Source organism: Pectobacterium zantedeschiae (assembly GCF_004137795.1).
Taxonomy (GTDB): Bacteria; Pseudomonadota; Gammaproteobacteria; order Enterobacterales; family Enterobacteriaceae; genus Pectobacterium; species Pectobacterium zantedeschiae.
This window is the reverse complement of sequence record NZ_NWTM01000001.1, coordinates 1380600-1437621: the sequence shown is the minus strand read 5'-3', so window position 1 is coordinate 1437621 and position 57022 is coordinate 1380600. Positions and strand designations below refer to the sequence as shown.

The following is a 57022-nucleotide window of genomic DNA, read 5'->3' as shown; positions in this document are numbered from 1 at the left end:
GCCGGGTGAATTGCGTACGCGCGCCGCTCGCTTGTATGAATTTTCAGATGTTGGAGAAGCTGAATCCACCCTTGAACAGTTGCAACAGCGTGATGATGGCCCGTTTGTTGTACGACTTGCGCGAGAGGCGGGTAAACGGGAAAGCCGCTATCGGCACCTTTTCAGCGGTGATGCTAGCGATGCCGTGGCTCCCGAAGAGGAAAATACGATCGACAATTCGCACCCGCTGGTCGAGCGAGTTGACGCGTTAGAAAAAGAGGTCGCAGAACTCAAGCGTCAGCTTGCCGCACTGTTAGCGTAATTGAATCGGTATCAGGGAGAAAACCAGCCATGAAGCCTCAGTTTCCCTCTGCGGAAAACGTTACAGAACCTACCGCATCCATCCCGCGACCTCGTATCGGTGTCGTCGGATTGGGATCCATCGCGCAAAAAGCCTATTTGCCGATTCTGAGTCAGGCTGAACGCTGGGAACTGATCGGTGCATTTTCTCCCGATCGACAAAAGACACAGCGGATTTGCCAGCACTATCGGATGACGGGTTTCTCTGCATTGGAGGAGTTGGCAGCACACTGTGATGCCGTTTTTGTTCATAGCAGTACAGCCAGCCATTTTTCCGTAGTGAGCCAACTGCTTGCAGCGGGTGTCGATGTCTATGTGGATAAACCGCTGGCAGAGACGCTGGAGCAGGCTGAAGCACTGGTCGAATTGGCAGCGCAACAACAAAAAATTCTCATGGTCGGTTTTAATCGCCGTTTCGCCCCGTGTTATCAGCAACTAAAACAGCGGCTGGATCGGCCTGCATCCTTGCGTATGGATAAACATCGTATTAATGGCGTCGGGCCGCACAATGTGCGTTTTACCTTATTGGACGACTACCTACATGTAGTAGATACCGCGCTATGGCTGGCAGGAGGTGATGCTGAATTGATTGATGGCGTCTTACACGCGAATGCGGACGGTCAATTGCTGTATGCCGAGCATCATTTCCAGAGTGGTACCTGTCAGGTGACGACCAGCATGCACCGTCAGGCAGGGAGCCAGCGAGAGTGGGTTCAGGCCGTCACCAACGGTGGGTTATATCAGGTGGATGAGATGCGCGAATGGCGTGAAGATCGTGAGGGGATGACACTCCACCCAGCCGTACCATCCTGGCAAACTACGCTAGAACAACGTGGTTTTGTCGGTGCGGTGCATCATTTCATGGCGGCGATTGAACAACGGAAACCAGCAGAAACATCAGGTAACCAGGCGTTACTGGCCCAGCGTATGATTGAAAAATTGCTGGGAAAAAGCTGAAAAGTTCAGCGGTTATGACAATGTTCGGTAGCTATTACACGCGCAATGCGTAGACTAGTCGCACCTCGCAATCAGGATAACCCCAACGGGTTAATAATCACGCCTGAACCGTTCAGAACATAATCGGATGAATTTACTTAAATCACTGGCTGCTGTCAGTTCCATGACCATGTTATCGCGCATTTTAGGGTTTGTGCGCGATGCAATCGTCGCCCGTATTTTTGGTGCAGGTATGGCGACGGATGCTTTCTTTGTCGCCTTCAAATTGCCCAACCTGCTCCGACGTATTTTCGCGGAAGGCGCATTCTCACAGGCGTTCGTGCCTATTCTGGCCGAATACAAAAGCCAGCAGGGCGAGGAAGCCACGAGAACGTTCCTCGCTTATGTTTCTGGTATGCTGACGCTGATTCTGGCGTTGGTTACCGTCGCGGGTATGGTCGCCGCTCCCTGGGTCATTATGGTCACCGCTCCCGGTTTTGCCGCGACGCCGGAGCGTTTTGAGCTTACCTCGAACCTATTAAGAGTCACGTTTCCCTATATCCTGCTGATCTCACTGACCTCAATGGTAGGGTCGGTGCTAAACACCTGGAACCGTTTCTCGGTACCAGCATTTGCACCGACTCTGCTTAATGTCAGCATGATTGGATTCTCGCTGTTTGCTGCACCGTATTTTAATCCTCCGGTGATGGCGCTGGCCTGGGCAGTCTTGGTTGGCGGTTTACTGCAACTCGGCTATCAGCTACCGCATCTGAAAAAGATTGGCATGTTGGTATTGCCGCGCCTGAAATGGCGTGACCCGAGCGTCTGGCGTGTCATGAAGCTGATGGGGCCTGCGGTTCTGGGTGTGTCGGTGAGCCAGATTTCGTTGATCATCAACACTATCTTCGCCTCATTCCTCAGCGAAGGTGCGGTGTCATGGATGTATTACGCTGACCGTCTGATGGAGTTTCCTTCCGGTGTCCTGGGTGTGGCGTTAGGGACGATCTTACTCCCGTCGCTGGCGAAAAGCTTTGCCAGTGGCAATCATGATGAGTATTCCCGTCTGATGGATTGGGGACTTCGCCTGTGTTTCCTGCTGGCGCTACCGAGCGCGGTAGCATTAGGAATTTTAGCCAAGCCTTTAACGGTGTCGCTGTTCCAATACGGTAAATTTAGCGCCTTTGACGCACTGATGACTCAGCGAGCGCTGGTCGCCTACTCGGTTGGATTGATGGGATTGATTGTCGTCAAAGTGTTAGTACCCGGATTTTATTCCCGGCAAGATATCAAGACGCCGGTAAAAATAGCGATAGTCACGCTGATTCTGACGCAAATCATGAACTTGATCTTTATCGGCCCGTTGCAACATGCGGGGCTGGCGTTGTCCATCGGTCTGGCCTCCTGCCTGAATGCCGCGCTGCTGTACTGGCAACTGCGTAAGCAGAATATTTTCCAGCCGCAGCCGGGCTGGAAGGTTTTTCTGGTTCGCCTGCTGGCAGCGGTCATCGTGATGTCGCTGGTTTTGCTGGGCATGCTATGGTGGATGCCTGCGTGGGATGACGGCAATATGACGATGAGGATCCTACGTTTGTTGCTGGTGGTAGTCGCTGGCGCTGGCTCCTATTTTGCCACGCTGGCGCTGTTGGGGTTCCGTCCCCGAGATTTTGCCCGCCGCAGCGTGTAACAACGTTACGGAATAAAAAAACGCCATTGGTTCTGCGACCAATGGCGTTCCTGTTTTAATTGATATATATGCCTTTAGTCGAGGGAAGAATTACATCTTCTCGACGGTTTCGATACCCAGAGTATCCAGACCCTGCTTCAGCGTTTTTGCAGTCAGCAACGCCAGTCTCAGACGGCTCTGACGTACCTCGTCATTCTCTGCATTCAGAATTGGGCAGTGTTCATAGAAACCAGAAAACAGGCCAGCCAGATCGTACAGGTAGCTACACATCACATGCGGTGTACCTTCACGTGCGACGGAGGTAATGGTTTCTTCAAATTGCAGCAGACGCGTGGCAAGCGTAAATTCGCGCTCATCGCTCAGCGTAATCGGCTGCGTTAAGGCGTCTTCCTGTATGCCCGCCCGCTTGAAAATGGACGCAACACGTGTATAGGCGTATTGCATATAAGGCGCGGTGTTACCTTCAAACGCCAGCATGTTATCCCAATCAAAAACGTAATCCGTGGTGCGGCTCTTCGACAGGTCGGCGTATTTAATCGCGCCGATAGAAACCACTTTCGCCAATGCTGCTAACTCGTCGCTTTCCATCTGTGGATTTTTCTCTGCGATGAGTTTCAGTGCGCGATCGTAGGCTTCATCCAACAGTTCAGACAATTTGATCGTTCCGCCTGCGCGCGTTTTGAATGGTTTACCGTCTTTGCCCAGCATCATGCCGAACATGTGGTGTTCCAGGCTGACAGAATCAGGCACGTAACCTGCTTTACGCACGATGGTCCAGGCCTGCATCAAATGCTGATGCTGACGAGAGTCGATGTAGTAAAGCACTCGGTCGGCGTTTAGGGTTTCATAACGGTATTTGGCGCAAGCGATATCTGTTGTGGTGTAGAGATAGCCGCCATCCTTTTTCTGGATGATAACGCCCATCGGTTCGCCTTCCTTATTTTTGTACTCATCAAGGAAAACGACCGTTGCGCCTTCGCTTTCAACGGCCAGGCCTTTTGCTTTCAGATCGGCAACGATGTCTGGCAGCATGCTGTTATACAGGCTTTCACCCATGACATCCTGTTTGGTCAGCGTGACATTAAGGCGTTCATAGTTGATCTGGTTCTGCGTCATGGTGATATCGACGAGCTTGCGCCACATCTGACGGCAATATTCATCGCCACCCTGCAATTTCACCACGTAACCGCGCGCACGTTCGGCAAAATCGGCATCTTCGTCATAATGTTTCTTTGCTTCACGGTAAAACGCTTCAAGATCGGACAGGTCCATCTCGTTGGCGCTTTCGTTTTGCATTTTCTCAAGGTATGCAATCAGCATACCGAACTGCGTACCCCAATCGCCGACGTGGTTAGCCCGAATGATGTTGTGGCCTAAAAACTCCAGCGTACGGGCCGCGGCATCACCAATAATGGTTGAGCGCAGGTGGCCGACGTGCATTTCCTTCGCGACGTTGGGGGCGGAGTAGTCAATCACGATCGTTTGTGGTTCAACCGGCGTTAAACCCAGTTTTGGTGCATTCAGGGCATTCTCAACCTGGCTCGCAACCCACTGCTTATCGAGAAAAATATTAATAAATCCCGGGCCTGCGATTTCTGTTTTTTCCGCAATGCCTTCCAGAGCCAAAAGCTGGACGACTTTTTCAGCCAATTGTCGCGGCGGCATGCCCAGTTTTTTTGCCACGGCCATGACGCCATTAGCCTGATAATCACCAAACTGTACTTTTGCCGACTGACGAATCTGAGCTTCGCTGTCTGCTGGCGCGCCCGCGGCGGTTAACGCCTGGCTGACTTTTTCGGAGAGAAGAGCCTGAATATTCACCGGTTTACCTTAAATAAAAAATTAAGCCTTGCTTATACCATATTTGCCTTTCCTCGTCAGCAGACGGGGGGAGGCAAAGGGATGTTCAGGCGAAAAAATACCCGCCGGCAAGAGATAAAAAAGGCGCGATGATATGAGAAAAATAGATAAGGAGAGCACGAAAAAAAGAAATGATAGTTTTAGGTATAATAAAAATAAATCAAATCGCGATCTTAACGTTTTCTTGACCGACTATTTACACCAATTTTATGTGAGTCTCTGGTTTTAAAATGACGAAAAATAGCATATGCCGCAATAGCGATAAGCGCGATGGATATAATGAGTAAAACCATGATGATATCTCTGCATTATTATTTATTTTCTTAATTTATACGTTTTCTTTTCTGTGTTCAATGGGGTGAGAGTTATTTAAGATTCCTCCCAGAATAGATTGCGAGAAGTATCTCAGACTAACGCCGAGTAAAAAACGTTTCCGTTTATTAATCAAACTGTATGGTTGCCTTTTCTTTGCATTTAATGCGCTTAACGTAACGAAGGTGTAAATAAATGTGCATCGGGGAAAATAGAATTTAATTAGAATGTGTTATGAGTGTGATATTCTCATCGACAAAATGATTATAGATAATGTGATATGCTGCGAGGAGCTTTACCCGATATGTTACCCAGCGATTTGATAACGGATTTAGTACGTTTTGAGCAAGAGTTACAGGAGTTGGCTGGTGTGCTACAGCTGGATTTGAGCACATTTCATGCTGACCATATCTCGCTGCGTTGCCATCAGAATACGACGGCCGAATCATGGAAAGTGGCGTTACTGAAAGCTGGCAGACTGCTGTCTGAAAACCAAATCAATGGCCGTCCAATCTGTCTGTTTATATTGGATAATGCAATATCCGTCGGTCCCTGGCAGATTGCTTGTATCGAGCTACCATGGCCGGGGAAGAAACATTATCCGCACGAAGGTTGGGAACATGTAGAGCTGGTGCTGCCCGGTGATACGGAAACGCTGCATCAGCGTGCGCTGGCCTGCTTGTCTGATGACGCACTGCGTACGCCAGGCATCAAGCTTAAATTGAGTTCTCCACAGGGAGAAAAAGAACGAATCCCTAATCCGACGCTGGCGATAACCAATGGGAAAGTGACAATAAAATTTCATCCATTTGATATACGAGATGTTGTCGCGAGCGAAATGTTGGCATTATGAAAATAGGGATAATTCACACGTAGAGTAATCAGAAAGAGCACATTGTCTGAAAGGTAAAATGGTGTGTCACGTTATTCATGCCAATTTCTTCTACTGTATACCCTAAATAATTCGAGTTTCAGGACAAAACGAGTTCGTTTTGAATAACGCGAAGCGTTAGCCCTTTAGGGCGATGCTCATTTATGAGCATCGTAACGCGGCAAGCGAGCGACAAGTTCGTCGGGAACGAATTTGACCAGCCAAAGGCTTGGCCTTCGGTGAGAGACAGGATGTCTCTCATTTCATCCCGATGAGCTTACTTAGGTAAGTGATTCGGGTGAGTGAACGTAGCCAACGCATCTGCAATTTGAAGTATGACGGGTATAGAACAGATTAATAAAACTGTGGTTTATGTCATGTTTATTTCGGCAACGTATCACGTTCATTGTGACTCCCGTCTCCTCACGATATGAATGTGAATGCCATAGTTATTACTTTAATCGGCGTAATGATTCGCCGATTTTTCGATAATTAAGAAAAGTAGTTTGGGAGTTTACATGGAGGAGCAGCGATGACGAAACTGGAAGTATGCTGTTATAGCGTCGATTGTGCGATAACAGCAGCGCAGTCTGGGGCTGACAGAATTGAACTCTGTGCAGGGCAGCGAGAGGGCGGGTTAACGCCATCCTACGGTGCGCTGCGCGGTGCGCGAGAAAAGGTCACGATTCCTGTTCACCCGATTGTGCGTCCGCGAGGCGGCGATTTTTGTTACAGCCCGACGGAGTTTGCTGCCATCAAATACGACATTGAGCAGATTCGCGAGATGGGATTCCCCGGTGTCGTTGTAGGCGTACTCAATGAAGAAGGGCACATTGATTTGCCCAAAATGCGCGAAATCATGGCGGTGGCTCAAGGGATGGCGGTGACCTTCCATCGTGCGTTTGATATGTGCCTGAACCCTTATGTTGCGCTGGAACAACTCACCGACCTTGGCGTATCGCGCATATTAAGCTCTGGGCAGCAACAAACGGCAGAAAATGGATTGCGGTTATTACGTGAACTAACACAGGCCAGTCGCGGTCCAATTATTATGGCAGGTTCCGGTGTGCGATTGACTAACGTGCACAAATTTCAGCAAGCGGGTATCCGAGAACTGCACAGTTCCGCAGGCCAGTGGACGCCATCCTCTATGCGTTATCGCAAAATCGGCGTGTCGATGTGTTCTGATGCGGAATTAGATGAATTTAGCCAGTATTGCGTGGATGGCGATGTGGTGGAAGCCATGAAACTGGCGGTCAGCCCGGATCGTGAAATGCAGTATGTATCGTAATCTAAGGTATTTTATGGTGTAGCGGTTGATAGATCGCATTGCTATAGATGCCACATCGTCATTCTTCAGTTTTTGCCGCGCCGCATACCGATAGGTTTGCATGGCAAGTACCAAGCCCCAGTATATTGCTGGGGCTTTTTTTGGTTTGTGGTTACTCCCCATATTAATCTGCTGACAATTAATATTGTACTGTTCGTTCAATTATGATCTATGATGCTGACCTGAATGATAAACAGTCAGACATACAACGAAGGCATGTAATGCGATGAGTGGAAGACCTCGGGAATTCGATGATGATGCGGTCATAGAGGCTGCGATGGATGTGTTCTGGTCGAATGGCTATGAGGCAACATCGGCACAGGAACTGGTCGAACGCACGGGGCTGGGTCGTGGCAGTCTCTATAACGCCTTCGGAAGCAAGCAAAAGCTTTACCATGAAGCGCTGATCCGCTATCAGGAGCTTGGTATCCAGGCTCAGTCGGAGATTCTCAACGGTCCTGGTACTCTCAGAGAGAGGCTGCGAGCGCTGATGGTGTGGGGCATTGAAGGCGACCTCGACCCCATTAAGTGCCGAGGTTGTATGGGCGTATTTTCTGCGCTAGAGCGTTCGGGTAAAGATCCGATCGTCGTGCAGATCAGTAAAGTCTATGTAAACCGACTGGAGCAGGTGTTGTGCCATCTATTTGCAGTAGGGCAGCGCAACGGAGAGGTGTCTTCAGAGCGGCCGGCGCTATTGTTAGCGCGAGCTTTCCTGAGCAGCTATTACGGCCTTCGGGTACTGGGTCGGGCGATGCCAGATCGCACATTCCTTGACGATGTGATGGAGGGGATTTTGGCTCAACTCTAAGTTGTGCCGCCATGCTGGTTTATGGCCTTTTTATTTCGTTAATTATGTAACGATCATTAAATAATTAACTGGAAGGTATTTGCTTTTTACTGATATCAGCAACGTTTGACTTGAGTCGCGCATCTCGTTTTCGTCTGCGACAGACTCTCAGTAAGTAGGCGCCTTCTCGGTAGAGCTTGTGTGTAGGCGCGATTTGCGGCGCTACTGTTTTTATATCAAAGGAGCCAACGATGTCAGACAACCATGATTCACGTATTGCAACCATTCGCGATTATTTTCGCAAAGTGGATGCCAACGATCCTTCATTTCTCGACTTGTTCACCGACGATGTTGCATTCTTCTTTCCAAAATTTGGCCAGGTATGTGGTAAGGATGCTGTGGCACAATTCGCTGAACGGATTGCGGTAGACGCGGCTCGGCTTACCCACGACATTGATAATCTGGTTTTTACCGTAGACGGCGAGCGGATCGCAGTCGAAGGCAAAGAATGGGGCGTCACGCGTGATGGACGCACGTGGCCTGATGGCTGTGCGTCGCAAGGCCGTTTTGCAAATGTTTTCGAATTCAACGGCAAACGGATTAGCCGGATGTCTATCTATGTTGATCCCGACTTTACGAGTGAAGACCGCAGGCGTGTTGACCTGTATCGTGGAAAGGTGTTCACGGCAACGCCACGTGAGATCGCCGCGCGTTACTTTGAGAGCGTTGCGGCGTTCTGGGCTAGGTCTGACGATCCACAAACCCTGAAAGCAATTGTCAAGCTGTTTGCGGAGGAAGTGGAGTGGGATATCCCCGGACACGTGCAGATCGTGCCGTGGATCGGCCCGCGTCGGAATCGTGAAGAGGTCGCTTCATTTTTCCGTGAACTGGCTGAGCAAATCATACCGGAGCGATTCGAGGTGCGGCGGATTGTGGCCGACGATGACGTTGCTGTCGCGCTTGGTGAACTGGCGTCGCGAGTCAAACGTACTGGTCGTCTTATCGAGTCACCGTTTGCCTTTGTACTGACGATCCGTGATGGCAGGATCGTTGGTTTTCGCATGCTGGAAGACAGCTACGCTGTCGCCGTCGCTGCTGTGGAAAAGTGATGTAGATAAAGGCCAGTGTATGGTCCAAGGCTTGAACACCAGAAAGGCATCGTGGGCTGGCTTTTCCTGACAACGCCGCAGTATGTTTCTGCGGTGTTGTCATCACCAGTACTTTTATCGAACGCTATAATGGCGGAGAAGGCTATTGCTCAACGCCTGGTTTACGTGCAACCAATACCGCTCGTACCGGTGCGGGGTAACCTTCCACCGTTTTCGTTGGATCCTCAGGATCGAGGAATTCAGCCAGCGACTCAGTGATCATCCAGTCTGTCCGGCGCTGTTCCTGCGTTGTGGTTGTGCAGATATCGACGACGCGGACATCAACAAATCCACATTTCTCAAGCCATGTCGTTAAAGCCGCAGCGGACGGGATGAAGTACACATTACGCATTTGCGCGTAGCGTTCCCCCGGTACCAACACCTGATTTTCATCGCCTTCAATGACCAGCGTTTCCAGCACTAGCTCACCACCCGCCACCAACTGATTTTTCAATTGCCACAGGTGATCGAGCGGGGAACGGCGATGGTATAGAACTCCCATGGAAAACACGGTATCAAACGCAGCCAGTTCGGGGAGTTGCTCAATACCGAGCGGCAGAACGTGTGCACGCTGATCGTCGCCGAGTAGCTTACGCACGGCTTCAAACTGACATAGGAATAGTTGCATGGGGTCGATGCCAACAGCCATCGTGGCCCCTTCACCGACCATCCGCCACAGGTGATAGCCGCTTCCGCAGCCTACATCCAGAATCAGGCGATTCTTCAGCGGGCTGATATGTGGTAGAACGCGCTGCCATTTCCAGTCTGAACGCCACTCCGTGTTGATATCTACACCGTAAAGTGAAAAAGGGCCTTTACGCCAAGGCATCAGGTTACGCAGTAGCTTTTCAATTCCTTCTCGTTGGCCGACGGAAATATCGGGCTCCATGCGCGCCGTGACGCTATCGTTCAAATCCAGCGTGGTTGGTTTCAACGATGGGAGATGTTCTAGCGAGTTAAACCATAGCTTGAACTTACCGTGCAAAGATTCTTGTTGCCAGGAGCTGAGCTGTGAAGGCAGCGTGTTAAGCCAGTGGCTGAGTGGGCCCTTTGCGATTTGCTGATAAAAATTGCCAAAATCGATCACGCCTTTTCCTCTGCTTTCACGGCTAATAACGAACCAAAATTAAAACATTGAAACCAAATCTCGCTGTGCTCAAAACCAGCATCTGCCAGTCGAGCCTTATGGGTTTCTACCGAATCGGTCAGCATGACATTTTCCAGCATGCTGCGCTTCTGACTGATTTCCAGCTCGCTGTAGCCATTTGCCCGTTTGAAATCGAGATGCATATTGAACAGCAATTCGCCGACGTCTTTGTCCGCAAAATTGAATTTCTCAGAGAGCACCAGCACGCCACCGGGATTTAATCCCTGATAAATACGCTCGATGAGCACCCTACGTTGGGAAGGCTCCAGAAACTGAAGGGTAAAATTCAGCACAACCATGGAAGCATTCTTGATATCAATGTTCAGAATATCTGCTTCTATAATCTCGACGGGCGTATCGGAACGGAAAGCGTCAATATGGCTACGGCAGCGTTTCACCATCGCCGGAGAATTGTCTACCGCGATAATTTTGCAGTTCGGCACATGGATATTGCGTCGCATAGACAGCGTGGCCGCGCCTAGCGAACATCCCAGATCGTAGACGAGACTATCCTGGCGGGCGAACCGTTCTGCCAGCATGCCAATCATTGAAATAATGTTGGAATAGCCGGGCACGGAACGTTGGATCATATCGGGGAATACGTCGGCAACGCGTTCGTCGAATGTCCAGTCACCTAAGTTGGCAATTGGCACAGAAAAAAGCATATCGCGGTTTGGCATGGCGGAAAGTGTACTGAGAGTAATAAAGAGGCGCGTATTCTAGCAGAATACGCAGTAGCCTTCACCTTTCACATTGTGTAGACGTATGGTGTGGACTCGGGTTTTGATTCCCGGACGCATCATGACTGTGCGCCCGAGAGAGGCGGGTATCGTTTTGTCTCACGCCATCAATACAGTGTGAAAACCAGATCCCAGGGAAGATAATAGAGGTTTGCTGCAATCATTAGGATGAGTGAGGCATAAGTTGCCGCCATGCCTGAGCGCCGCCAGCGGAATTCACGATGCCGAAGGCCGTAGTAGTGAACTAAACGTCCGGTGATTAGTAGAATGCCGCAAAAATGGATCATGATGATAAGCGCGCCGTTCATCTCCATCAGTACCAGCAGAATCGCCGCAATGGGAATATATTCCACTGCATTACCATGTACCCGGATTGCCGTTTGCAATTCATAAAATCCGCCGTCGCCGTAGGCCACGCGATACTGCATTCTCAGTTTTACAACATCAATAGACAGCTTTATCAACAAGATTGCGCCGAGCACGATATAGAGCGCACTTACCATTTTTTACTCCGTGACCTAACCGAAAACGGCTTGCAGAATGATAGCTTTACCTAACGCAACTGTCGCCTGTAAAGGCTGATTTTTTTAGCGGAAATGGGTTACGTTGTGAAACTGTTTATAACTAAATGAGCTAATACCTCCATATCCTGTGGCTCAAAAGAGCGTCGCCTGCTGCGGCCAATCTGGCTGGGGCGGCAAAGTGGGATCGATCTCGGCGAGTAATGGCCAAAGCTGTTGTGCCAACGGTGGGGCATCACCGATATCCGGTGTGTGAATAAAGAAGAAGGGATTCGCTTCTGGCCATTGTGGCAGTTTGTTACGCCATGATTCAAACCAGCGCAGATTTTCGTCCAGAGTTTCACTGCCGATAAAGCGGATCAATGGCTGTGTGGCGGTCAGCACGGCGTGTACCGGAACGCGAGGTTTTTTCCGTTGGGCTTCACGCATAGCAGGACTGTCTGGCGCGGCGTGATGAACCGGACGGCTATCGAGAATCACACGATTGATGCCGCGCTGCTGTAGCCCTTGATTCAGCGCACGTTCCTCTTCACCTTTGGCAAAAAACAGTGGATGACGTACTTCCACACCGTAGCTAAATTCCCGTGGTAAGGTGTCAAGAAAGCGCCACAGAACGGGCAACTGCGTTGGCCCGAAGGTCGCGGGAAGCTGTAGCCATAGTTGCCCGATACGATGTTCAATCGGTTCAATGCATTGATAAAAAAGGCTGACATCGCTGTCACAGTTCTGTAAGGCGGCTTTATGGCTGATCGTTGAGGGAAACTTGAAGCAAAAACGAAAGTCATCATGCGTCATGTCACGCCAGCGCTCGACCACTTCGCGTGAAGGCAACGCATAAAAAGTTGTGTTACCTTCAACGCAGGTAAAGTAGCGACTGTAGTCGGCAAGGTCGTTTAGCCCCAACCGACTCCATGTGGGGTGCTGCCATTGTGGTAATCCGATGTACATCATCACACGATAACTTCATTGAGCTTCAATAGGATGATGACGATTATCGCGTAATTGTCAGGGCCGCGCGAGTGAGCCGAGAGAAATCGTTTATAAAATCTCATCTGCCCACTGCGTGGCCTCCATTATCATGGTAAAGAAGTTTTTTTCATCAATACCTAACTGGAGCAAGAGGTCTTCAAGCTCTTCCCACTCTTGCTGTTCGTATTTAGCGATTAACGTCAGATAAACGGCAAGTTCGCCAGTATTTTCTAATAAGCTCTGGTTAATTTTTTCTGATAGTGCGATTTGTGAGAGCAGCAGCGGCATTGGCGAGTCCAATACGGCATCAAGCAGCGACAATAATCCGCATAGAAAGGCCTCAGTGGTATCCTCTTTCACATTAAAAGAGGCATACAGTAATTCGAAAAACCTGGCGCGAATTAAGCTGGTGCGATAAAGCTCGCTGGGTTTATTCTCATTACTGTTGGTAATGCTAATTAATGATACAAAACGTTTAAGCTCTCGTTGCCCAAGCAACATCGCCATGGCGCGGAAAGACATTGAGGTTGAGGTGATGCCGAAACGGGTGTTGTATTTGATATTAGTGATGTGGCGCATCAATTTATAATAAAGCGACAGATCGGCACAGACTAATTCTTCGATCGTGGCATAGTTGATCTCAGGTTTATTGACTTCCCTCAGCAGCCTGATGGTATTGCTCGAATTATTGACCAACTTTTTCGATTTAATCATTTCAGGGCGACTGAAAAAATACCCCTGAAAAAGTGAGATACCCAGTTTTTTACTTTGCAGATACTGTTCGTGAGTTTCTACTTTTTCGGCCAGATAAATTAACTTACGCTGTGTGGTTCTTTTGATGAAATTTTCAATGTCGCCAAAGCTCGACAGGGTTAAATCAAATTTGATGATATCAATGAAAGGCAAAAACCGATCCCATTCTGAATCCATCGAAAAGTCATCAAGCGCAATTCTGAAGCCCTTTCTTTTTAGCTTTTTTATGGCAGCAAATAACTCATTGTCGGGGGGCGAATTTTCAAGAATCTCAATAACAACCTTTTCCAGCGGTAATACTTCAGCCTGGCCATTGATCAACATCTGGTGAGGAAAGTTAATATAGTAAGGCTGCTCCGCTACGGATTTTGTCAAGGGATTGGTTAAGAACTGATCTGAGATAAGCTGTGCAGTCGCAAATTCAGGGCTGACGTCAGGGAATTTATTCGTGACGTCCATGCGGAAAAGTAGCTCGTAGGCAACGGTTTGGAGGTGTTGATTTAAAATGGGTTGACGGGCAACAAATGAATACATACTTGTTCTCCATGTAAACCATACGCATTAGCCAATAATGGAAAAGCGTTTTTTATTAAAATTTTTATAAAAATAAATAGTTACTTATTAATTTTAGCAGGTTTTATTAAAAGAGAAGGTCAGTTTCCACAAATCCCATGCCGTGCGCGCTGGCATGATCGTGCTGTTGTGCGGATAGATCTTCAGAAGATTAGCCGACTGCTATGCCGCTTTTCTGACGGTTTTTAGATCATCATATTCAGATGACTCGGTTTGCCTCTGATGTTCAGTTTTGCAACAACTCCGTCGCGATTAGTGAACATTCTGTTAACCGGAAAGGAAATTTCGTAAAAAGAGTAGGCGGTAGCGTCGCAGAGCGTTACCTTCATGCTTATCGTTCGGGCGAATATCCTTTATAATAGCCGCCTTTTTTCATCAGACAGTAACCCAGAAAAACCATGCCGTGCAGCGAAAATGCCACTGTTTTTGCGTTGTGATCTACCGTGAAACGTAATCCGGCGTGAAACGTGTGAGCTGGCGGATGAGTAAAAGGACATCGTGATGCGTACTAATTATTGCGGGCAGTTGAATTCGTCCCATGTGGGCCAGGAAGTGACATTATGCGGTTGGGTTAACCGCCGCCGCGATCTGGGTGGTTTGATTTTTATTGATATGCGCGACCGTGAAGGGCTGGTTCAGGTGTTTTTTGACCCTGACCGTCAGGATGCCTTTAAATTGGCATCCGAGTTGCGTAACGAATTCTGCATCCAACTCACTGGTGTAGTACGCGCCCGTCCAGAAAGCCAAATCAACAAAGACATGGCTACGGGTGAAGTCGAGATTTTTGCTAACGCTCTGACGATCGTTAACCGTTCTGAAGCGCTGCCGTTGGATTCCAACCAAACCAATACTGAAGAAGCACGCCTCAAATACCGCTATCTGGACTTACGTCGTCCTGAAATGGCACAGCGCCTGAAAACGCGCGCACGTATTACCAGTTTTGTGCGCCGTTTTATGGACGACCACGGCTTCCTGGACATCGAAACCCCGATGCTGACGAAAGCGACACCGGAAGGCGCGCGCGACTATCTGGTACCGAGCCGTGTGCACAAAGGCAAGTTTTATGCGCTGCCGCAGTCCCCACAGCTGTTCAAACAGCTGCTGATGATGTCCGGTTTTGACCGCTACTATCAGATCGTCAAGTGCTTCCGTGATGAAGACCTGCGCGCTGACAGACAGCCTGAATTTACCCAGATCGATGTGGAAACGTCTTTCATGACTGCGCCGCAGGTGCGTGAAGTGATGGAAAAGCTGGTACGTGAACTGTGGCTGGATGTGAAAGGCGTCGATCTGGGCGATTTCCCGATCATGACGTTCGCGGAAGCGATGCGTCGTTTCGGTTCCGACAAGCCAGACTTGCGTAACCCGCTGGAACTGGTTGACGTTGCCGATCTGGTTAAAGATATCGAATTCAAAGTGTTCTCTGGTCCAGCAAACGATGCCAAAGGTCGCGTTGCCGCTATCCGCGTTCCGGGCGGTGCACAACTTAGCCGTAAGCAGATTGATGAATACGGCAAGTTTATTGAAATCTATGGCGCTAAAGGTCTGGCTTATATCAAGGTCAACGAGCGTGCCAAGGGTCTGGAAGGCGTTCAAAGCCCGGTAGCAAAATTCCTGAGTGAAGACGTGCTGTCTGCCGTGTTGGATCGCACCGCGGCGCAAGATGGTGACATCCTGTTCTTCGGCGCGGACAGCGCGAAAGTGGTGACGGATGCGCTGGGTGCACTGCGTCTCAAACTGGGCCGTGACCTTAGCCTGACAAAAGATAACAGTTGGGAGCCGCTGTGGGTTGTCGATTTCCCAATGTTTGAAGAAGATGGCGAAGGTGGGTTGGCTGCGATGCACCATCCATTTACCGCACCGCGCGATATGTTGCCTTCTGAACTGGCGACTAACCCGGTTTCGGCGATCGCGAACGCCTATGACATGGTCATTAACGGCTATGAGGTGGGCGGTGGTTCCGTGCGTATTCACAGCGGTGAGATGCAACAAACCGTGTTCAGCATTTTGGGCATTACCGAGCAAGAGCAGCGTGAGAAATTTGGCTTCCTGCTGGATGCGCTAAAATATGGTACGCCGCCGCATGCGGGTCTGGCGTTTGGCCTTGACCGTCTGGTGATGTTGCTGACGGGCACCGATAATATTCGTGACGTCATCGCCTTCCCGAAAACGACGGCAGCAGCGTGTCTGATGACGGAAGCGCCAAGCTTCGCCAATCCAGCTTCGCTGGAAGAGCTCGCCATTGCGGTTGTCGTGAAAGGAAAAGCGGCTCAGGATGGAAAATCCGAGAACGAATAAGATGGTATACAAGCGACCCGTTTCGGTTCTGGTGGTGATCTATGCCCGTGACACCGGGCGGGTGCTGATGTTGCAGCGGCGTGACGATCCTGAATTCTGGCAGTCGGTAACTGGCAGTATAGAGGAAGGGGAAAGCGCGCCGTATGCCGCACAGCGTGAAGTCAAAGAAGAAGTTAACATTGATATATCCGCAGAAGCGTTATCACTCTTTGACTGTCAGCGCTGTATTGAGTTTGAGCTATTTGCTCATTTGAGACGTCGCTATGCGCCGGGGGTCACGCACAATACTGAACATTGGTATTGTCTGGCGTTACCTACTGAGCGCGAGGTGCAATTATCCGAGCATCTTGCCTACCAGTGGCTGGATGTGCCCCATGCGGCACAGCTGACCAAGTCCTGGAGCAACCGGCAGGCGATTGAGGAATTTGTTATTTATCCGGCCTGAACAGGCTTTTTTCGGAGATTTTTATGGCAGGTCATAGTAAGTGGGCGAACACAAAGCATCGTAAAGCAGCACAGGACGCCAAACGCGGTAAAATCTTTACCAAGATTATCCGCGAACTGGTCACCGCAGCCCGTCTGGGCGGTGGCGATCCGGGGTCTAACCCACGTCTGCGCGCAGCGATCGATAAAGCACTGTCCAACAACATGACGCGCGATACTCTGAACCGCGCGATTGCCCGTGGCGTCGGTGGTGACGATGATTCCAACATGGAAACCATCATTTATGAAGGCTACGGCCCAGGCGGCACGGCTGTGATGGTGGAATGCCTGAGTGACAACCGCAACCGTACCGTTTCCGAAGTACGCCACGCGTTTACCAAAACCGGTGGCAATCTGGGTACCGATGGTTCTGTTTCATACCTCTTCACCAAAAAGGGCGTTATTTCTTATGCGCCAGGTCTGGATGAAGATGCCGTGATGGATGCTGCGCTGGAAGCAGGCGCTGATGATGTCGTGACGTATGACGATGGTGCGATTGATGTCTTCACGCCGTGGGAAACGTTCGGTGATGTGAAGGATGCATTAGATGCGGCTGGCCTGAAAGCGGAGTCCGCTGAAGTGTCCATGATTCCGTCCACCAAGGCGGATATGGATGCAGAAACGGCACCGAAGCTGATGCGTCTGATCGACATGCTGGAAGACTGTGACGATGTGCAGGAGGTTTACCATAACGGTGAGATCTCCGACGAGGTGGCTGAACTGCTGTAATGGCAGATGGTGATGCAAAGTAGAAATCTCTACCCAGACGGGCGAATCGGCGGAGCGGCATGATGACAGTCGTAGCACCATGACAATCATAGTAGGCATCGACCCCGGTTCGCGCGTAACGGGCTATGGCATTATCCGTCAGCAGGGGCGTCATTTGACGTATCTCGGCAGCGGTTGTATTCGCACTGTGGTAGATGATATGCCCACGCGACTTAAGCTGATTTATGCTGGCGTCAGTGAAATCATTACGCAATTTCGCCCAGACTGTATGGCAATTGAGCAGGTTTTCATGGCGAAAAACCCGGATTCAGCATTGAAGCTCGGGCAGGCGCGAGGTGTGGCCATCGTCGCCGGTGTGAATCAGGATCTACCGGTGTTTGAATACGCCGCGCGTTTAGTTAAGCAAACGGTGGTTGGAACAGGCGCAGCAGATAAAAAGCAGGTGCAGCATATGGTTCGCTCCCTGTTGAAGCTGTCTGCCAGTCCGCAGGCCGATGCCGCCGATGCATTGGCGATTGCTATTACTCACTGCCACTTTAACCAGAGTCTGCTACGTACGGCGACGGCGAAAGTGAACCCGTTGGCAGGAAGACTGCGCTGAAACAGGAGGCTGGATATTCATCCAGCCTTTTTTATGTTATATACTCGTCATACTTCAAGCCATTCATTCCCTATGTAAAAGGAAGCGCAACGTGATAGGTCGTCTCAGAGGCATTATCCTGGAAAAACAGCCGCCGCAGGTGCTGATAGAAGCTAACGGTGTGGGTTACGAAGTCCATATGCCGATGACGTGCTTTTACGAACTCCCTGAGCTCAATCAGGAAGCGATCATTTTTACCCATTTTGTGGTTCGTGAAGATGCGCAACTGCTGTTCGGTTTTAATGACAAACAGGAGAGGGCGCTGTTCCGTGAGCTGATCAAAGTAAATGGCGTTGGGCCGAAGCTGGCGCTGGCGATTCTTTCTGGGATGTCTGCTACGCAGTTTGTCAGCGCAGTGGAGCGCGAAGAAATTGGTGCGCTGATTAAACTGCCGGGCGTAGGTAAGAAAACGGCAGAAAGGCTGGTCGTTGAAATGAAAGATCGCTTCAAGGGCCTGAGCGGCGATCTGTTCAATCCGGTCAGCGATATTCCGCTGGCATCGCCTGCTACCACAGACAATCGCGTTGGCGAACCTGAAGCGGAAGCCGCAGCGGCACTGGTGGCGCTGGGATACAAACCGCAGGAAGCCAGCCGCATGATTTCCAAGATCGCGCGTCCCGATGCAGACTGTGAAACCCTGATCAGGGATGCACTGCGCGCGGCGCTGTGAGGTATTGATGATAGAAGCCGACCGTTTGATTTCCGCTGACGCCGTTCCTGAAGAAGAATTTCTCGACCGCGCGATGCGACCTAAGCTGCTGACCGAATATGTAGGCCAGCCACAGGTGCGTGAGCAGATGGAAATTTTTATTCAGGCTGCGCGTAAACGTGGGGATGCGCTGGATCATCTGCTGATTTTTGGGCCTCCCGGTTTAGGTAAAACGACGCTGGCGAATATTGTTGCCAATGAGATGGGCGTGAATATGCGCACGACATCCGGCCCAGTGTTGGAAAAAGCAGGCGACCTTGCCGCGTTGCTGACCAATCTCGAGCCGCATGATGTGTTGTTCATTGATGAAATTCATCGCCTGTCGCCCGTGGTGGAAGAGGTGCTGTATCCAGCGATGGAAGATTATCAGTTGGATATCATGATCGGTGAAGGGCCCGCTGCCCGCTCAATTAAGCTCGATCTGCCACCTTTCACACTGATTGGTGCAACGACGCGTGCGGGGTCGTTAACCTCTCCGCTGCGCGATCGCTTTGGTATTGTGCAACGTCTGGAGTTTTATAATGTGGCGGATTTGCAGTATATCGTTGGCCGCAGCGCACAGTGTCTGGGACTGGATCTGACGCCTGAGGGCTCTCTTGAGGTGGCTCGCCGTGCACGTGGTACGCCGCGTATCGCCAACCGGTTATTACGCAGGGTGCGTGATTTTTCTGAGGTTAAATCAGAAGGTGCGATTACCGGAGCCGTGGCGACGCAGGCGCTGGATATGTTGGCGGTAGATACTGAAGGTTTTGACTACATGGACCGTAAGCTGCTGTTGGCGATCATCGATAAGTTTATGGGCGGCCCTGTCGGGTTGGACAATTTAGCCGCCGCGATTGGCGAAGAGCGCGAAACTATCGAAGATGTATTGGAACCGTTTCTAATTCAGCAAGGGTTCATCCAGCGTACGCCGCGTGGTCGAATGGCGACGCAGCATGCCTATCGGCATTTTGGCTTAACACGCGAAGAATAGTATCGTCTGAGTCTGTTTTCCATCTCGTTCACATTTAGGGAGACCACACGGTCTCCCTAAGTTTATGCGATTAGAACCAGGCTTCCCACATTGCCCCAACGTTGAACGAGTCGAGCTGCGTGTTGACCCCGGTCGTTGTCCGTGCGGTGTGTTTGTTATCCACTTCTCCACCAGTCACATAGAAGCGCAGCATCGGTCTGAACTCCGCTCCCATCGCAATTGAGACATTCTGGGAAAGCGTCAGTTTCCACCCTTTATTGTCACCGCCCTGGCCGTAATCTACATGCTGATAGCCCGCCTCAAGCCAGGTAGAATGCACGTCATTCCAGAAATACATGGGGCGAACGATGGCATTGTAGTTACGACGATCATCCTGACTCGCTGAGTCATTCGAGTAGTCATGGTAGGCCAACAGGTATTCGACCTGTGTTTGCGGCGTGAATTTGTATTTACCTTCGAAGCTGGCATAGAAGGTTTTCAGGTTGTTCGTTTTGTTGTAAACGCTGTTATCCGCATTGTCCGAATAGCGGGTGATAAACTGATTGAGACTATTTTTCCCCGTATGGCTCAGAACCGCACCGCCTTGCCAGGCCTTCATCCGTTCATCGCTATCCACCGCTTTTGAGTCAAAACCGTAGTTAGCGTACAGAGCAAGATCCAGCGGCCCCAGCTTGATGCCATGTACTTTGGAGGTCAGCGCGTAATTGCCTTTATCGCCCGTACCGGAGCTGCCAGTACAACTGATGCGTGAGGGGTTAGAGTTATCTGCTATCACTTGAGGATTACAGGATTCTACGGCACCGACAGCTGCCACATCGAATTGAATACCGCCGAGTTCAACGTTTTTTATCCCTGCACCCTGACCATCATGGTTCATCCAGAAGTAGTCGTTGATACCTTGCTGTGGACGCTGATGGAAATCACGCCCTGCCCAGAGATAGGCGTTTGGCTGAGAGGCGAAAAGGTTGGTGACGCCAGCATAGGCTTTTTTCAGGTTAACTTCATCACCCCAGTGGTCGATCATCACGACGACATCCCAGATAGCACCATTGTCACTCTTGAACGCCTTGGAAAGCTGGAACTCACCGCCATTGCCTTCGTTGCCTAAACGGCCCAGTGCGGAAGCACCATTATAGGAACCATCAACCGCAACATATTTCTGATCACCGCTCTGGAATTGCGCACCGTAACGCGCATAACCGGTAAAGTTGATGCCATAGGGGATCGCCATGTCAGGCGTCTTGGGGGCATCCGGTGTGGTCAGCGGGTCGACCTGCTTACTGGCGATGGCGTCTAATTTGGCCTGACGTTCCGCCAGCGCTTTTTCTACTGCCTGAGCAACAATGCGATCTAATTGCTCCTGGGTAATGGTTTCTTGTGCGAGCGCGGAACCGGAGCAAAGGGCAGCCAGCACCGCCAGCGTAACTGGAAGTTTTTTGCAATTTTTCATAGTCATCTCAATTCGGTAAGTTATTTTCAGACAATAATCATCCCGCTCTGATTGACGTGAATAATTGCACGGCGCTCAGAACAAGGTGATTGTTATTTTTCTAATAGTGCAACGTAATTAAATAACTGACGTAATCGACCCTCCCTTTAAGAGGCAATATTACCGCTGATAAAGATGAATAATTTCTTCTGATAATTCGCGGGCGAGCAGCGATGTCATTAAATGATCTTGAGCATGAACCATAATTAATGTCATCGGCTGTCTGGCTTCCCCTGCATCTTGTTCGATTAGCTGGGTCTGCATGTGGTGTGCCTTGCGCGCGTAAGCATCGGCCTCCTTCAACAAATATTTGGCTTCATCAATCTTACCTTTACGTGCAGCGTGCAGTGCTTCAAAACATAGGCTGCGCGACTGCCCCGCATTGACAATAATATCCATTACGGCATCTTCTAATGTAATCATCATATAACCTATTTTTTATGTGACAAAATACCCGCGGCAATGGTCTTATTCCCTATGCCGCATTCTTGAATGCTATTCATGACGGAAGATAATAGATGATGAAAATATTCCGTTGCTGAACGCGATATTTTATTTCCTCTATTTAATACGTTTGACGAGTTCTTTATTCACCCCATTAATTACTACCTACCGTTTTTGCAATCGACAGGCCGTCCTGCATTTTTTGCTCCTCGGTTTTCATCAACGTATGTTCATAAGCGCGCAGGAACGGTAAATACATCAGTGCGGAAAACACCATGCACAATATGCACATGATAAACGGACTGAAACTCCAGTTTGCGGCCCACGATGCACCAACGGGGGCTGGCGTCGTCCAGGGTGTTAATGATACGACCTGCGCTAGCCACCCCATTTTGGTTGCCGTGTAAGCCAGTACGGCATTGACCATCGGCACGAAGACGAAGGGCAGGAACAGCATCGGATTCATAATGATAGGGGCGCCGAACATGATCGGTTCGTTGATGTTAAAGAAGCTCGGTACGATGCCCATTCTGCCAATGGTGCGCAGATGAGTCACTTTGCTGCGCAACAGCAGGAAGGCTAGCGGCAACGTTGACCCTACGCCACCAATCAATAGATAGTGATCCCAAAAGCCCTGTAAATAGATATGCGGTAGTACTTCGCCTGCCGCCAGCGCGGCCTGATTCACAGCCAGATTGGTCATCCAGAATGGATTCATGATGCCCGTCACAATCAGTGAACCGTGGATCCCCGAGAACCAGAAAAGCTGGCACAGCAGCACAGATAGAAGGATGGCTGGTAGTGAGTCCGAGGCGGAAACCAGCGGTGCCAGCAGATGCATAATCGCTTCAGGAATGATCATGCCAGTTTGCGCTTCAATGAAGAGGTTAAGTGGATGCAATGTCGCGACAATAACCAGTACGGGAATGAGGACCTCAAATGAGCGGGCAACCCCGGTCGGTACTTCTTTCGGTAAGCGAATGGTAATGTTGTGCTGTTTCAGTGCTGCGTAAACACGGGTGGAATAGATAGAGGTCAGTAAAGCGGTGAATATCCCTTGCCCTGACAGATACTCCGTAGAAATTTTGTCATCGGCGTAAGGGGCGGCCACAAGCAGGAAAGCCATAAATGCCAGTAGGCCGGACATCACTGAATCGAGATTAAACTGTCGTCCCAGACTGGCCCCAACGCCCACGGAGATGAAAAATGTCATCACACCCATACTCAGCTCGAAAGGCAGCATCAACTGATCGCGGTAGATGATGGAAAAATCCAGCCAGGTACGAGCAAATCCGACCGTGGTATTGGCGGAAAATGGAGGGAAAATAAACACCAACATAAATGAGCCGATGATCATAAAGGGGAGTGCGGCAGTAAAACCATCGCGGATAGCAATCACATATTTTTGTTGCCCTAGACGCCCAGCCAGCGGGGTAATCGATTGTTCGATAGTGGCAATCATTGATTGATATAAGGAACTCATGTGAACACCTTTTCGTGTGTCACCGCGATGGCGACAGATCATCATCAAGTACATATCGCCACGTTGCATACCATAACCTATTGTATTAATAGGCCGGACGAGAACATCGTGTGTGGCAGCCTTTTGTGAAAGTGAGCCTATATCCGTTATCTTTCTTCCGCGATAGATCGCATTTTCCGTTAAGCAGAATGTAAAAACTTATTGCCAGGATGATTGGATATCATATGGAAACCGTTTTCCATGCAAAGAAAAAAGAAGTGTGATGACCGTCAATGTGTGATGATTTCTGGCGGTATTAATTAGATTTACATCACATCTTATTGGCAGAAATGCCTATTGGATGTTAAATGGATAATCGGTTTCCATGCCGAATAGAAACGGTTATACTGCAAAACAATAAAATGCGCTGTTGGTGTTAAGGGTTTCGAGTCGGATTTAGCGTTCTCCAGGGGCAAATGATGTCTACAATCAACGATGTATCGCGTTTAGCTGGGGTATCCAAAGCCACAGTCTCTCGGGTGTTGAGTGGTTCACGCGGTGTAAAGGAAGCCAGTCGCCTTGCGGTGTTAAAAGCGGTTGATGAGCTTAAATATCGACCGAATGTTATAGCCCAATCGCTGTTAAGCCAGTCAACCGGATGTATTGGCGTCATTTGCGCTCAGGACAACATCAACCAGACGACCGGCTATCTTTATGCGTTGGAAAAACACTTTAGCCGGCATCAAAAACATCTCTTATTGCGGTTTGCCAGCAGCAGGGCAGAAGTCATGAATGTGCTGGATGAACTGACCAGCGGCCTGTGTGATGACATTTTAATCATCGGTGCGCGCTTCCCGCTGAATCTGGCTGATAAGAGCATCATTCTGATCGATTGCATGGAGGCTGATACCACTAACAGCCTGCAATTCGATCACGCCTTCGCCACAGAAACGGCATGTAATTACCTGATTCGACAAGGACGACGGCAAATTGCGCTGATCAATCCCGCCGCGAGTAGTTCAGCGGAGCAAGTGCTTTTAGGGTATAAGCGGGCACTGGAAAATAACTTCTTGCCGTTTAACCGCAACCTGATTTTTATGGATGCATCTTCATCGTCTTCGGTAGCGCTGCAAGTGTTGCTTAATAACAGCACGACGCTGAATTTCAATGCGCTTTTGGTAGCGGATGAACAGGAAGCAAAGCGTGTTATCACACAGCTTCAGGCGTTTAATAAATCTGTGCCACAAGACATCATGGTATTCAGCCTTGCTGGCTCTCTCGATATTCCTGGCATTCCGGCGATTCCTGCAATTGAGTATTCGATGGATGCGGTGGCGGCTAGAATCGTGTCCTGGCTCAATGAGAAAACGCAAGATGTACTGGAGTCGTATGTTTTACGGGGTGATTTAATCATTCCAGATATGGCTAATCGGAAGTAAATGCTATTCGCGTGAAATCATCGCTCTCCAAAACATAAAGCCCTTCTGAATAGGTATTCGAGAAGGGCTTTTTTTAGTGCTTACTGTTGGCTAGGCGGGTTGTCGTTTAAGTAGGCTGGCAATAAATAGCAGCGATGCACACAGCACTACAGACGGCCCGGCTGGCGTATTGTAGCCAGCTGAGAAAGCCAAACCGCCCGTCACGGCAATCATCCCAACAATAATGGCGATGCTTGCCATTTGTTCCGGTGTTCGTGCGAAACGTCTGGCGCTGGCGGCGGGAATAATCAGCAGTGACGTAATGATCAATGCACCAACAAATTTCATGGCGATACCAATCGTTAATGCGGTGGTTAGCATCAAAAGCAGCTTAGTGCGCTGTAGCTTCACGCCGTCGACGTGTGCCAATTCTGGACTAATTGTCATGGAAAGCAGCGCGCTCCATTGCCAACGCATAACGGCAATAACGACGATCACACCAGCACCGATAACCCACAGATCCTCTGTTGTGACGGAGAGCAAATCGCCAAATAGGTAGGCCATTAAATCCACACGCACATTGTTCATCAGGCTGACGACAACCAACCCAAGCGACAGGGCGCTATGAGCCATGATACCGAGTAATGTATCAATGGCCAGATAGGGGCGGCGTTCCAGCCAGACGAGCCCTAGCGCCAGAATGAGCGTCACGGCAATGACGGCAGAAAACAGGTTAATGTTCAGCAACAGACCGAATGCGACGCCAAGTAAAGACGCGTGCGCCAGCGTATCGCCAAAATAAGACATCCGCCGCCAGACGACGAATGAACCGAGTGGGCCTGCCGCAATCGCCAGCAAAATCCCTGCCAGCCAGCCGGGAAACAGCAGTTCTATCATGCGTCGTTTCCACCTTGTCTTTTTAGAATGATACGCCCTTGTAGGTCATGACGATGATTATGATGATGGCGGTAAATCGCCAATTGCTCCGCACCACGGTGGCCAAACATCGCTAAGAATTCGGGGTGAAGAGAAACGACCTCAGGCGTACCTGAGCAGCAAACATGTTGATTAAGGCAGAGGACTTCATCGGTTTTCGCCATCACCAGATGCAGATCGTGTGACACCATCAGCACGCCGCAGTGGAATTCCTGCCGCAACTGGTTAATCAGATCGTACAACGCCAGTTGCCCATTAACGTCGACACCTTGCGTCGGCTCATCCAGAACCAGAAGTTGGGGCTGGTTGAGCAATGCGCGAGCCAAGAGCACGCGCTGGGTTTCGCCACCGGAGAGTTTCTGCATCGGCTGTTCCAGCAGATGTGCAGCCTGAACACGCTTAAGGGCAGGTAGGATATCCTGCTTTTTCACGCCAGGGCGCAGTTGCATAAAACGGCTGACCGTTAAGGGTAGGGTCGTATCCAGGTGTAGCTTCTGCGGAACGTAGCCGATGCGCAGTGCGGGATCCCGTACTAGCGAGCCGGAGGTGGGAGAAAGTAGCCCCAATACCACGCGCACCAGCGTTGATTTCCCTGCGCCATTCGGCCCCAGCAACGTCAAAATTCGACCTGCCTGCAGGGTAAGAGAGATATCTGACAGGATCTTCCGGCTGCCAAATGTCACTGAAATATTATTAAGTGATACCAATGTGGACATATAATTCGGTTTGCATAACTCATGTGACGTTATAATATAACAAACAACACGATAAAAATCGATGGGATCGATCTTCATGCAGCAGTCTATTCAACAAAAAAAATGTATTCAGCAAAAGAAATGGTTAAAAAGCGTGCTTGTTGCCAGTGCGTTACTCGCAAGCGGGATATCAATCAATGCGGCATCCGCTGCGGTCATTACTTCAATTCGTCCTTTGGGATTCATTGCGTCGGCGATTGCCGATGGCGTGACGCCAACCGAGGTTTTGTTACCTGATGGCGCATCGCCCCACGATTATGCCTTGCGCCCGTCTGATGTCCAGCGTTTACAGTCCGCCGATCTGGTGATTTGGGTTGGGCCGGAAATGGAAGCCTTTCTCGGGAAACCGTTAACGAAAATTTCACCCGCAAAGCAGATCGCACTTTCCGCCCTGCCAGCCATTAAATCTGAGTTGGAAAAAGAGGTCGGGCATGAGCATGAGAATGACCATGAACAGGCACATGATGAGCACGAAAAAGGCCACGATCACAGCAATACTGCCCATGATGACAGTGACGATGGTCATCATCATGGTGAGTACAATATGCACATTTGGCTCTCGCCGGAGATGACAAAACAGGCGGCAATTGCCATTCATGCAAAATTATTGGAACTTATGCCTCAGAATAAGGACAAACTAGACGCGAATCTGCTTTATTTCACGGATAAAATCGCGCAAGCAGATGAAAAAATTGTTAAGATGCTAGCGCCTGTGCAGGGGAAAGGGTATTTCGTGTTTCATGATGCCTATGGGTATTTCGAGAAACATTACGGATTAAGCCCCCTGGGACACTTCACGGTTAATCCCGAAATCCAACCCGGTGCACAGCGTTTACATCAAATACGAACACAGTTGGTTGAGCATAAAGCCGTATGCGTTTTTGCTGAACCACAATTCAGGCCAGCCGTTATTAATGCTGTTGCCAAGGGAACCGACGTGCGCTCGGGTGTGCTCGATCCATTGGGAAGCAATATTGCACTGGGTAGAGATAGCTATGCCGATTTCTTGTTGCAGCTATCGAACCAGTATGTGAGCTGTCTGGAGGAAAAATCATGAGGATACGAATAAGTGCAGCAGATAGTCCGAACTATCGCTCTGGCGTATAACAGCTTACCTCGGCCCCATCGCGTCATGCTGGGGTCGCTTACCGTTGTAACATTGGCCGTTGCTGTTTGGCGGCCTTTTGTTTATCCCCACGTCGATGATGCACCCGTCATCGTGAAAGATATCGACCTGGAAACCAACCAGTTGCGTACCCTGACGCCTGAAGCCAGTGAACCGATAGACCAACCCTCACCCGATGACGACATTCCACAAGATGAATTGGATGATAAGGTTGCCGATGAAAGCGGCGTACATGAGTACGTAGTCTCTACGGGCGATACGTTAAGCAGCATTTTGACGCAGTACGGCATAGATATTGCGGATGTCACCCAGCTTGCAGATCAGAATAAAGATTTGCGTAATCTGAAAATTGGTCAGCAAATTTCATGGGCGCTGGGAGAGAACGGCGACCTGCAAAGTTTGACCTGGCAGATGTCTCGTCGTGAAACTCGTATTTATGAACGTGTAGGCGCTGATTTTAAAGAGCGAATCGAGACGCTGAAAGGCGAGTGGCGTAACAGTGTTCTGAATGGTCGGGTCAGTGGTAGTTTTGTTAGCAGCGCGAAAAACGCAGGGTTGACGAGTTCAGAAGTGCGAGATGTGATCAAAGCGCTGCAGTGGCAGTTGGATTTCCGCAAATTACGTAAAGACGACACTTTCTCGGTCCTGATGTCCCGTGAAATGCTCGATGGTAAAAGTGAACAGAGTGAATTGGTTGGCGTTCGCCTAAATACCGGCGGTAAAGATTATTACGCTATTCGTGCAGAAGACGGTAAATTCTACGATCGCGAAGGTTCCGGTTTGACGCGTGGCTTTATGCGTTTCCCGACCATCAAACAATTCCGTATTTCCTCCAACTTTAACCCACGTCGTTTGAACCCGGTGACCGGTCGTGTTGCTCCGCATAAAGGTGTCGATTTTGCCATGCCGGTCGGTTCACCTGTTCTGGCCGTTGGGGATGGGGAAGTGGTAATTGCGAAGCGTAGCGGTGCTGCGGGCAACTATGTGGTGATTCGTCATGGTCGTCAGTATACGACACGATTTATGCACCTAAATCGCATATTGGTTAAACCTGGTCAGAAAGTGAAACGTGGCGATCGCATCGGGTTGTCTGGTAACACGGGTCGTTCCACTGGTCCGCATCTGCACTACGAACTCTGGGTCAACCAGCAGGCAGTAAATCCGCTAACAGCCCAGTTGCCGCGTTCTGAAGGGTTGGCGGGTAAAGAGCGTCGTGATTATCTGGCGCAGGTGAAGGAAGTGGTGCCGCAGCTTAAGTTTGATTAACCATATTTACTGCATGTTGTGCCGGTGGCTTGCTGCCGGCATTTTCATTTATAGAATACGAGTTCCTGATTTTTTATTATCAAGCAGACGTGTTTTTGCGTAATTGTCATCGGGTGTTGCTAAACGTTGGGCGGCAATTATGATTATGTTTATTGATTGATCTGAAGAGTTTAGGCATGGAAAAAGAAAAAAAATCGAACGCTGAATTTGTTCCCCAGTTTCAACGCGCCTTTTTTCATCCGCGCTATTGGGGCGTTTGGTTAGGCGTTGGCATGATGGCACTCGCTGCCTATATTCCCGCTCGGTTAAGAAACCCGGTGCTGGGAGGGTTAGGGCGTTTTGTCGGGAGAATATCAAAAGGTGCTCGCCGCCGTGCCCGCATTAATCTTCTGTATTGCATGCCAGAGCTAACGGAAGCACAGCGTGAAGCTATCATCGATGACATGTTTGCGACGGCACCTCAGTCGATGATCATGATGGTAGAAGTAGGGATTCGAAACCCAAAGAAAATCGAGAAATATGTTCGTTGGCACGGCGAAGACATTCTTGAACGTATTAAAGCACAAGAAAAGAACGTGATTTTTCTGGTTCCGCACGGATGGGGCGTCGATATCCCTGCGATGTTGCTAACTTCTCGTGGACAGCGTATGGCGGCGATGTTCCATAACCAGAAGAATGCGCTAGTGGATTATTGGTGGAATCGGTTACGCCGTCGCTTTGGTGGACGGATCCATGCTCGTAACGATGGTATTAAGCCGTTCATCAGTTCCGTACGCTCTGGGTGCTGGGGGTATTATTTACCCGATCAAGATCACGGTCCTGAGCACAGCGAGTTCGTTGATTTCTTTGCAACCTATAAAGCAACGCTACCTGCTGTCGGACGGCTGATGAAAGTGTGCCGAGCTGATATTGTGCCGCTATTCCCGGTATATAACGCCAAAGACGGTTGCCTTGATGTATTTATTCGTCCGCCGATGGATGATTTGGCGGAGGCAGATGATGCCTACATTGCACGGCGTATGAATGAAGAGGTAGAAATTCTGGTCAGGCCAAACCCTGAGCAGTACACCTGGATTCTGAAGCTGTTGAAAACCCGCAAGCCGGGTGAGATTGAGCCATATTGCCGGGATGATTTATACCGCAACAAGAAGTGAGATGAGTCGCGGATAGACGCACTGATAAAAAAGCCGGACGAGGAATTGTCCGGCTTTTTACTATCACAATACCGTCTGCTAACTCAGTAGCGGATGGTTATTGCAATCATTATTCCACGCGCAGGATACGGATCGTGTTGGTGGTGCCCACCGTGCCCATGATGTCGCCCTGCGTGACGATAACCAGATCCCCAGATACCAGGAACCCTTTGTCACGCAGCAGAATTACTGCATCATTGGCGGCGGCAACGCCGTCCGTGTAGCTGTCGAAATGCACGGGTGTGACACCACGGTACAGTGCGGTCAGGTTCAGCGTGTGCTCATGACGAGACATGGCGAAAATTGGCAGACCGGAACTGATACGCGACATCATCAGGGCGGTACGGCCAGATTCCGTCATGGCGATCAGCGCAGTAACACCTTTCAGGTGGTTGGCAGCATACATGGAAGACATCGCGATGGATTCTTCTGTGTTATCAAACTGCACGTCAAGGCGGTGTTTGGAGACGTTGATGCTTGGGATCTTCTCCGCACCTAAACACACTTTTGCCATGGCAGCGACGGTTTCAGCTGGATATTGACCCGCAGCGGTTTCTGCTGACAGCATTACAGCATCGGTGCCATCCAGCACGGCGTTGGCGACGTCCATTACCTCGGCGCGCGTTGGCATCGGGTTGGTGATCATCGATTCCATCATCTGCGTAGCGGTAATGACCGCACGGTTCAGTTGGCGAGCTCGACGGATCAATTTCTTCTGAATCCCTACCAGCTCAGGGTCGCCGATTTCAACGCCCAGATCGCCCCTTGCGACCATTACCACGTCGGAAGCCAGAATAATGTCATCCATTGCGGCATCTGAGCAGACGGCTTCAGCACGTTCAACTTTTGATACGATCTTGGCGTTACAGCCAGCATCGCGTGCGAGACGGCGTGCGTAATTGAGGTCTTCACCAGTACGTGGGAAAGAGACAGCCAGATAGTCGACGCCAATTTTTGCGGCAGTAATAATGTCGGCTTTATCTTTTTCCGTCAGGGCTTCGGCAGACAGACCACCACCAAGTTTGTTGATGCCTTTATTGTTAGAAAGCGGCCCACCAACGGTAACTTCGGTGTAAACTTTCAGACCTTCAACCTGAAGGACTTTTAACTGTACGCGGCCGTCATCCAGTAACAGGATATCGCCAGGCACCACGTCGCTTGGCAAGCCTTTGTAATCGATCCCGACTCTTTCTTTATCGCCTTCGCCTTTCGCTAAGTTGGCATCCAGCAAGAATTTGTCGCCGACATTCAGGAAAATTTTACCTTCTTTGAAGGTGGACACGCGAATCTTTGGACCCTGAAGATCGCCAAGAATGGCAACATGGCGGCCTAATTTAGCCGCAATTTCACGAACTTTGTTGGCACGTAATTGATGATCTTCTGCTGTGCCGTGAGAAAAATTCATGCGTACTACGTTAGCTCCCGCACTGATAATCTTTTCGAGATTATTATCGCGGTCGGTAGCGGGCCCCAGGGTGGTAACAATCTTGGTTCTTCTGAGCCGTCTGGACATGTATAACTCCGTTCACTTGTGAAGCTGCAGTGTTGCGATTAAGCGTCGAATAACGGTGTAAAATGTCACTTTACAACAAAACTATTTCACCTGCGTTATCCGAACATCGTGTTGAGTCTGATTATCATACTGTACAGGTAATCCCTACCATCTTTCCATGGCCGTAAACTCTGGCCGCATCAAGATGAGTCAGGTAGATGATACCGCTCATTTTTCATAGATATAACTAAAAACAAAGCACAACGTAAAACTTAACTACCATCTGAAAACTCAGGTATCACCTGAACGGGTTGATCAACCGTTCGTCTTTATCAAAGCGCGATTCACGCAGAGCCTCTTTGACCCGTTTCAGGTTATCACGAAATTTTTCCCCGCGGCGTAGTGTGAACCCCGTCGCCAAAACGTCGATCAACGTCAATTGAGCGATGCGGGACACCATCGGCATATACACATCGGTATCTTCGGGCACGTCAAGCCGTAAGGCCAGCGAGGCTTCACGCGCAAGCGGCGTACCGTCCGAAGTGATGGCGATCACCGTCGCATCGTTTTCGCGTGCCAGTTGCGCCATTTCGACCAGACTTTTGGTTCTGCCAGTATGGGAGATCAATACCACGACGTCGCCGTCGCTGGAGTTCATGCAACTCATACGCTGCATAACGATGTCATCAAAATAAACAACGGGGATATTGAAGCGGAAAAATTTGTTCATCGCATCGTGTGCGACAGCAGCGGAAGCACCCAGGCCAAAGAAAGAAATTTTCTTCGCCTGGGTCAGTAAATCCACTGCGCGGTTGACGGCAGTGACATCCAGGCTTGATTTCACCTGTTCTAAACCCGCCATCGTGGATTCAAAGATTTTGCTGGTATAGGCGTCAACGCTGTCATCTTCTTCAACGTTACGGTTCACATACGGTGTACCGTTCGCCAGACTTTGCGCCAGATGTAGTTTAAAATCAGGAAAACCTTTAGTTTCAAGGCGACGACAGAAACGATTAACCGTTGGCTCGCTGACGTCGGCCATTTTGGCTAAGGTCGCGATGCTGGAGTGAATGGCCGTCTGCGGAGTGCTCAGGATCACTTCAGCCACTTTTCTTTCTGATTTGCTTAAGAGTTCTAAGTGACTCTGGATTTTTTCCAGCATATTCATACGACAAGGGCCATGTAAGTTTTTTCCAATTTCAACTAAAGGTACAACTGGCATGCATTACGTGAAAAAATGCACGTCATGAAAATATACTACGACCTGTAGTGGTTGGCAGAGGGCAACACGCTAAGTTGGGGCCTTTTTTTGCCAGAACATGACATGTGTCTAACTTTCAGAAAAGTAATCGACTGTCAGAAACGACGAAAAATTTCGTTTTAGGGCGAATGCATAAGTGATTTCAGCCACTGCACAGACCGATTTATGCCTGATTTTCAGTCAATACTGATCATTATTTGGCATTTTTATGATGGGTTTACTGGCTGTAGTCAAAAAGAGTACATTATCGCTGTAATAAAATTACAGCATCCTGCAACGAGGAGATGAACATGGCGGTAACTTCAACAGCCCAAGCGTGCGATCTGGTTATTTTCGGTGCCAAGGGCGATCTGGCGCGCCGTAAATTGCTGCCTTCCCTATACCAGTTGGAAAAAGCAGGTCACATCCATGCGGACACCAAAATTATTGGGGTAGGTCGTGCGGATTGGGATAAAGCGGAGTATACCCGCGTCGTGCGCGAAGCGCTTGACACTTTTATGAAAGAAGCCATCGACGATAAGTTGTGGGAAACGCTAAGCAATCGGCTGAATTTCTGCAATCTTGATGTGGAAGACACGAAAGCCTTTAACAAGCTGGGCAAGATGCTTGACCAGAAAAATCGGACTACCATCAATTACTTTGCGATGCCGCCCAGCACATTCGGTGCGATCTGCAAAGGGTTGGGAACGGCAGGGCTGAATAAAGAGCCTGCGCGCGTAGTGATGGAAAAACCGCTGGGTACCGACCTGGCGTCTTCTCGCGTCATTAACGATCAGGTCGCGGAATTCTTCAACGAGTGTCAGGTTTACCGTATTGACCACTATCTGGGTAAAGAAACGGTTCTGAACCTGCTGGCGCTGCGTTTTGCCAACTCGCTGTTCTCCTCAAATTGGGACAATCGGACTATCGATCATGTGCAGATCACGGTAGCCGAAGAGGTCGGGATTGAAGGACGCTGGGGCTATTTTGATAAAGCTGGCCAGATGCGTGACATGATCCAGAATCACCTGTTACAGATTCTGACGATGATTGCGATGTCGCCGCCGTCTGATTTGACGACTGACCGCATCCGTGATGAAAAAGTAAAAGTGTTGCGTTCGCTGCGTCGTATCGATCGTTCCAACGTGCATGAAACGACGGTGCGCGGTCAATATTCTTCTGGTTTTGTTCAGGGACATAAAGTGCCGGGCTATCTGGAAGAAGAGGGTGCCAACAAAAGCAGCAGCACGGAAACCTTTGTCGCCATTCGTGTCGACATCGATGACTGGCGCTGGTCTGGCGTGCCGTTCTACCTGCGTACCGGTAAACGTCTGCCAACGAAATGTTCAGAAGTGGTGGTGTACTTTAAGAATCCGGCACTGAACCTGTTCCATGATTCTTACCAGCAGTTACCGCAGAATAAACTGATCATCCGCTTGCAGCCGGATGAGGGTGTGGAAATCCAAATTCTGAATAAAATCCCAGGATTAGAGCACAAGCACCGCCTGCAAACGGTGAAGCTGGATCTGAGCTTCTCGGAAACCTTTAATCAGCAGCATTTGGCGGATGCCTATGAGCGTCTGCTGTTGGAAACCATGCGCGGGATTCAGGCGCTGTTCGTCCGCCGTGATGAAGTTGAAGAAGCCTGGAAATGGGTGGATTCCATCATGGATGCGTGGGCGATGGACAACGATGCACCGAAGCCATATCAGGCAGGAAGCTGGGGGCCGGTGGCATCGGTTGCGATGATTACCCGCGATGGTCGTTCCTGGAATGAGTTTGAATAATTTTTTGATAATAAGTCAGTAACGGGAATGCCGAGATTATTCGGCATTCCATCGTTTTAATGTATGGCTAACGGTGCGGTCGGACATCTGCGGCGACGCAGATCCCTGTGGCAGGGGCGCGCTATATAATTAATGATGCCTTCGGGCATGACTGGAGATAACTTTTGATGAAAAACTGGAAAACGAGCGCGGAACAGATTTTGACAACAGGTCCTGTTGTTCCTGTGATTGTGGTCAACAAACTGGAACACGCAGTGCCGATGGCAAAAGCGTTAGTCGCGGGCGGCGTTCGCGTTCTGGAACTGACATTGCGTACCGACTGTGCCATCGACGCGATCCGTGCGATTGCGAAAGAGGTGCCGGAAGCCATCATAGGTGCAGGTACGGTGACAAATCCTCAGCAACTGGCAGCGGTTGTTGAAGCGGGGGCGCAGTTTGCTATCAGCCCAGGTCTGACCGAGCCGCTGTTGAAAGCCGCGATTGAAGGCAACATCCCGTTGATTCCAGGTATCAGCACTGTGTCTGAACTGATGCTGGGTATGGATTACGGCCTGCGTCAGTTCAAATTCTTCCCAGCGGAAGCTAACGGCGGCGTGAAAGCGCTCCAGGCGATCGCGGGTCCGTTTGCTCATATCCGTTTCTGCCCGACTGGTGGCATTACGCCAAATAACTACCGCGACTATCTGGCGCTGAAAAGCGTACTGTGCGTGGGTGGTTCCTGGTTGGTACCGAATGATGCATTGGAAAGCGGTGATTACGCGCGTATTACTGAACTGGCACGTGAAGCCGTTGCAGGCGCAAAAGCCTAAGCATGTTGGTTACTGAATGACAAAGGCCACTCGCAGAGAGTGGCCTTTTTTATGGCGGACATCCTTGTCCGCCACCCTGCGGGCCGTCGCAAGCGACGTTGAAAAATGTTCCCCAAATTTTTTTATGACGGGCATCCTTGTCCGCCACCCTACGGGCCGTCGCAAGCGACGTTGAAAAATGTTCCCCAAATTTTTTTATGACGGGCATCCTTGTCCATCACCCTGCGGGCCGTTGTTTCGCAACGTTGAAAAACGCGCGTGCGTTTTTTATTGCGAGTATTCAGCTCGCCGTTAGTGACGCTTTACCTCACCCAGCCAGCAATAAAATGCATCAGCCGCTGACTTTTACACTCGCCGCGACGCGCTTGGCGATTTCAACCGCATCAGCTGTGGTTTCTGCACTGGCTAACGCAACGCCCATACGGCGTTTACCGCTGATATCCGGTTTGCCAAACAGGCGAATTTGCGTATGAGGGAGTAGCGCGTTTTCTAGTCCCTGATAACGTACATTGTTACTGTCCAGTTCCGGTAAAATTACCGCGGAAGCCGATGCGCCGTACTGACGAACTGCGCCAATTGGCAGTCCCAGAAAAGCGCGAACGTGAAGAGCAAACTCGGACAGATCCTGAGAAATCATCGTTACCATGCCAGTATCGTGTGGGCGAGGGGAGACTTCACTGAAAATGACTTCATCACCGCAGACAAACAGTTCAACGCCGAACAGACCATAACCGCCGAGCGCTTTTACGACATCGCTGGCCATCTTTTGTGCGCGTTCCTGCGCCAGCGCACTCATCTGCTGCGGCTGCCAGGATTCGCGATAGTCGCCATCTTCCTGACGATGTCCGATAGGTGCACAGAAATGAATGCCGTCAACTGCATGGATGGTCAGCAGGGTGATCTCAAAATCAAAATTAACCAACCCTTCAACGATGACGCGTCCACCGCCAGCCCGTCCACCCTGTTGGGCATAGATCCATGCCTGCTCTAACTGCTCAGCGGAGCGAATCAGGCTTTGCCCTTTGCCGGATGAACTCATGACTGGCTTAACAATACAGGGATAACCGATCGTATCGACTGCCTGACGAAAGCTTTCTTCGCTATCTGCAAAACGGTAGGTGGAGGTCGGAACGCCGAGCGTTTCGGCAGCCAGACGACGGATGCCCTCACGGTTCATCGTCAGACGTGTCGCTTCGGCGCAGGGAACAACATGGTGCCCCTGTTTTTCCAGCGCCACCAGCATGTCGGTAGCGATGGCCTCAATTTCCGGCACGATGTAATCAGGGCGTTCAGCTTCAACCAACGCTTTTAATGCATCACCATCCAGCATATTGATGACATGGCTGCGATGCGCAACTTGCATCGCGGGTGCATCGGCATAGCGATCGACTGCGATCACTTCGATTCCAAGGCGTTGACATTCAATCGCCACTTCTTTGCCTAATTCACCGGAGCCAAGCAGCATCACTCGTGTGGCATCCGCACGCAGGGCGGTTCCAATCGTTAACATAACCTTATACCTGATCGGGTTGTGAAAAATGGCCGCAGTATAAACGAAAACGTTTGCGTGCGCATTAAAGAGGGATGCCCTGGAGGCGTTCCGCAAAAGCGCACCAAGAGACAAGGGCGTAGCTTGGCATTGTTGGGCAATCGTGCCACTCTTCTTACTGAGTGAAAATTTTATGTCAAGACAATGAGATCCGACGCGATGAAGACACCGCAAGCTGAAAAAAGACCCCACGCGATAAGCACACATGGTGATACGCGAATCGATAACTATTACTGGCTGCGTGATGACCAGCGTGCCGATCCGCAGGTGTTAGCCTATCTGGAACAGGAAAATGCCTATAGCGAAGCTATCATGGCACCTCACGAGGCGCGTAAACGATCGTTGTATGACGAAATGGTTAAACGCATTCCGTCGACGGATATGTCTGTGCCGTATGTCAGAAAAGGATATCGCTACCAAAGCCGCTATGAGCACGGTAAAGAGTACGCCATCTATCTGCGCCAGCCTGAACAGACAACAGAAGAATGGGAAACGTTATTGGACGGAAATCAACGCGCGGAAGGGCATGAATTTTATAGTCTCGGTGCGCTTGAAATTAGCCCGAACAATTCGCTGTTGGCGCTCTCGGAGGATTTTTTATCTCGTCGGCAGTACACAATTCGCTTTCGTGATCTGAATCGCGACGAATGGCTACCGGATGTGATCGAAAATGTGACCGCAGGTGCGGAATGGTCGGCAGATTCGACGATGCTGTACTACGTGCGTAAACACGAGCAAACGCTGTTGCCGTATCAGGTCTACCGTCATCGCTTGGGGAGCGATCCGGCGCAGGATGAGCTGGTGTATGAAGAGAAAGACGATACGTATTATGTCAGTCTGAGTAAAACGACATCAGAGCACTACATCACTGTTTATCTCAGCAGCACCACGACGACTGAAGTGCTATTGCTTGATGCGACAATCCCAGACGCGGTGCCGCAGGTATGTATTCCACGTCGGAAAGATCATGAATATGGCATTGATCACTATCAGGGGCAGTTTTATCTGCGTTCCAACCGGGAAGGAAAAAACTTTGGTCTTTACCGTTCTGGTAAGCCTGATGAGCAAACGCTGGAAACACTGATTGCCCCACGTGAACACCGCGTGCTGGAGAGTTTCGAACTTTTCCGTGATTGGCTGGTGGTGGAAGAACGAGAGCGCGGTTTGACCAGCTTACGTCAGATTCACTGGCATACACAGGAAGAAAAAGCGATCACCTTCAATGACGCGAGCTATGTGACGTGGCTGTCTTACAACCCTACGCCAGAAACGGCATTGGTGCGATATGGTTATTCATCAATGACAACCCCTAGTTCGCAATATGAACTGAATCTTGACACGGGTGAGCAGCAGTTACTTAAACAAGCTGAGGTGAAAGATTTCTCCCCGGATAACTATCGGAGCGAGCGCTTGTGGATCACCGTCCGAGACGGTGTCGAAGTGCCCGTTTCTTTGGTTTACCATCGCGCCCATTTTAGCCCAGGTAAGAATCCGATACTGGTTTATGGCTATGGCGCATATGGAAATAGCATGGATCCTGACTTCAGCGTTAGCCGTCTAAGCCTGCTAGATCGTGGATTTGTTTTTGCCTTAACGCACATTCGCGGTGGTGGCGAACTCGGACAGCAGTGGTATGACGATGGTCGCCTGCTTAATAAGATGCATTCTTTTACAGATTTCATCGATGTGTCTCAGGCATTGATAGAAAAAGGTTACGGCGACAGGAAAAATATGTTTGCCATGGGGGGCAGCGCGGGAGGTTTACTGATGGGCGCGGTCGTGAATATGGCGCCCGATCTGTTTAAAGGTGTTGTCGCTCAGGTTCCGTTCGTTGATGTACTGACGACAATGCTGGATGAGTCGATTCCGCTGACGACCGGAGAGTATGACGAGTGGGGCGATCCGAATGAACAAACCTACTATGACTACATCAAGCAGTACAGCCCCTATGATGGTATTACCGCACAGGGCTATCCCCATTTGCTGGTGACTACCGGATTACACGATTCTCAGGTTCAGTATTGGGAACCTGCAAAGTGGGTAGCGAAATTGCGGGAAGTAAAAACAGACGAGAGTCTGGTACTGTTGTACACCGATATGGAGGCTGGGCACGGCGGAAAATCGGGACGCTTCAAACGCTATGATGATATTGCCCTAGAGTATGCTTTCCTATTAATGGTGCTTGAAAAGGCAGAGGAAAGTCACGAGTAAGGGCTAACAACTGCGGCTATGTGGGTAAACCCGTCTTCGGGTTTACCCGATCAGCATGGCACTTTACTTAGTTAATATCAGTACTTAGGTAATATCAGCCTGCGGTTTCTTTGCCCTTTTCTCGGCTCGTTTTTCGGCGGCCGTTTTCAGGGGCTTCTTCTTACTGTTCTTTTTGCTATCCAGTCCTTTACTCATATCTTGCCTCGTTTGATAAAAGGTTAGGTTGCCACTCCATTAACCTCTTGTGTGAGTCGATATGCAAGCAGAAAATCGTTTTTGCTGTGTGCGAATGTAACTCGTGGAAAAGGATGTTTTCCACGGTGTAACAATCTTGAACTGGGATGAGGGGACCGCTATTTAGATTTAGGCTCGTAAGGTAAACGAGAGAATTGCAGGGAACGCTGACGGTAAAACATCACACGTTCACGAAAGTAGTTACGTAGATGCTCGGGTTGTTCTCTTTCAATGACTTCTGGAATGACCGGCATATTATAACGTTCTTTGAAGGCAACGCCTGACGCCGCCAAGTCTACGTTAACTTTATCCATATCCTCTTTGGATAGTTCCGCCAGATTATATCCCATACTGCTTTCTCCTGCCTATTGACTAAAGACTCATGTATGCCACGGTAAAGTAGCAGCAGGGAAATGGCAAGTGTTCGCCTTATCATGTGGATGTTTATTATTCTCATTACGAAATGGGAATAATTTCTAATACGCTTTTTTCATAAGTCACATAAGTTTCGGTTGTTATTTTTGATAATAAAAATGATTCGCAATAATATATTCCATCAATGATTTAGTGATAATAAATATCAATAACAATTTCATAATATGTTGTTTTTATTGTTTATTTTGTTAATTGTTCTTCAATGTTAATAAAGTGTTTTTTATTTTATTTTTTCAGGCATAATGCCCTAAATAAATTCACCTGCCGGGAAAATAGGGAGTTACTATGTTAAAAAAAGAAATGATTCAGAAGCTGAACGAGCAACTTAATCTGGAGTTTTATTCTGCGAATTTGTATTTGCAAATGAGTGCATGGTGCGGTGACAAAGGTTTTGAAGGTGCATCTAGTTTTCTGAAGACGCATTCTCAGGAAGAAATGCAACACATGCAGCGCCTGTTTGACTATCTGGATGACACGGGAAGCCTGCCTGTATTAGGCGCTATTGCGGCTCCGCCGATTGATTTCGATTCACTGGCTGATGTCTTCAAGCTGACCTATGAACACGAACAGCTGATCACAGCAAAAATTAATGAGCTGGCACATGCTGCGATGGCCTTGCAGGATTACTCTACATTTAACTTCCTGCAATGGTACGTTGCTGAACAGCATGAAGAAGAGAAACTGTTCCGCTCTATTCTGGACAAGCTTGCATTGGTTAATGCCAGCGAAGGCGGTTTGTTCTTCATCGATCAAGACCTGAAAAAAATGTCTGCGGCGACACCGTCAGCCTAACGGCAATCGACAACTCTGTCGGCCAATACGCATTTGAATAATGCGGGATAATGTTCTCTTTATCCCGCCATTTCTTCTCTCGAACGACTTTTCTACCTACACCTCGCCGTAAGTTTTATTCTTGGCTTCGTGCTCGACTTCATCTTCTTCTGTCGCTATGATCGCGTTAGTCGTGATATACAACCTTATGTTTTATAAGGTTTGATGCTGTCTTCCTGTTATTTGGATAAGGCTGTAAAACTCACACACATCATTGTTTGAATATGCATGTCGGGAATACCATGATGAATAAATTTTTGCTATCTATCGTGCTTACCTCACTTTCTGCGAACGCTTTTGCTGCCGCCAAACTGGCAAATATCAGTCGGCTTGAATATGGCGATCGCTGGGCTTTCACGCGTGAAGAGGTTCAACTGATTTGTCGCCCTGGCAATGCGCTATACGCCTTGCATACCGGTACGCTGATGCAATATCCGTTGAATGATGTTGCTATTGAGCAGATGAAGTCCGGTCGGGTAAGTGCGCAGCCGATAGACGTTATCTGGCTGGACGATCCTAAACATCCTGGTCAGAAAAAAAGCCTTCAGCCATTTATCGAGCGTGCAGAGCAACTGTGTCAGCCAGATGTTAAACCATGAAGTGATTGATTTACCTATTAATGTTAACTATTTGCTTCTTTATGGTTAGGGTAAAGTGTGAAATCTGTTCCATTTGTGATCATTACGAGTGGGTTGAAGCTGGAAAACCTGGGGGAGTTGGCTAAGCTTAAATCTACAGGGCTAGTACAGCTTGTATAAATGCCAACTTTTAGCGCACGGCTCTCCCAAGGGCCATTTCCCTAGACTGAATACAGGAATCGTATTCAGTCTTTTTTTATGTTGTTGATTTTTATGCTTTTATTTTTAATATCCACGAAAATACACGAAAAATCCACGAAATTTGATATACGGCCTTTTATAGGTAGATATATTCCTTCCCGCGAGTATCCAGATATTTCTCAGTCATTTTTGCTGATTTATGTCCCAGCAATTTCTGTGCAAACTCCTTTCCCCGTTCTTTCTCATACAATCTGCCAGCCAGACTTCTTATTTCATGAAACGTCGGCGGCTTCTCATCTAATTCAATCCCCGATGCCTTTCTTGCTTTAACAAACCCCTTTGTTAGCCCATTAAGTTCCACAGCTCCGTTAGGGCTATTTTTTCTAATACCGACACTAATCATGTAATCTGTATTGCTGGCATTACGGCATTGCTCAATGACATCGCATAAGCGCAACCCTATAGCATCGATTGTCAGGTCGAGAGGGATCGCCAGTTTGTTTCCGGTTTTCCCCTGTTCGACGAGTAGCCGATCATCAACAATATCGCTGAATTTAATTGCAGCAACATCTTCCCTGCGCTGACCAGTAACGAGCGCTAAGTCCATCGATAATTGAAACCAAAGAGCCTGTTTTTCAGCAGCAATGCGAATTGCTTTATATTGTTCTAGTTCAAGCCTCTCTCGTTGTACTTTCGGTTGCGGGGTTCGTGTGGGTAGTGTTGGATTATTTTCCACATGACCTTCAACAATAGCCTCGCGGAAAATATCAGATAAAACAGATCGGAAGCCTGCGGCCATCGATAACTTTTCTTGCTGCAAATAAATTTCCAAAAACTCAGCAATATCTTTCGTTGTAACCTCTTTTAGTATTTTTCCCCCCAGAGATTGCCGGATTGTAGCTAACTGGCCAGAGCGTATTTTGTAGGTATTAGCCGCCAGATCTCGTCGCTTAATAATTACATCGTAACGCTCAATCCACTCGGTCACCGTGAGTTCTTTTTTCACTTTTAACTTTTCAATCAGAGCTATCGGGGAGAAATTCTGCTCAATAAAACTATTTGCCTCTATAGCCTGGCTAATCGCATCCCTGCGAGCGATTTGTCCCAGAGATATTTCTTTTCCTGTTAATGGATTGCGCCAATAAAATGATTTGTATTTCTTACGATACGTGAGGTTGCGCGGCAAATTGGCATCATACCTTGTCGTCCTTGCCATTAATGATTCTCCTCACTAAATCTGAATTAAAGCCTTTTCTTTCGGCAATTATCCGTCGCGACAGTTTGTAATCTTTTGGATTGATAAATACAGCATCTTCGCTGACTCGATATTCACGACCATGCTTTTCTGGTGCTGGGTAAATTTTCCCAGCTCGCGCCCAACGCTGTAGGGTTTGGATTGTTGGCTGGTTACCCGAATAATTACGATCGCACCATTCGTTTAGCGTGATGAGTTTTCCCATATTCGCCTCATAACGTCATGTATTTAGATTTCTCAGAATCAGTTTTAGCGGGGGAGGTTGAGCCTCCCCAATAGGTTTAGCTATTTATATACTCGGGCTTCATATCGCACAGCGTTACAGCGAACTGATCATGGAGTTCGTCGCCGAGGTGACGCTTTGCCGCAGCCAGTGATTTTTCCAGCGCCGCAAATTTCTCCACGGCATCGGGTTCGTCAGGCTGGGGCAGGGAGTTAATCTCCGCCTCAATCTGGTTTTTTGCATTAACCAGGTAATAGCGTTTCACCGCCTTGTTTTTCAGCTCAGTGAATAACGCAGTACCCAGCGCTGATTTTTGAGTTTCAATATCAGCACGAATAGCCTTGGTTTTATCAACATCATCGGCCCGTTCAATCTGATCACGGAAATCATCTGCCAAAGAGTCGAGACTGCTGGTGGACTCCTGCGAGCTGACTGTTGTTTCTGGCGCGTCTGCGTGTAGATCGCTGAGGTTGACACGCTGCGGTGTAGGGTTGATTTCCTTCTCTGTGCGATGCTCTATTTCATCAGGGCTATACACACCCATGATCACTTCTGAGCAGTACAGGCGCGCCCAGTATTTAACGGCAAGATAAGCTATCTGTTGCTTAGGTGCCGTCTTCCAGAGCGGGGAATTACGCGTTGTAATATCAGCCAGATAAACTGGTTCACCCCATGTAATTTCCTGCTCACCACGTAAAATAGCGCCGACACGGATAAACAGCCCTGACTCGTCGCGCCCGTCCTTTTTTCCGACGATCTTTTCCCAATCCCCACCATATTCATACTTGAATCGACCGCGTACCGCGCTGGAGCTTGTAATAACCGTGTTAACCAACTGAGCCTCATAGCCAAGCTGACCGTTTACTAAATGCGTTTTTTGCCCCACAGCATATGGGTCCATGCCCCAACGTGCAGCTTGCATGACAATTGCCAGGCAGTCAGACGACTTTCCTTGCAGGTGCTTAGGAACTGTCGCGACGCCCTTTGACATGACATCGGCAATATTCATTAGCTGTTCCATGATGTCAGCTCTCATCAGGAGGATGCTATTGTTCATCACGTTAGGTGCTTGCTGTTCGGTCGTTACGATGCTGGTATTTTCCATGATCTCCCCCTTATGCCACACGCAGTGCTTCAAGACGACGCTGGTCAAAATCGTTTAGTTCGTCCGCGTAATCATCAGTGATTGGCGCTGGCCACTCGCCAGTATCAAACCCCGTAGCGATCGCACGCATAGTTTTTCGGTACTCCAGCATGCCCAATTCTAAAAGCTCTTCCGATGCCTCTACTATGGTGATCCAGTGGTAGTTTTCGTCTTTGTTGACGAAAATCCAGAAGAACTGATCGAGCGTCGCGGTTTCGCTATACATTGCCGCGCTCAGGTGGTAATCGCGGTCTATGATTTCACGGTGAAGTTTTGCGCGCAGACCATCTTGCTTGACGTTCCACATGCTTATTGTTTTCAGATCACAGCCGATGCGTACACCGTCAAGGTCGATCTCAAGGTCGGGACGAACACGGACTTCCAGCCCAGTTTCGTCGTCAAATCCGAAATAACTCACCTCAACGGCGCGGCTCGGGTGAGTCAGCAGCTTGCCTGCGGTTGGGTGGCTCAACAACGCTTTCTGAATTGCTTGGGCTGTGGCCAGCTGTGCGCGGGTGACCAAAATTTTGTCTTCGGGATTCTCGCGCCATGCATCAAGCAGTTCGTCAGCGAATACCGCATCTGGATTAACCGATTTAACGGACTGAATCAGATCGGACTTTGTGCCGGACACTTTCAGCGGTTGTGGTTTTTGCGCTTCCTGCGCCACCTGGTCAGGATTGATCATTGCCAGTTGCTCGAGCAGCGCGTCACGGCTCCCGCTGGTTTTAACCTGCGGCGGCAGGGTGGCGTTGTACTCTTTGATGCAGGCTTTCATTGCGACAGCAGTATGCTTCGTACCGTTATCGATGCGTTGGAATTCCTCCGGCATTTGCTCGTATGACGTGTAAGTTTCTTCCGCAGATGTTCCGAGTGGAAGCTGATCAGGCAGGGTGGCGTTGTACTCTTCCAGCAGTGCTTTGATGTCGTCTGCAGACAGCAGCGCTGGCAGGCTGGCGTTATGCTCATCGATAAACGTGCGGATCGTCGCTGTCGTAGTAAATGCGCCCTCAGGTATTACCGGCTCAATACTGAATTCAGCCAGCAGGTTTTCTGGTTGCAGCGCCAGCGCATGCACCAAGTTACCCATGTCCAGCACTTTGGAGTTCTCACGTGCGATAGTCTTGGCTACGTGGCGTGCGTTGAAGTACATCAGGCTGACCCGCGCATCTTTTACCTGAGTGCTGCTGACGCCATTCGCCGCGTGGTAATCGTTATTCGACACCCCTTCATAGCGACCTGGCTCAAAGTAGGGCGGTTCGTCTATGACTACCGGCCCTACTGGTTCCTCAGCGGCGGCACCCTCACTCACCCACTTATCTACAGCTGATTCGAGAGCTGCTCTCGCCTCTTTAATAGAGCCATCATCATTCGCTGACGCTGATACCGCTGAATTAGTTTCGCTCGATTGGTTGCCAGCCTTTTCCATCTGCACATTGCCCACCCCATCATTTTCCGGTTTTTCTCCCTCATTTGAGGGGGCGCTATTCATCAACCCTTCAATAGAGAACTTACCGTCACCAAGGCTTTCAACTTGAGGTTGAGTGCCTAATTCTTCGTCTGTTTCGGTGTTCTCTTGCTTAGCGGAATTGGCAGGGGCGTGACGTGCCAGCGTCAGCAGTTCTGGTGTCGGCGTCGTGTAATATTCAGCCGTCAACGTTGAGTTAATGTACCGCTGGAGACTGTCTGGGAAGTGGGGCACATCCTGATTCGCTTTGCGAATTAGAGCGCCGATCCCTGCTTTGAACACGCTCAGAATGCCCGGCATTGGTCGCAAAGTTTGGCTCCATGTTTTAAATGGCTGCTCTTTGTTTGCGACAATCTCTTTGGCTCGGCGATAAACAGGGCCGGGAATATTGTAGATATCAAAATCAAATGGTGTCGTGAACAGCGCGATTTCGATATCAAGAGTATCTAAAGTGTGGGTATAACCACGGTCAGTGTTGCTACCATCACCAGCATTAGCCCCCGACTCAGTGCGCGGCACGCCAGATTTCTTCGCCCACTTCGTTGTAACCTCTGAACGATATGGACCTGATCGCTCCAGTGTAGAATCTTCATTGCGTGCATTCAGCCATTCTTTCGAAAATGAAACGATGTCGCCTACAGATGGGGTTTTGCCGTCCATCGCCCACACTGACTTAATCGCATCAATCAGGCTGAATAGCGTGTCAGGGAAAACATGCTGTGCTTGTAACAGTTCTTTAGCGTTGTTCAGCGCCAGCAACAAATTTTGGAAATAGGTAGCTTCCATGTCGTGCTGCAATGCGCTGATTTCACGCTGCTGAATAACAGACAGCTCCACGAATGACGTATACAGCCAGCCGCCGCCAATACGCTGAGCGAATGAGGCTTGCTCGATAGTGATTGTGCCGTCAGTTGCTGGTGTGTCAGCTAATTGAGTTGATGCGGTTTGCCCTGTAATAGCGGCGTGCTCATCCTGAATGTTGGTAGAAGTTGGTTTAGATTTAGGAATTTGACGCCACGATTTACCGTCATCATTCAGTTCGTAGCGATCGCACCATTTATCATCCAGAGCGCCTTCCTCAGGAAGGTCATCAACGACGAACCAGTCAGTACGAAGCGGCAAGTTATAATCACCGCCGCGGCCAGTTGTGATTTCGTCGTCTTCCAGAATGTTCATGATTTCACGTTCTGCACGTGAGTCGGATTTAGCAGATAGCCAGCAGAACAAACTCTTTTTGTCTGATTTTGCTTTAGCTTTGATGATAAACGCATAGGTGTTCATTGCGTTGGGACTCCTTTGGGTTGTAGAATCCCCTGAGCCATTGATTGCGCCCAAGGGTAGTGGTCATTGGTCAAAACTCGATTCCAACGTTCTTTGGTCGGAGCGTTGGCGTACTAACCCGCTTCGGCGGGTTTTTGCGTTTCAAGCTGCGAGCAGCTTTTCCCTGGTGCCAGCAATCCGCTAGCTAATAGCAATTGGTCAGAACTCGATTACTTCGTTGCTGGCTGTTGGCCGTCAGCCCTGATGATTCCCTCAACCGGAAAGCACTCGCCGTTAACGCGCTGGTCATACATATCAGCAACGCAATCTTGCTGCGTGTCGTAAACACCCAACACAGCCTCGTGACATTCGCCAGTCGTCGTACAGATGACGAGAACCAGCGCGAATAGTGTTTCCATCAATTTCCTCTTCCTAGTAATGCCCTTGCCATGATGCGGTTAGCTGCATCCCATTTTTTACTGCTGTTTTGTGCTCTCGCCTTTTGTGCCAGACGCTGAGCCATGCGAAACTGCCGAATATTCATCGACACCTCTGCTTCTGCCGTTGTCGCCCGGCTGGCGGAACGTTGAAACCTGCTGCGCTATTACTTAAATCTCAACAACTGCCGTCATGTTCTTTCGCCTCAGGCTGGCTACTTAGCCCTTCCGCATCGCTGAGTAACTCGGGGTATTGCTCAGCGGGTTATGCGTTGGAGCGTTGCTGCGTTTCGATAAATTGATAATACAACCTTAAGTTATTAAGTCAATAACCTTAAGTTGTATTTATTGAGAGGAAGACACAAAAAAACCCGCATATGCGGGTTGGTTTTCATCTAAATTAGATTAATTTACAGGCTTTACTCTGCCGTATGCCTCGTTCAGCGTGGTGTCATAAAGCACTCCGTCTGAGAAAATGAACACATGTTTTTGGTTACCCGTATAGCCGCCATAGCTATTTTTTGCGTTAACAAGAACAGGTATTATATATCCATAGGTTACCCTTCCACCCGTAGGCGCCCACGGGCCATCCTGCGCATAACCTTTAAATGTTGGCAAAAAGGTGTATTGCGCACTGTACGGATCCTTAAGCGTTGCTGAAAAATGAGTCTTTACCAAATCTTGGTAATTATTGGGTAACTCGCCGTAGCTGGCTGAAGATATCTGGGCTGGTGATGGGGGGGGCTGTGTTGCACATCCGACTAAAGCTAAAGAAGCTATTAGTGCGCTAATAATTGCTATTTTTTTCAATTATCTACCCTCATAAGTAACGAACGATTACATAATATCACCGAGCATAAGAAGGGCAAAAAAATCCCGCCGAAGCGGGATAGAGTGAAACCTTATTTTTTGGGAAGTTCTGGTTTTTTGACTTGAGAAAGCAATTTGACCGCATCGACCTGAGGTATAGCGCCTTCTTTTGCCTTAACTGCTATATATGCTGGGAATTTTGTTGGGAGGTAAGACTGCTGCATCCAACGACGAAACTCACCTAAGGCATCGTCTGGATAAACCCATGCCTCAATAGGACCAGCTCTGTGTTGCGGGAACCAATCTGGGTAAGTGTGGGAGTGTTTGGTTCTATTCCCGTATTTATTATCAAGATTTGTGCCAGCCCAGTGCTTTCCCCAGCTAAGACCAACACTGATATCAGGAACGGAGGCTGGACCGAAATTAAAACCACCATTAATCATCTTAAGGGTTAGATCAGCCATCTCGCTGAACACCGAAAAATACCCAAAAGGTACCTGAGCGTTTAACTGCAATCTCTCGTGAAAGCACTGCCATGCACCACGCTGAGGATTCTCAGGATCAATACCAACACTTAAAAAAATGAATCTTCTAAGGGTGTTCTCTGCAAGTGCTCTAAAGTTTTTTAAGGCGGTTGTATTGTCAACTTGCCCTGCATCAAAAGCATAGTACTCCAGAATTGCCATGCAAACAGAATCTGGGTAAGCCCTAACCTCAACACCATTGACAGTTACATTCCAATATAGTTGAGTAAGTCGGACTCCTTTTTTTTGTAATATTTGGTCGATCTTTTGCCCGCGAGTTTTTTGACGCTCTTCAATCCAATCGGTTGTTAACCTTGCAATTACTGATGAATCGACGCCGCATAAACGAGAGAGCCCTCGCATTGTAAGGTAAGGGGAGCCATTATTGAGTATCCCCATTTGAATACCCTCTATCTCCACTTCCTTTACAGGAAATACATCTATTTCTATCTGCTGCCCAGGAAGCAGTGAATTACTCTTATCCATATGAATTCCAATAAAAATTTGGTGATGCTCAACTCACCTTATTCCCTGAATAAGACTATGCTATCCGCTCAGCGTCGGATTCGCGCTGTGTGTAATTATAAAATCAGTCGTCCGAGGGCTTATATCTACCCCTAAGGTACTTCTCCACACACTCATCCAGTGCTCTCAACTGGAGCGGCAATCTTGAACTCATGCTTGTTCTTCAACTGCTAACTATTGGCTGATACGCGATATGCCATCTTGAATTGCCTGATTTACATCAGGTGCGATGGTTTTTCTGCGCCGCTATCCACCGGGCAACCGTCTTATCCATGCTCTCTTTACGCTCTTTCATTTCAGACAGCATCTGCTGTTGATCTTCTTCCGGGAAAGCATTGAAGGTTTTAAGCAGGTCAAGTTGCATGGTGCCTATCTTCATGGAGTCTGGAGTTACAACCTGATCCCCATCGTCTGGTGGAAGCATAAACCAGTAAGGAGGATGTCCAGTTATATCAGTGAGTTTATCTATGTTTTCCATTGACGGGCTACTTTTACCCTTAACCCACTTTTGAATGGTTTGCTGTGTAACACCGAGACGATTAGCGAGATCGTTTTGGGTCCAGTTCTTTTCTTTTAGAAGCCGGTTAATTCGGTATGTAGTGATGTCAATAGTCTTCATTTTCATTCCTAAATAATACAACTAAAGGATGTATCAATCGATGTGAACTTAAAGTTGTTGTAATTAACTCCTTTAAGTTGTATTTTTGCCATGTTCATAAACGGAGGACCTATATGAAAAAAGAAATAAAAGAACTTGTATCCAAGCGCTATACACAGTCGGAAATAGGACGCCACTTGAACGTAAGTCAGCAGACCGTTTTTAAGTGGCTTAAGGGGCAGGTTCCTGCTGTCCGGGTAATCCCTTTTTGCCGCCTGATGCAATGGGAAATTACCCCTCATGAGCTCCGGCCCGACCTTCACCCAAACCCAACTGATGGCCTACCAAAGGAAAAGGAAGCCTAACAATGCATACCCAAACTTATCAGGATGATATCTGCATCAGTCCGGGGTTATTGAAATCCCGAAATCAATCACGGCAGGCGGTGGTGGCACATGCTGCCGTTCGTGATGCTGTGTATGCGTGGCAAAAAACGCTACCAGGTAAAGCGCAGGAAACGATCGCGCAGCTGGTGGTTGATGAATGGCACCTCAGTGGTGGGCGTGGACTGCACTTGGGCGACTCAGCCCGCAACAACAAACAGAATCTTTTTCGCTGGCTTGATAACCCATTCAATTCCAAACGCTATGCCGGATATATCGCGAAACTCACGCCAGTGATCGCCGACGTTATGCCCATTGAGATAGCTCGCCAGTACGGATTGAAGAAGGGCAAAACAAAAGCGGAACTAGTGGCCACTGCGTCGCGTGAATGCTCAGAAGCAAAACAGGCTGCACTGCTGGGTGAGCCGCTGCGTGAACTTGAGCAAAAGATAAGGGAAGGGGTTATGTCGCTGATTCAGCTCGCGCCGCCCGATCGTTGGGCCGCAGTTCTTGACAGCACCGTGACGATGTTCAGCGGGATTTTTTAATCGAGTTTTGACCAATAAACATTACTAAGGAGCCCAGCGATGAAAGAGCGCGGGATAATTTTTAACGGCGAGATGGTTCGGGCCACCCTTGACGGTCTCAAGACGCAGACGCGGCGGGTTGTCAGGCATCAGCCAGATGAAGACGGCTTGGCTCGACTGAGTGGCGGTCCGTGGATGGATACCAGCGAGAAGGTTTATCGCTGCCCATACGGAGAGGTTGGCGATCGGCTATGGGTGCGCGAGACCTCTGGCCTTCAAGTTCGCCGTGATGCATTGGGCGGAACCGGTGAGTTTCGCGTGTATCGCGCCAGCAATCCTGATGCCATCCGATTCACAGCGAACGGGAAAAACTATCCGATCAAATGGGTGCCATCAATCCACATGCCGCGCCATGCCAGCCGTATCACGCTGGAAATCACAGATGTGCGCGTGGAGCGGTTGAACTACATCAGTGAAGAGGACGCTATCTCCGAAGGAGTGGCTCGCAGGCATAGCGACACGTACCACGGCTTCTATCGTGATTATGAAAATCAAGGTTATGGATGCGGATGCACATTCGCAAAGGATAGCTTCAGGTCTCTCTGGAGATCAATCTACGGCGCTGAAAGTTGGAATGCCAATCCGTGGTGTTGGGCCATCACCTTTAAGCGCATTGAGGGGGCTTAATGGCTTACGAATGGATCAAGGTTGAGGTCATTACGCCCGACAAGCCGGAGATTTATCAACTGGCCGAAATATTGAGCATCGACCCTGATTCAGTGCTGGGGAAACTGATCCGCCTATGGTCGTGGGCTGACCAACAAACGATAGACGGTAACGCAAATGGTAACGCTACGAGCGTTACAAAAAACGCTATCGATCGCATTACTTTTTTTCCCGGCTTCGCTGATGCACTGCTTCAAGTTGGCTGGCTCAAGACTGAGGGTAACACCCTGATGTTTCCCAACTTCGAAAGGCACAACGGGAAATCCTCTAAAAAACGGACACTTAGCAATAGGCGAGTTACAGAACACCGCAAGAAACCGTCAAACGGTAACGCAAATAGTAACGCAGAGAGGGTTACATCAGCGTTTCAAAAAGAGTTACCAGAAGAAGAATTAGAAGAAGAAGTAAAAGATAAAACCCCACACATAACGCGCGAGGAAAATTTACTTCCTGCTGAGAACAACGGACTACCGGAATACCTGCCAGGTATCGATGAGCCGATCGGTAAATTCCCGATGTTTTCCGACTGGAGACCGTCGTTGGATTTTCGACAACGGGCTGCGCTGGCGGGGGTAATTCTGGATGAGGACTACCAGCCAACTGAGTTAGCGGGTTTTGTCATGTACTGGCAGCCGGAGGGCAAAGCGTTCCACCAGCTCCAGTGGGATCAGAAATTTGCTCGGCACATCCAGCAGGTGCGGAGTTCGGCAGGTAAACAAAAAAACGAGGTGAGTAATCATGAGGGAGTTAACCAGGATTCAACCGCGCCACGCGCCGTTCAGCGCATCAGGGCAGCACGTGAGCAGTGGGAGCGAGAAAGTGCAGGCAACCCAGATGGCATGGCAGCTATGGGAGGTCATGGGGGAAATATTTACAGATCGCTGGGCAGTGAAGAACGGGACGGCGCCGTCGGAGATTTGGGTGGGAATTATCAGCGGCATGACACCTGAGCAATTGCAGCAGATTTGCGCGGGGTGCCTAGAACGCTGCGCTGCTGGTAATTCATGGCCGCCAGATCTGGCTGAGTTCGTGTCGCTGATTGCTGAGTGTGGAGCCAACCCGTTCGGACTGAGTACCGATGACGTGATGGCGGAATACAAGCGCTGGCGCAACGAGTCGTATCGATATTCGAGCAGCACAGAATTCCCGTGGCGTCAGCCGGTTCTGTATCACATCTGCATCGAGATGCGGCGTGCTGGCGTAGAAAAACGCATGACGGCGGGAGAACTGGAGCGGCTGGCAGAACGGCTGCTGAACAAGTGGGTTAAGCACGTGGCGCATGGGATGAGTATTCCGCCGATTCGCCGTCAGCTTGCCGCGCCAAAACATCCAGGTGGGCCGACACCTGCGGAACTCGCATATGCGGAGTTCAAACGCCGCAAAGCTGCGGGAATGTTTGATTAACTAACAATCGAGATTTGACCAATGAAAACTAAGATGACAACACAGCAGCGCGTGCTGCGCTACGTTCGCCGCAACGAAGGATTAACGCGGACAGAGATTGCCCGAGGTTTAGATATAACCCGCCGTGAGGCCAGCTCCGCACTCGGAACGCTTAGAGAAAACAATCAAGTAATCGCAGTCGGCACACCGGGCAAATACCGGTTCCATTTGTTCCGTGAGATTCATCCGGGCTTTGGCGTTCATCCCGCACAGGCTCGTTTTACTCAACTGCTGGCAGGAGTACGCGCATGAAACCTGAAATGTCTACAGCGGTGATGATTGAGCGCATCCGCGAAATGGCCGTATCCGATCAAGACGGCACGTTATTGAACCAGGTAGCAAACCGCATTGAATTACTGTTGGCAGCAGAATCCAGTATGTCGCGCGAAATGGCCTGCATTCGCCATGCGCTGGATATCCCTCCCGATCAATCAGTTCAGTCCGGCGTCGTTAACGCATTCGTGCGGCTGAATGGCGAGATTCTGGAATTGCGTAATCAGTTAGCAGCTGAGCTGGCGGATAAGTGCCGCATGGATTGGCTTATTTCGCATTACGTAGAGGTGCGCACACCGCTCGTTTACGGAAGCCACGCACTGTTTGTCGCTCAAACGGTTTCGGAAGACTGGGCAGAAATACACGCCACATCGCTACGTGAACAAATCGATGCAGCAATGATTGCTGCTGCTCCGCAGTTAGAGCGCAAGGACGGTGACGCATGACGCAGATTTTAGATATGTGCTGTGGCAGTCGCATGTTCTGGCATGACAAAAGCGACCCCCGCGCAGTGTTCATGGATAACCGTAGCGAACAGCACACGCTGTGCGATGGCCGGAGCCTTGTTATTTCTCCTGACATCATCGCAGACTTTCGTCAGCTCCCGTTCGCCGACGAGATTTTCCCTGTTGTCGTGTTCGATCCTCCACATTTAGAACGCGCAGGGCCAGAGGGTTGGATGCGCAAAAAATACGGCGTGTTGAATCCGCAGACATGGCGCGATGATTTGCGTGCTGGATTTGTCGAAGCGTTCCGCGTGCTGCGGCCTGATGGCGTGTTGATTTTCAAATGGAACGAAACACAGATTCCTGTCAGCCAGGTTTTATCACTGACAAATGAGAGCCCGATTATCACGCAGCGAACAGGGAAGGGCGACAAAACCCATTGGATTATTTTTGTAAAAAGCAGTGTTGCATAAGTATTTGGCCTGACGGTATTCATAAGCTATCTAATCCATGATGCTTGCTCATTAATTATCATTTTGAAGCACCGAAAGGTGTTTCTTTATGGCTGGTAATTAAACCATAAAAAGTGATATCTTTCTGTATTCTTAAGTTTTTTATAAGCTATTATCTCTAGCTGAAATTTCTGCTCTAATAGTTATTAAATTGGACTTAAAAATCAATAACTTGGTTGTAAATTGGCTTTATTAAAAAGGATGATTTTATATGAATTTTTTTTGGGTTAATCTGGGCACAAGTTTTAAAGAAGTTAAAGAGTATGGTTTCTTATGGGCCCCTAAGTATGCTACTAACGCTAATGGCAAAGAGGTTAAAAATGCTGGTTGGGAGTCCATGTCAAAAATTAAATCCGGAGATGTTATTTTTGGCTATCGAAACTGGGAAGTTAATTTAATATTAAGAGCGACAAGTGATTCGTATACTGCTGGCCGCCCCGACAATAGAAAGTTTGCAGCCTGGGAAGTTGAGGGGTGGAGAGTTGATATTGCTTATGAAGAGTTAACTTTGCCAATCGATATCAGAGAGTTTAAAGAGGAGTTTATAGATCTTTATAACGATTATTGCCACCCTAAAGTTTTTAATAAACGCGGGCTTTGTACTCAAATCTACATGTCATCTTTATCTGTATATGCTGGATTATATCTTATAGATAAAATAGATGAATTGAAATTAGATATTTTACTTGGTGAAGTAAGCCAAAAAGAATACGAAAGAAAAATCCTGGCTAAAGCAAGGATTGGTCAGGGTGAGTATAGGAAGGATTTATTAGAACTCTGGGAAGGGAAATGTGCCGTGACAGGGGTCGATCGTAAGGACCTACTTATTGCATCACATATATATCCTTGGTGCTTAAGTAAGAATGAAGATAAAATAAATAAATTTAACGGTCTCCTTTTATCCCCAAACTTAGACAGACTTTTTGATAAAGGATTAATTAGCTTTAACGATAATGGAAGTGTCTTAATAAAAGACACGCTCAGTGATGAAATCTTGTGTAAATTAGGTGTTTCTAATGAATTGAGGATTGACCTTATTAAAGAGGGGAACAAAAAATTTCTTAAGATGCACCGAAAGTTATATGGTTTTAAGTAAATATAAACTCATATAATTATTAGTTTTACTTAGTTTAGCACAAAAACCAGATGGATTATTATTGGCGGTTTTTTGTTAGGAACACTGCTTGCTAAGTTGTATGGCTAAAAAATAAACCTTATATTAATGGGGCTATAAAAACCGTTGAAATGGTTTAAATAAAATATGGGAGTTTGAGATAATAATGGATGAAAAATTAAACACTATTGGTGAAGGTGTCGCTGTGGGAGTTGGTGCTGCCGTAGGCGCTGGTTCTGGTGCTGCCATCGGTGTGGCTGGCGTAGCTGCGGCTGCAGAAGCTATGGCCGCTACTGCTGTAGCAGCTGGAGCATCAGCATCCGTAACGACTGGTGCAATTGCTGCTGCTGGTGGCGGTGCCATTGCAACTGGTGGCACTGGTATGGCTGGTGGTGTCGCTGCTATAGCTAGTGCTGCTGCAAGTAGCGCGGTTGTTCCTGTCGTTGGGTGGGCTGTCGCAGGGGCGGCAGTAGTAGGACTTGCATCATGGGGTGTATATAAATTCATAACTAAGTAACCTCTATTGACTCCCGATGATGCTGTATTTGCTTAAAAGTAATAGAACACATCACATAGCATATTAATTCTTAGGCCCTTAGGGGCCTTTTTGTTGCATATTGAAATATTTTATATAATATCATTACTGTATGGATATACAGTTAATTAAGGTGATGGATTGGCAATAAAACTACCAGGTTCGGGTTACGCAGTGGTGCGCTGCCGTGACCATGTCGTTGTAGCGACGTTTAAGGATTTTCCAGAATTTGACCGGGCGCTAACGTACCGGCGGGGCGATACGATTTCATTTATGCCGCTCCAGCCAGAGGAGATTGTCGGTACCCCGACACTATTCACACAAATGTTAGAGCGTGCCGGTTATCTAGTAAGCCAAGTTTAAAATAACAATATATAATTGCCGCTGATGGCCTGAACAACCATCAACTGCTGCGCCAACGGAGAGAAACCAATGGCGCAAAAAAACGTATCAAATCCTCAGTCACTGACGTTTAACGACGCCAGCGACTTTCTGTATTCAGCGGTCACCCTGCGAGGTGCCGCATGAAACAGCAATTCCATCTGGCAAATGATGCCGTCAAGCAAAACGCTATTAATTTTATTCGGCAGCTACCTGTTGACCAAAAACACCCCCTCGTCGTGGACATCAAAGAGCCCAGCCGCACCGATATTCAGAACAAAAAAATGTGGCCACTTTTGAAAGACCTCTCTGACCAGGTCGTCTGGTTCGGTAGTAAATACGATAAGGAGGACTGGAAAGACCTGATCACCGCGATGATTGCCAAATCCAAGAAGGAAGAGTTGCGCATGGCACCCGGATTGGATGGTGGCATTGTGATGTTCGGTCAGCGCACCAGCAAAATGAATATCCCGCAGATGGTAGAAGTTATTGAGGCTATCTACTGGTTCGGGACTCAGCAGCACGTAAATTTCAGCGAAAAATCCAAGCTGGAAATAGAGTGGGCTAAACGCTGGGGTGATCGTAATGGCTAAATTACACCGCCGTAAATGCAAAATCTGCGGTGAGAAATTCACGCCTCAATTCGACAATGTGCGCTGGTGCTGCCCTGAGCACGGCGCGCAGTACGCAATACAGCTCCGCGAAAAAGAAAAGCAGCGCCAGCAGCAGAAAAAACAGAGAGCGGATCAGGCTGCATGGCGGGAACGCAAGGCGGCTATAAAGCCCCTCTCACATTGGATCAGCATGACACAGCGAGCTGTTAACGACTGGCGGCGCGAATATCTGCTGGCCGCTGGCGATTGCTGCATATCCTGCGGTACACGCGAGGCGTTCGCCTGGCATGCCGGACACTACAGAACAACCGCAGCCGCATCACATCTGAGGTTTGAGCCTGACAATCTCTGGCTACAGTGTCACACATGCAACGTCCACAAATCGGGAAATATCGAGGCATACCGCATTTCGCTGGTGGGGCGAATTGGTGAATCCCGCGTGCAGGAACTGGAGAGCAACAACGGATCACACCGATGGACGCGTGAGGAACTCGACAAAATCCGGGCAACCGCCCGAGCTAATTTACGTGAACTGAAAAAGCAGGAGGCAGCATGACCCCACGCCA

58 protein-coding genes (2 of these 58 only partly in view) are annotated in these 57022 nt (G+C 49.0%); 35 read left to right on the top strand and 23 right to left on the bottom strand.

Going from position 1 to position 57022, the window contains the following annotated elements; translation table 11 throughout:
- The 3 genes from CLR69_RS06590 to murJ form a co-directional block, all read left to right on the top strand.
- Window positions 1-301, top strand: partial view of a YceH family protein gene (locus tag CLR69_RS06590; RefSeq protein ID WP_129711415.1) — the 3' portion only. It extends 338 nt beyond the left edge of the window; 301 of the gene's 639 nt are visible here — the last part of the coding sequence; its start codon lies off the left edge, out of view; the stop codon is at window positions 299-301.
- Window positions 302-330: 29 nt separating this feature from the next.
- Window positions 331-1296 (top strand): Gfo/Idh/MocA family protein, encoded by a 966-nt coding sequence (locus CLR69_RS06585; protein ID WP_129711414.1) that lies wholly within the window; start codon window positions 331-333, stop codon window positions 1294-1296.
- Between the two features lie 127 nt (window positions 1297-1423).
- Window positions 1424-2959 carry a murein biosynthesis integral membrane protein MurJ gene (gene murJ, locus CLR69_RS06580; RefSeq protein ID WP_129711413.1) on the top strand — a complete coding sequence of 512 codons (1536 nt, stop codon included), beginning with the start codon at window positions 1424-1426 and terminating at the stop codon, window positions 2957-2959.
- A 90-nt stretch (window positions 2960-3049) separates the two neighbouring features.
- Here the strand turns inward: murJ and argS are convergent, their stop codons facing one another.
- Window positions 3050-4780: an arginine--tRNA ligase gene (gene argS / locus CLR69_RS06575; protein WP_129711412.1), complete on the bottom strand. Its 1731-nt coding sequence runs from the start codon at window positions 4778-4780 to the stop codon at window positions 3050-3052.
- Window positions 4781-5435: 655 nt separating this feature from the next.
- Between argS and CLR69_RS06570 the strand changes: the two genes are divergently transcribed.
- From CLR69_RS06570 to CLR69_RS06555, 4 genes are all read left to right on the top strand, one after another.
- A complete protein-coding gene (locus CLR69_RS06570) occupies window positions 5436-5984 on the top strand; it encodes a VOC family protein (RefSeq protein WP_129711411.1) in 549 nt (182 codons plus the stop codon).
- A 550-nt stretch (window positions 5985-6534) separates the two neighbouring features.
- Complete coding sequence (cutC, locus tag CLR69_RS06565) at window positions 6535-7293, top strand: copper homeostasis protein CutC (protein ID WP_129704588.1); 759 nt, start codon at window positions 6535-6537, stop codon at window positions 7291-7293.
- 265 nt (window positions 7294-7558) lie between these two features.
- Window positions 7559-8140 carry a TetR/AcrR family transcriptional regulator gene (locus CLR69_RS06560; RefSeq protein WP_129711410.1) on the top strand — a complete coding sequence of 194 codons (582 nt, stop codon included), beginning with the start codon at window positions 7559-7561 and terminating at the stop codon, window positions 8138-8140.
- A 230-nt stretch (window positions 8141-8370) separates the two neighbouring features.
- Window positions 8371-9228 (top strand): nuclear transport factor 2 family protein, encoded by an 858-nt coding sequence (locus CLR69_RS06555; RefSeq protein ID WP_129711409.1) that lies wholly within the window; start codon window positions 8371-8373, stop codon window positions 9226-9228.
- Window positions 9229-9370: 142 nt separating this feature from the next.
- Here the strand turns inward: CLR69_RS06555 and cmoB are convergent, their stop codons facing one another.
- The 5 genes from cmoB to CLR69_RS06530 all read right to left on the bottom strand — a co-directional run bounded on the left by cmoB (window position 9371) and on the right by CLR69_RS06530 (window position 13931).
- Window positions 9371-10354, bottom strand: a complete 984-nt coding sequence (gene cmoB / locus CLR69_RS06550; RefSeq protein WP_129704594.1) for a tRNA 5-methoxyuridine(34)/uridine 5-oxyacetic acid(34) synthase CmoB — start codon at window positions 10352-10354, stop codon at window positions 9371-9373.
- On the bottom strand, window positions 10351-11094 hold the full coding sequence (gene cmoA, locus CLR69_RS06545) for a carboxy-S-adenosyl-L-methionine synthase CmoA (RefSeq protein WP_129711408.1): 744 nt from the start codon (window positions 11092-11094) through the stop codon (window positions 10351-10353). The genes cmoB and cmoA overlap by 4 nt, the downstream gene beginning before the upstream one ends.
- Before the next feature lie 167 nt (window positions 11095-11261).
- Window positions 11262-11657, bottom strand: a complete 396-nt coding sequence (locus CLR69_RS06540) for an MAPEG family protein (RefSeq protein WP_014915147.1) — start codon at window positions 11655-11657, stop codon at window positions 11262-11264.
- Window positions 11658-11810: 153 nt separating this feature from the next.
- Window positions 11811-12623 (bottom strand): DUF72 domain-containing protein, encoded by an 813-nt coding sequence (locus CLR69_RS06535; RefSeq protein WP_129704958.1) that lies wholly within the window; start codon window positions 12621-12623, stop codon window positions 11811-11813.
- Between the two features lie 90 nt (window positions 12624-12713).
- Complete coding sequence (locus tag CLR69_RS06530) at window positions 12714-13931, bottom strand: EAL and HDOD domain-containing protein (RefSeq protein WP_129704598.1); 1218 nt, start codon at window positions 13929-13931, stop codon at window positions 12714-12716.
- Window positions 13932-14471: 540 nt separating this feature from the next.
- Between CLR69_RS06530 and aspS the strand changes: the two genes are divergently transcribed.
- The 6 genes from aspS to ruvB all read left to right on the top strand — a co-directional run bounded on the left by aspS (window position 14472) and on the right by ruvB (window position 19802).
- The gene (gene aspS / locus CLR69_RS06525) at window positions 14472-16268 is read left to right on the top strand and encodes an aspartate--tRNA ligase (protein ID WP_129704600.1); all 1797 of its coding nucleotides are present in this window, start codon (window positions 14472-14474) and stop codon (window positions 16266-16268) included.
- A gap of 1 nt (window position 16269) precedes the next feature.
- Window positions 16270-16713 carry a dihydroneopterin triphosphate diphosphatase gene (gene nudB, locus CLR69_RS06520; RefSeq protein ID WP_129704960.1) on the top strand — a complete coding sequence of 148 codons (444 nt, stop codon included), beginning with the start codon at window positions 16270-16272 and terminating at the stop codon, window positions 16711-16713.
- Window positions 16714-16736: 23 nt separating this feature from the next.
- Window positions 16737-17480 (top strand): YebC/PmpR family DNA-binding transcriptional regulator, encoded by a 744-nt coding sequence (locus CLR69_RS06515; RefSeq protein ID WP_129704602.1) that lies wholly within the window; start codon window positions 16737-16739, stop codon window positions 17478-17480.
- Between the two features lie 79 nt (window positions 17481-17559).
- Entirely contained in the window at window positions 17560-18081 is a 522-nt protein-coding gene (gene ruvC, locus CLR69_RS06510) for a crossover junction endodeoxyribonuclease RuvC (protein WP_129704604.1), read from the top strand.
- 91 nt (window positions 18082-18172) lie between these two features.
- Window positions 18173-18790 carry a Holliday junction branch migration protein RuvA gene (gene ruvA / locus CLR69_RS06505; protein WP_129704606.1) on the top strand — a complete coding sequence of 206 codons (618 nt, stop codon included), beginning with the start codon at window positions 18173-18175 and terminating at the stop codon, window positions 18788-18790.
- Between the two features lie 7 nt (window positions 18791-18797).
- Window positions 18798-19802: a Holliday junction branch migration DNA helicase RuvB gene (gene ruvB, locus CLR69_RS06500; protein ID WP_039301096.1), complete on the top strand. Its 1005-nt coding sequence runs from the start codon at window positions 18798-18800 to the stop codon at window positions 19800-19802.
- 70 nt (window positions 19803-19872) lie between these two features.
- Here the strand turns inward: ruvB and CLR69_RS06495 are convergent, their stop codons facing one another.
- The 3 genes from CLR69_RS06495 to CLR69_RS06485 form a co-directional block, all read right to left on the bottom strand.
- On the bottom strand, window positions 19873-21252 hold the full coding sequence (locus CLR69_RS06495) for a carbohydrate porin (protein WP_129711407.1): 1380 nt from the start codon (window positions 21250-21252) through the stop codon (window positions 19873-19875).
- Between the two features lie 159 nt (window positions 21253-21411).
- Complete coding sequence (locus CLR69_RS06490) at window positions 21412-21714, bottom strand: PTS lactose/cellobiose transporter subunit IIA (protein WP_129711406.1); 303 nt, start codon at window positions 21712-21714, stop codon at window positions 21412-21414.
- A gap of 175 nt (window positions 21715-21889) precedes the next feature.
- Entirely contained in the window at window positions 21890-23218 is a 1329-nt protein-coding gene (locus tag CLR69_RS06485; protein ID WP_129711405.1) for a PTS sugar transporter subunit IIC, read from the bottom strand.
- 458 nt (window positions 23219-23676) lie between these two features.
- Here CLR69_RS06485 and CLR69_RS06480 point away from each other — a divergent pair, with 458 nt between their 5' ends.
- Window positions 23677-24636, top strand: coding sequence for a LacI family DNA-binding transcriptional regulator (locus CLR69_RS06480; protein ID WP_129704613.1), 960 nt, complete (start codon window positions 23677-23679; stop codon window positions 24634-24636).
- 90 nt (window positions 24637-24726) lie between these two features.
- Here CLR69_RS06480 and znuB read toward each other — a convergent pair whose 3' ends face one another.
- Window positions 24727-25512 (bottom strand): zinc ABC transporter permease subunit ZnuB, encoded by a 786-nt coding sequence (gene znuB / locus CLR69_RS06475; RefSeq protein WP_129704615.1) that lies wholly within the window; start codon window positions 25510-25512, stop codon window positions 24727-24729.
- On the bottom strand, window positions 25509-26267 hold the full coding sequence (gene znuC / locus CLR69_RS06470; protein ID WP_120358337.1) for a zinc ABC transporter ATP-binding protein ZnuC: 759 nt from the start codon (window positions 26265-26267) through the stop codon (window positions 25509-25511). Before znuC ends, znuB begins: the two co-directional genes overlap by 4 nt.
- Before the next feature lie 76 nt (window positions 26268-26343).
- Between znuC and znuA the strand changes: the two genes are divergently transcribed.
- From znuA to lpxM, 3 genes are all read left to right on the top strand, one after another.
- Complete coding sequence (gene znuA, locus CLR69_RS06465) at window positions 26344-27363, top strand: zinc ABC transporter substrate-binding protein ZnuA (RefSeq protein ID WP_129704617.1); 1020 nt, start codon at window positions 26344-26346, stop codon at window positions 27361-27363.
- A gap of 12 nt (window positions 27364-27375) precedes the next feature.
- The gene (mepM, locus tag CLR69_RS06460; protein WP_129704619.1) at window positions 27376-28698 is read left to right on the top strand and encodes a murein DD-endopeptidase MepM; all 1323 of its coding nucleotides are present in this window, start codon (window positions 27376-27378) and stop codon (window positions 28696-28698) included.
- Window positions 28699-28874: 176 nt separating this feature from the next.
- On the top strand, window positions 28875-29852 hold the full coding sequence (gene lpxM, locus CLR69_RS06455; protein WP_129711404.1) for a lauroyl-Kdo(2)-lipid IV(A) myristoyltransferase: 978 nt from the start codon (window positions 28875-28877) through the stop codon (window positions 29850-29852).
- 109 nt (window positions 29853-29961) lie between these two features.
- Here lpxM and pyk read toward each other — a convergent pair whose 3' ends face one another.
- Window positions 29962-31404 (bottom strand): pyruvate kinase, encoded by a 1443-nt coding sequence (gene pyk, locus CLR69_RS06450; protein ID WP_129704623.1) that lies wholly within the window; start codon window positions 31402-31404, stop codon window positions 29962-29964.
- Window positions 31405-31681: 277 nt separating this feature from the next.
- Window positions 31682-32551 carry a MurR/RpiR family transcriptional regulator gene (locus tag CLR69_RS06445; protein WP_039300438.1) on the bottom strand — a complete coding sequence of 290 codons (870 nt, stop codon included), beginning with the start codon at window positions 32549-32551 and terminating at the stop codon, window positions 31682-31684.
- A 383-nt stretch (window positions 32552-32934) separates the two neighbouring features.
- Between CLR69_RS06445 and zwf the strand changes: the two genes are divergently transcribed.
- Together zwf and CLR69_RS06435 are read left to right on the top strand one after the other, a co-directional pair.
- Window positions 32935-34410 (top strand): glucose-6-phosphate dehydrogenase, encoded by a 1476-nt coding sequence (gene zwf, locus CLR69_RS06440; RefSeq protein ID WP_129704625.1) that lies wholly within the window; start codon window positions 32935-32937, stop codon window positions 34408-34410.
- A gap of 167 nt (window positions 34411-34577) precedes the next feature.
- The gene (locus CLR69_RS06435; protein WP_129711403.1) at window positions 34578-35219 is read left to right on the top strand and encodes a bifunctional 4-hydroxy-2-oxoglutarate aldolase/2-dehydro-3-deoxy-phosphogluconate aldolase; all 642 of its coding nucleotides are present in this window, start codon (window positions 34578-34580) and stop codon (window positions 35217-35219) included.
- Between the two features lie 331 nt (window positions 35220-35550).
- On the opposite strand, the gene purT is transcribed toward CLR69_RS06435, so the two are convergent.
- Complete coding sequence (purT, locus tag CLR69_RS06430) at window positions 35551-36729, bottom strand: formate-dependent phosphoribosylglycinamide formyltransferase (protein ID WP_129711402.1); 1179 nt, start codon at window positions 36727-36729, stop codon at window positions 35551-35553.
- 198 nt (window positions 36730-36927) lie between these two features.
- Between purT and CLR69_RS06425 the strand changes: the two genes are divergently transcribed.
- Complete coding sequence (locus CLR69_RS06425) at window positions 36928-38979, top strand: S9 family peptidase (RefSeq protein WP_129711401.1); 2052 nt, start codon at window positions 36928-36930, stop codon at window positions 38977-38979.
- Window positions 38980-39332: 353 nt separating this feature from the next.
- Here CLR69_RS06425 and CLR69_RS06420 read toward each other — a convergent pair whose 3' ends face one another.
- Window positions 39333-39563, bottom strand: a complete 231-nt coding sequence (locus CLR69_RS06420; RefSeq protein WP_129704638.1) for a DNA polymerase III subunit theta — start codon at window positions 39561-39563, stop codon at window positions 39333-39335.
- 370 nt (window positions 39564-39933) lie between these two features.
- Between CLR69_RS06420 and ftnA the strand changes: the two genes are divergently transcribed.
- Together ftnA and CLR69_RS06410 are read left to right on the top strand one after the other, a co-directional pair.
- A complete protein-coding gene (gene ftnA, locus CLR69_RS06415) occupies window positions 39934-40440 on the top strand; it encodes a non-heme ferritin (protein WP_129704640.1) in 507 nt (168 codons plus the stop codon).
- A 281-nt stretch (window positions 40441-40721) separates the two neighbouring features.
- The gene (locus CLR69_RS06410) at window positions 40722-41078 is read left to right on the top strand and encodes a YebY family protein (protein WP_129711400.1); all 357 of its coding nucleotides are present in this window, start codon (window positions 40722-40724) and stop codon (window positions 41076-41078) included.
- Between the two features lie 316 nt (window positions 41079-41394).
- Here the strand turns inward: CLR69_RS06410 and CLR69_RS06405 are convergent, their stop codons facing one another.
- The 8 genes from CLR69_RS06405 to CLR69_RS06370 form a co-directional block, all read right to left on the bottom strand.
- Window positions 41395-42474 carry a tyrosine-type recombinase/integrase gene (locus CLR69_RS06405; RefSeq protein WP_129711399.1) on the bottom strand — a complete coding sequence of 360 codons (1080 nt, stop codon included), beginning with the start codon at window positions 42472-42474 and terminating at the stop codon, window positions 41395-41397.
- The gene (locus CLR69_RS06400) at window positions 42452-42718 is read right to left on the bottom strand and encodes an excisionase (RefSeq protein ID WP_129711398.1); all 267 of its coding nucleotides are present in this window, start codon (window positions 42716-42718) and stop codon (window positions 42452-42454) included. Before CLR69_RS06400 ends, CLR69_RS06405 begins: the two co-directional genes overlap by 23 nt.
- A 76-nt stretch (window positions 42719-42794) precedes the next feature.
- On the bottom strand, window positions 42795-43841 hold the full coding sequence (locus CLR69_RS06395) for a RecT family recombinase (protein WP_129711397.1): 1047 nt from the start codon (window positions 43839-43841) through the stop codon (window positions 42795-42797).
- Between the two features lie 10 nt (window positions 43842-43851).
- Window positions 43852-46629, bottom strand: coding sequence for a RecE family exodeoxyribonuclease (locus CLR69_RS06390; protein ID WP_129711396.1), 2778 nt, complete (start codon window positions 46627-46629; stop codon window positions 43852-43854).
- Window positions 46630-46838: 209 nt separating this feature from the next.
- Window positions 46839-47027, bottom strand: coding sequence for a DUF1482 family protein (locus tag CLR69_RS06385; RefSeq protein WP_129711395.1), 189 nt, complete (start codon window positions 47025-47027; stop codon window positions 46839-46841).
- Between the two features lie 423 nt (window positions 47028-47450).
- A complete protein-coding gene (locus tag CLR69_RS06380) occupies window positions 47451-47855 on the bottom strand; it encodes a hypothetical protein (protein WP_129711394.1) in 405 nt (134 codons plus the stop codon).
- Between the two features lie 92 nt (window positions 47856-47947).
- Complete coding sequence (locus CLR69_RS06375; RefSeq protein ID WP_165345950.1) at window positions 47948-48865, bottom strand: BstA C-terminal domain-containing protein; 918 nt, start codon at window positions 48863-48865, stop codon at window positions 47948-47950.
- 259 nt (window positions 48866-49124) lie between these two features.
- Complete coding sequence (locus CLR69_RS06370; RefSeq protein ID WP_129711393.1) at window positions 49125-49523, bottom strand: helix-turn-helix domain-containing protein; 399 nt, start codon at window positions 49521-49523, stop codon at window positions 49125-49127.
- A 113-nt stretch (window positions 49524-49636) separates the two neighbouring features.
- Here CLR69_RS06370 and CLR69_RS06365 point away from each other — a divergent pair, with 113 nt between their 5' ends.
- The 13 genes from CLR69_RS06365 to CLR69_RS06300 form a co-directional block, all read left to right on the top strand.
- Entirely contained in the window at window positions 49637-49867 is a 231-nt protein-coding gene (locus tag CLR69_RS06365; RefSeq protein WP_129711392.1) for a transcriptional regulator, read from the top strand.
- A gap of 2 nt (window positions 49868-49869) precedes the next feature.
- Entirely contained in the window at window positions 49870-50433 is a 564-nt protein-coding gene (locus tag CLR69_RS06360) for a toxin YdaT family protein (protein ID WP_129711391.1), read from the top strand.
- A 39-nt stretch (window positions 50434-50472) separates the two neighbouring features.
- Window positions 50473-51099, top strand: a complete 627-nt coding sequence (locus tag CLR69_RS06355; protein WP_129711390.1) for a hypothetical protein — start codon at window positions 50473-50475, stop codon at window positions 51097-51099.
- Window positions 51099-52088 (top strand): DnaT-like ssDNA-binding domain-containing protein, encoded by a 990-nt coding sequence (locus CLR69_RS06350; RefSeq protein WP_129711389.1) that lies wholly within the window; start codon window positions 51099-51101, stop codon window positions 52086-52088. Before CLR69_RS06355 ends, CLR69_RS06350 begins: the two co-directional genes overlap by 1 nt.
- Window positions 51997-52542, top strand: coding sequence for a replication protein P (locus tag CLR69_RS06345; protein ID WP_422762865.1), 546 nt, complete (start codon window positions 51997-51999; stop codon window positions 52540-52542). Before CLR69_RS06350 ends, CLR69_RS06345 begins: the two co-directional genes overlap by 92 nt.
- A 33-nt stretch (window positions 52543-52575) precedes the next feature.
- Entirely contained in the window at window positions 52576-52833 is a 258-nt protein-coding gene (locus CLR69_RS06340; protein ID WP_165504374.1) for a helix-turn-helix domain-containing protein, read from the top strand.
- Window positions 52830-53300 carry a hypothetical protein gene (locus CLR69_RS06335; protein WP_129711387.1) on the top strand — a complete coding sequence of 157 codons (471 nt, stop codon included), beginning with the start codon at window positions 52830-52832 and terminating at the stop codon, window positions 53298-53300. Before CLR69_RS06340 ends, CLR69_RS06335 begins: the two co-directional genes overlap by 4 nt.
- A complete protein-coding gene (locus CLR69_RS06330) occupies window positions 53297-53773 on the top strand; it encodes a class I SAM-dependent methyltransferase (protein WP_129711386.1) in 477 nt (158 codons plus the stop codon). Before CLR69_RS06335 ends, CLR69_RS06330 begins: the two co-directional genes overlap by 4 nt.
- Window positions 53774-54023: 250 nt before the next feature.
- A complete protein-coding gene (locus tag CLR69_RS06325) occupies window positions 54024-54908 on the top strand; it encodes an HNH endonuclease (protein WP_129711385.1) in 885 nt (294 codons plus the stop codon).
- A gap of 223 nt (window positions 54909-55131) precedes the next feature.
- Entirely contained in the window at window positions 55132-55443 is a 312-nt protein-coding gene (locus tag CLR69_RS06320) for a hypothetical protein (protein ID WP_129711384.1), read from the top strand.
- A gap of 542 nt (window positions 55444-55985) precedes the next feature.
- Window positions 55986-56435 (top strand): recombination protein NinB, encoded by a 450-nt coding sequence (locus tag CLR69_RS06310; protein ID WP_129711382.1) that lies wholly within the window; start codon window positions 55986-55988, stop codon window positions 56433-56435.
- Window positions 56428-57012, top strand: a complete 585-nt coding sequence (locus CLR69_RS06305) for a recombination protein NinG (RefSeq protein ID WP_129711381.1) — start codon at window positions 56428-56430, stop codon at window positions 57010-57012. Before CLR69_RS06310 ends, CLR69_RS06305 begins: the two co-directional genes overlap by 8 nt.
- A protein-coding gene (locus CLR69_RS06300; RefSeq protein WP_129711380.1) for a hypothetical protein crosses the window boundary here: on the top strand, window positions 57009-57022 show its start. 589 nt of this gene lie beyond the right edge of the window; 14 of the gene's 603 nt are visible here — the first part of the coding sequence; the start codon lies at window positions 57009-57011; the stop codon falls past the right edge of the window. The genes CLR69_RS06305 and CLR69_RS06300 overlap by 4 nt, the downstream gene beginning before the upstream one ends.

What these genes read in the sequence shown, in the direction of transcription:
- CLR69_RS06585 (WP_129711414.1), top strand. Translation starts at nt 331, where the DNA reads ATGAAGCCTCAGTTTCCCTCTGCGGAAAACGTTACAGAACCTACCGCA.
- murJ (WP_129711413.1), top strand. Translation starts at nt 1,424, where the DNA reads ATGAATTTACTTAAATCACTGGCTGCTGTCAGTTCCATGACCATGTTA.
- CLR69_RS06570 (WP_129711411.1), top strand. Translation starts at nt 5,436, where the DNA reads ATGTTACCCAGCGATTTGATAACGGATTTAGTACGTTTTGAGCAAGAG.
- cutC (WP_129704588.1), top strand. Translation starts at nt 6,535, where the DNA reads ATGACGAAACTGGAAGTATGCTGTTATAGCGTCGATTGTGCGATAACA.
- CLR69_RS06560 (WP_129711410.1), top strand. Translation starts at nt 7,559, where the DNA reads ATGAGTGGAAGACCTCGGGAATTCGATGATGATGCGGTCATAGAGGCT.
- CLR69_RS06555 (WP_129711409.1), top strand. Translation starts at nt 8,371, where the DNA reads ATGTCAGACAACCATGATTCACGTATTGCAACCATTCGCGATTATTTT.
- cmoA (WP_129711408.1), bottom strand. Translation starts at nt 11,094, where the DNA reads ATGCCAAACCGCGATATGCTTTTTTCTGTGCCAATTGCCAACTTAGGT.
- CLR69_RS06540 (WP_014915147.1), bottom strand. Translation starts at nt 11,657, where the DNA reads ATGGTAAGTGCGCTCTATATCGTGCTCGGCGCAATCTTGTTGATAAAG.
- CLR69_RS06535 (WP_129704958.1), bottom strand. Translation starts at nt 12,623, where the DNA reads ATGTACATCGGATTACCACAATGGCAGCACCCCACATGGAGTCGGTTG.
- CLR69_RS06530 (WP_129704598.1), bottom strand. Translation starts at nt 13,931, where the DNA reads ATGTATTCATTTGTTGCCCGTCAACCCATTTTAAATCAACACCTCCAA.
- aspS (WP_129704600.1), top strand. Translation starts at nt 14,472, where the DNA reads ATGCGTACTAATTATTGCGGGCAGTTGAATTCGTCCCATGTGGGCCAG.
- nudB (WP_129704960.1), top strand. Translation starts at nt 16,270, where the DNA reads ATGGTATACAAGCGACCCGTTTCGGTTCTGGTGGTGATCTATGCCCGT.
- CLR69_RS06515 (WP_129704602.1), top strand. Translation starts at nt 16,737, where the DNA reads ATGGCAGGTCATAGTAAGTGGGCGAACACAAAGCATCGTAAAGCAGCA.
- ruvC (WP_129704604.1), top strand. Translation starts at nt 17,560, where the DNA reads ATGACAATCATAGTAGGCATCGACCCCGGTTCGCGCGTAACGGGCTAT.
- ruvB (WP_039301096.1), top strand. Translation starts at nt 18,798, where the DNA reads ATGATAGAAGCCGACCGTTTGATTTCCGCTGACGCCGTTCCTGAAGAA.
- CLR69_RS06495 (WP_129711407.1), bottom strand. Translation starts at nt 21,252, where the DNA reads ATGAAAAATTGCAAAAAACTTCCAGTTACGCTGGCGGTGCTGGCTGCC.
- CLR69_RS06490 (WP_129711406.1), bottom strand. Translation starts at nt 21,714, where the DNA reads ATGATTACATTAGAAGATGCCGTAATGGATATTATTGTCAATGCGGGG.
- CLR69_RS06485 (WP_129711405.1), bottom strand. Translation starts at nt 23,218, where the DNA reads ATGAGTTCCTTATATCAATCAATGATTGCCACTATCGAACAATCGATT.
- CLR69_RS06480 (WP_129704613.1), top strand. Translation starts at nt 23,677, where the DNA reads ATGTCTACAATCAACGATGTATCGCGTTTAGCTGGGGTATCCAAAGCC.
- znuB (WP_129704615.1), bottom strand. Translation starts at nt 25,512, where the DNA reads ATGATAGAACTGCTGTTTCCCGGCTGGCTGGCAGGGATTTTGCTGGCG.
- znuC (WP_120358337.1), bottom strand. Translation starts at nt 26,267, where the DNA reads ATGTCCACATTGGTATCACTTAATAATATTTCAGTGACATTTGGCAGC.
- znuA (WP_129704617.1), top strand. Translation starts at nt 26,344, where the DNA reads ATGCAGCAGTCTATTCAACAAAAAAAATGTATTCAGCAAAAGAAATGG.
- lpxM (WP_129711404.1), top strand. Translation starts at nt 28,875, where the DNA reads ATGGAAAAAGAAAAAAAATCGAACGCTGAATTTGTTCCCCAGTTTCAA.
- pyk (WP_129704623.1), bottom strand. Translation starts at nt 31,404, where the DNA reads ATGTCCAGACGGCTCAGAAGAACCAAGATTGTTACCACCCTGGGGCCC.
- CLR69_RS06445 (WP_039300438.1), bottom strand. Translation starts at nt 32,551, where the DNA reads ATGAATATGCTGGAAAAAATCCAGAGTCACTTAGAACTCTTAAGCAAA.
- zwf (WP_129704625.1), top strand. Translation starts at nt 32,935, where the DNA reads ATGGCGGTAACTTCAACAGCCCAAGCGTGCGATCTGGTTATTTTCGGT.
- CLR69_RS06435 (WP_129711403.1), top strand. Translation starts at nt 34,578, where the DNA reads ATGAAAAACTGGAAAACGAGCGCGGAACAGATTTTGACAACAGGTCCT.
- purT (WP_129711402.1), bottom strand. Translation starts at nt 36,729, where the DNA reads ATGTTAACGATTGGAACCGCCCTGCGTGCGGATGCCACACGAGTGATG.
- CLR69_RS06425 (WP_129711401.1), top strand. Translation starts at nt 36,928, where the DNA reads ATGAAGACACCGCAAGCTGAAAAAAGACCCCACGCGATAAGCACACAT.
- CLR69_RS06420 (WP_129704638.1), bottom strand. Translation starts at nt 39,563, where the DNA reads ATGGGATATAATCTGGCGGAACTATCCAAAGAGGATATGGATAAAGTT.
- ftnA (WP_129704640.1), top strand. Translation starts at nt 39,934, where the DNA reads ATGTTAAAAAAAGAAATGATTCAGAAGCTGAACGAGCAACTTAATCTG.
- CLR69_RS06410 (WP_129711400.1), top strand. Translation starts at nt 40,722, where the DNA reads ATGATGAATAAATTTTTGCTATCTATCGTGCTTACCTCACTTTCTGCG.
- CLR69_RS06405 (WP_129711399.1), bottom strand. Translation starts at nt 42,474, where the DNA reads ATGGCAAGGACGACAAGGTATGATGCCAATTTGCCGCGCAACCTCACG.
- CLR69_RS06400 (WP_129711398.1), bottom strand. Translation starts at nt 42,718, where the DNA reads ATGGGAAAACTCATCACGCTAAACGAATGGTGCGATCGTAATTATTCG.
- CLR69_RS06395 (WP_129711397.1), bottom strand. Translation starts at nt 43,841, where the DNA reads ATGGAAAATACCAGCATCGTAACGACCGAACAGCAAGCACCTAACGTG.
- CLR69_RS06390 (WP_129711396.1), bottom strand. Translation starts at nt 46,629, where the DNA reads ATGAACACCTATGCGTTTATCATCAAAGCTAAAGCAAAATCAGACAAA.
- CLR69_RS06385 (WP_129711395.1), bottom strand. Translation starts at nt 47,027, where the DNA reads ATGGAAACACTATTCGCGCTGGTTCTCGTCATCTGTACGACGACTGGC.
- CLR69_RS06375 (WP_165345950.1), bottom strand. Translation starts at nt 48,865, where the DNA reads ATGGATAAGAGTAATTCACTGCTTCCTGGGCAGCAGATAGAAATAGAT.
- CLR69_RS06370 (WP_129711393.1), bottom strand. Translation starts at nt 49,523, where the DNA reads ATGAAGACTATTGACATCACTACATACCGAATTAACCGGCTTCTAAAA.
- CLR69_RS06365 (WP_129711392.1), top strand. Translation starts at nt 49,637, where the DNA reads ATGAAAAAAGAAATAAAAGAACTTGTATCCAAGCGCTATACACAGTCG.
- CLR69_RS06360 (WP_129711391.1), top strand. Translation starts at nt 49,870, where the DNA reads ATGCATACCCAAACTTATCAGGATGATATCTGCATCAGTCCGGGGTTA.
- CLR69_RS06355 (WP_129711390.1), top strand. Translation starts at nt 50,473, where the DNA reads ATGAAAGAGCGCGGGATAATTTTTAACGGCGAGATGGTTCGGGCCACC.
- CLR69_RS06350 (WP_129711389.1), top strand. Translation starts at nt 51,099, where the DNA reads ATGGCTTACGAATGGATCAAGGTTGAGGTCATTACGCCCGACAAGCCG.
- CLR69_RS06345 (WP_422762865.1), top strand. Translation starts at nt 51,997, where the DNA reads ATGGGGGAAATATTTACAGATCGCTGGGCAGTGAAGAACGGGACGGCG.
- CLR69_RS06340 (WP_165504374.1), top strand. Translation starts at nt 52,576, where the DNA reads ATGACAACACAGCAGCGCGTGCTGCGCTACGTTCGCCGCAACGAAGGA.
- CLR69_RS06335 (WP_129711387.1), top strand. Translation starts at nt 52,830, where the DNA reads ATGAAACCTGAAATGTCTACAGCGGTGATGATTGAGCGCATCCGCGAA.
- CLR69_RS06330 (WP_129711386.1), top strand. Translation starts at nt 53,297, where the DNA reads ATGACGCAGATTTTAGATATGTGCTGTGGCAGTCGCATGTTCTGGCAT.
- CLR69_RS06325 (WP_129711385.1), top strand. Translation starts at nt 54,024, where the DNA reads ATGAATTTTTTTTGGGTTAATCTGGGCACAAGTTTTAAAGAAGTTAAA.
- CLR69_RS06310 (WP_129711382.1), top strand. Translation starts at nt 55,986, where the DNA reads ATGAAACAGCAATTCCATCTGGCAAATGATGCCGTCAAGCAAAACGCT.
- CLR69_RS06305 (WP_129711381.1), top strand. Translation starts at nt 56,428, where the DNA reads ATGGCTAAATTACACCGCCGTAAATGCAAAATCTGCGGTGAGAAATTC.